General features: G+C 46.0%; 45 protein-coding genes. 20 read left to right on the top strand and 25 right to left on the bottom strand.

Annotated elements, in window-relative coordinates; genetic code table 11:
- From JGK11_RS11290 to JGK11_RS11260, 7 genes are all read right to left on the bottom strand, one after another.
- On the bottom strand, nucleotides 1–412 hold a 412-nt coding region (locus JGK11_RS11290), incomplete at its 3' end, for a Uma2 family endonuclease (protein ID WP_293211685.1).
- 749 nt (nucleotides 413–1,161) lie between these two features.
- The gene (locus JGK11_RS11285) at nucleotides 1,162–1,611 is read right to left on the bottom strand and encodes a ShlB/FhaC/HecB family hemolysin secretion/activation protein (protein WP_293190569.1); all 450 of its coding nucleotides are present in this window, start codon (nucleotides 1,609–1,611) and stop codon (nucleotides 1,162–1,164) included.
- Between the two features lie 2 nt (nucleotides 1,612–1,613).
- Nucleotides 1,614–1,931 carry a POTRA domain-containing protein gene (locus JGK11_RS11280; RefSeq protein WP_293177345.1) on the bottom strand — a complete coding sequence of 106 codons (318 nt, stop codon included), beginning with the start codon at nucleotides 1,929–1,931 and terminating at the stop codon, nucleotides 1,614–1,616.
- Nucleotides 1,928–2,443, bottom strand: coding sequence for a hypothetical protein (locus JGK11_RS11275; protein ID WP_293177190.1), 516 nt, complete (start codon nucleotides 2,441–2,443; stop codon nucleotides 1,928–1,930). The genes JGK11_RS11280 and JGK11_RS11275 overlap by 4 nt, the downstream gene beginning before the upstream one ends.
- A 402-nt stretch (nucleotides 2,444–2,845) precedes the next feature.
- The gene (locus JGK11_RS11270; RefSeq protein WP_293177188.1) at nucleotides 2,846–3,634 is read right to left on the bottom strand and encodes a PspA/IM30 family protein; all 789 of its coding nucleotides are present in this window, start codon (nucleotides 3,632–3,634) and stop codon (nucleotides 2,846–2,848) included.
- 291 nt (nucleotides 3,635–3,925) lie between these two features.
- Nucleotides 3,926–4,630 (bottom strand): PspA/IM30 family protein, encoded by a 705-nt coding sequence (locus JGK11_RS11265; RefSeq protein WP_293190549.1) that lies wholly within the window; start codon nucleotides 4,628–4,630, stop codon nucleotides 3,926–3,928.
- 510 nt (nucleotides 4,631–5,140) lie between these two features.
- Nucleotides 5,141–6,367 carry an SPOR domain-containing protein gene (locus JGK11_RS11260; protein WP_293211683.1) on the bottom strand — a complete coding sequence of 409 codons (1,227 nt, stop codon included), beginning with the start codon at nucleotides 6,365–6,367 and terminating at the stop codon, nucleotides 5,141–5,143.
- A gap of 1,006 nt (nucleotides 6,368–7,373) precedes the next feature.
- Between JGK11_RS11260 and JGK11_RS11255 the strand changes: the two genes are divergently transcribed.
- Complete coding sequence (locus JGK11_RS11255) at nucleotides 7,374–7,688, top strand: hypothetical protein (protein WP_293177182.1); 315 nt, start codon at nucleotides 7,374–7,376, stop codon at nucleotides 7,686–7,688.
- Nucleotides 7,689–7,918: 230 nt separating this feature from the next.
- Here the strand turns inward: JGK11_RS11255 and menB are convergent, their stop codons facing one another.
- Together menB and JGK11_RS11245 are read right to left on the bottom strand one after the other, a co-directional pair.
- Nucleotides 7,919–8,752 (bottom strand): 1,4-dihydroxy-2-naphthoyl-CoA synthase, encoded by an 834-nt coding sequence (menB, locus tag JGK11_RS11250; protein WP_293177178.1) that lies wholly within the window; start codon nucleotides 8,750–8,752, stop codon nucleotides 7,919–7,921.
- 544 nt (nucleotides 8,753–9,296) lie between these two features.
- Nucleotides 9,297–9,893: a TerB family tellurite resistance protein gene (locus JGK11_RS11245; RefSeq protein WP_293177176.1), complete on the bottom strand. Its 597-nt coding sequence runs from the start codon at nucleotides 9,891–9,893 to the stop codon at nucleotides 9,297–9,299.
- A 248-nt stretch (nucleotides 9,894–10,141) separates the two neighbouring features.
- Between JGK11_RS11245 and JGK11_RS11240 the strand changes: the two genes are divergently transcribed.
- The 4 genes from JGK11_RS11240 (at nucleotide 10,142) to JGK11_RS11225 (ending at nucleotide 13,770) form a co-directional block, all read left to right on the top strand.
- Nucleotides 10,142–10,579, top strand: a complete 438-nt coding sequence (locus JGK11_RS11240) for a nucleoside deaminase (RefSeq protein WP_293177342.1) — start codon at nucleotides 10,142–10,144, stop codon at nucleotides 10,577–10,579.
- A gap of 589 nt (nucleotides 10,580–11,168) precedes the next feature.
- A complete protein-coding gene (locus JGK11_RS11235; protein ID WP_293177174.1) occupies nucleotides 11,169–12,395 on the top strand; it encodes an RNA-guided endonuclease TnpB family protein in 1,227 nt (408 codons plus the stop codon).
- A 37-nt stretch (nucleotides 12,396–12,432) separates the two neighbouring features.
- Entirely contained in the window at nucleotides 12,433–13,161 is a 729-nt protein-coding gene (locus JGK11_RS11230; RefSeq protein WP_293177172.1) for a lysophospholipid acyltransferase family protein, read from the top strand.
- Nucleotides 13,162–13,389: 228 nt separating this feature from the next.
- Nucleotides 13,390–13,770 (top strand): hypothetical protein, encoded by a 381-nt coding sequence (locus tag JGK11_RS11225; RefSeq protein ID WP_293177170.1) that lies wholly within the window; start codon nucleotides 13,390–13,392, stop codon nucleotides 13,768–13,770.
- A 327-nt stretch (nucleotides 13,771–14,097) separates the two neighbouring features.
- Here JGK11_RS11225 and JGK11_RS11220 read toward each other — a convergent pair whose 3' ends face one another.
- Both JGK11_RS11220 and JGK11_RS11215 read right to left on the bottom strand, forming a co-directional pair.
- The gene (locus JGK11_RS11220) at nucleotides 14,098–14,862 is read right to left on the bottom strand and encodes an ABC transporter ATP-binding protein (protein ID WP_293211681.1); all 765 of its coding nucleotides are present in this window, start codon (nucleotides 14,860–14,862) and stop codon (nucleotides 14,098–14,100) included.
- Nucleotides 14,863–15,080: 218 nt separating this feature from the next.
- The gene (locus JGK11_RS11215) at nucleotides 15,081–15,746 is read right to left on the bottom strand and encodes a Uma2 family endonuclease (protein ID WP_293211680.1); all 666 of its coding nucleotides are present in this window, start codon (nucleotides 15,744–15,746) and stop codon (nucleotides 15,081–15,083) included.
- 237 nt (nucleotides 15,747–15,983) lie between these two features.
- On the opposite strand from JGK11_RS11215, the gene JGK11_RS11210 reads away from it, so the two are divergent.
- Nucleotides 15,984–16,364: a hypothetical protein gene (locus JGK11_RS11210; protein WP_293211677.1), complete on the top strand. Its 381-nt coding sequence runs from the start codon at nucleotides 15,984–15,986 to the stop codon at nucleotides 16,362–16,364.
- On the opposite strand, the gene JGK11_RS11205 is transcribed toward JGK11_RS11210, so the two are convergent.
- Nucleotides 16,353–20,240, bottom strand: coding sequence for a HEAT repeat domain-containing protein (locus tag JGK11_RS11205; RefSeq protein ID WP_293211674.1), 3,888 nt, complete (start codon nucleotides 20,238–20,240; stop codon nucleotides 16,353–16,355). The two genes, JGK11_RS11210 and JGK11_RS11205, sit on opposite strands and share 12 nt — an antisense overlap.
- A gap of 217 nt (nucleotides 20,241–20,457) precedes the next feature.
- On the opposite strand from JGK11_RS11205, the gene gor reads away from it, so the two are divergent.
- The 7 genes from gor to JGK11_RS11170 all read left to right on the top strand — a co-directional run bounded on the left by gor (nucleotide 20,458) and on the right by JGK11_RS11170 (nucleotide 26,646).
- Entirely contained in the window at nucleotides 20,458–21,801 is a 1,344-nt protein-coding gene (gor, locus tag JGK11_RS11200; protein ID WP_293211672.1) for a glutathione-disulfide reductase, read from the top strand.
- Between the two features lie 240 nt (nucleotides 21,802–22,041).
- Nucleotides 22,042–22,650 carry a sigma-70 family RNA polymerase sigma factor gene (locus tag JGK11_RS11195; RefSeq protein WP_293211669.1) on the top strand — a complete coding sequence of 203 codons (609 nt, stop codon included), beginning with the start codon at nucleotides 22,042–22,044 and terminating at the stop codon, nucleotides 22,648–22,650.
- Complete coding sequence (locus tag JGK11_RS11190; protein ID WP_293177156.1) at nucleotides 22,647–23,078, top strand: hypothetical protein; 432 nt, start codon at nucleotides 22,647–22,649, stop codon at nucleotides 23,076–23,078. The genes JGK11_RS11195 and JGK11_RS11190 overlap by 4 nt, the downstream gene beginning before the upstream one ends.
- Before the next feature lie 48 nt (nucleotides 23,079–23,126).
- Nucleotides 23,127–23,591, top strand: coding sequence for a Spy/CpxP family protein refolding chaperone (locus JGK11_RS11185; protein ID WP_293190554.1), 465 nt, complete (start codon nucleotides 23,127–23,129; stop codon nucleotides 23,589–23,591).
- Nucleotides 23,592–23,707: 116 nt separating this feature from the next.
- Entirely contained in the window at nucleotides 23,708–24,397 is a 690-nt protein-coding gene (locus JGK11_RS11180; RefSeq protein WP_293177152.1) for a YqiA/YcfP family alpha/beta fold hydrolase, read from the top strand.
- Nucleotides 24,398–24,560: 163 nt separating this feature from the next.
- Entirely contained in the window at nucleotides 24,561–25,268 is a 708-nt protein-coding gene (locus JGK11_RS11175) for an ROK family protein (RefSeq protein WP_293177150.1), read from the top strand.
- A 160-nt stretch (nucleotides 25,269–25,428) separates the two neighbouring features.
- On the top strand, nucleotides 25,429–26,646 hold the full coding sequence (locus JGK11_RS11170; protein ID WP_293177148.1) for a histidinol-phosphate transaminase: 1,218 nt from the start codon (nucleotides 25,429–25,431) through the stop codon (nucleotides 26,644–26,646).
- Nucleotides 26,647–26,755: 109 nt separating this feature from the next.
- Here the strand turns inward: JGK11_RS11170 and JGK11_RS11165 are convergent, their stop codons facing one another.
- Entirely contained in the window at nucleotides 26,756–27,193 is a 438-nt protein-coding gene (locus JGK11_RS11165) for a hypothetical protein (protein ID WP_293177146.1), read from the bottom strand.
- A 174-nt stretch (nucleotides 27,194–27,367) separates the two neighbouring features.
- On the opposite strand from JGK11_RS11165, the gene JGK11_RS11160 reads away from it, so the two are divergent.
- A complete protein-coding gene (locus tag JGK11_RS11160; protein WP_293177144.1) occupies nucleotides 27,368–27,793 on the top strand; it encodes a DUF2358 domain-containing protein in 426 nt (141 codons plus the stop codon).
- A gap of 17 nt (nucleotides 27,794–27,810) precedes the next feature.
- On the opposite strand, the gene JGK11_RS11155 is transcribed toward JGK11_RS11160, so the two are convergent.
- Both JGK11_RS11155 and JGK11_RS11150 read right to left on the bottom strand, forming a co-directional pair.
- The gene (locus tag JGK11_RS11155; protein WP_293177142.1) at nucleotides 27,811–28,020 is read right to left on the bottom strand and encodes a hypothetical protein; all 210 of its coding nucleotides are present in this window, start codon (nucleotides 28,018–28,020) and stop codon (nucleotides 27,811–27,813) included.
- Nucleotides 28,021–28,362: 342 nt separating this feature from the next.
- Nucleotides 28,363–29,829 (bottom strand): glycoside hydrolase family 13 protein, encoded by a 1,467-nt coding sequence (locus JGK11_RS11150; protein WP_293177140.1) that lies wholly within the window; start codon nucleotides 29,827–29,829, stop codon nucleotides 28,363–28,365.
- A 499-nt stretch (nucleotides 29,830–30,328) separates the two neighbouring features.
- Here JGK11_RS11150 and JGK11_RS11145 point away from each other — a divergent pair, with 499 nt between their 5' ends.
- The 4 genes from JGK11_RS11145 to JGK11_RS11130 all read left to right on the top strand — a co-directional run bounded on the left by JGK11_RS11145 (nucleotide 30,329) and on the right by JGK11_RS11130 (nucleotide 33,829).
- Nucleotides 30,329–31,618 carry a glucose-1-phosphate adenylyltransferase gene (locus JGK11_RS11145; protein WP_293177138.1) on the top strand — a complete coding sequence of 430 codons (1,290 nt, stop codon included), beginning with the start codon at nucleotides 30,329–30,331 and terminating at the stop codon, nucleotides 31,616–31,618.
- A 122-nt stretch (nucleotides 31,619–31,740) separates the two neighbouring features.
- Entirely contained in the window at nucleotides 31,741–32,043 is a 303-nt protein-coding gene (locus tag JGK11_RS11140) for a hypothetical protein (protein ID WP_293190556.1), read from the top strand.
- Between the two features lie 373 nt (nucleotides 32,044–32,416).
- Nucleotides 32,417–32,731: a hypothetical protein gene (locus JGK11_RS11135; RefSeq protein ID WP_293177136.1), complete on the top strand. Its 315-nt coding sequence runs from the start codon at nucleotides 32,417–32,419 to the stop codon at nucleotides 32,729–32,731.
- A gap of 81 nt (nucleotides 32,732–32,812) precedes the next feature.
- The gene (locus JGK11_RS11130) at nucleotides 32,813–33,829 is read left to right on the top strand and encodes a J domain-containing protein (RefSeq protein WP_293177134.1); all 1,017 of its coding nucleotides are present in this window, start codon (nucleotides 32,813–32,815) and stop codon (nucleotides 33,827–33,829) included.
- Between the two features lie 634 nt (nucleotides 33,830–34,463).
- Here the strand turns inward: JGK11_RS11130 and JGK11_RS11125 are convergent.
- The 6 genes from JGK11_RS11125 to iscB form a co-directional block, all read right to left on the bottom strand.
- Complete coding sequence (locus JGK11_RS11125) at nucleotides 34,464–34,736, bottom strand: DUF1816 domain-containing protein (RefSeq protein WP_293177130.1); 273 nt, start codon at nucleotides 34,734–34,736, stop codon at nucleotides 34,464–34,466.
- 634 nt (nucleotides 34,737–35,370) lie between these two features.
- Nucleotides 35,371–35,661 carry a DUF1816 domain-containing protein gene (locus JGK11_RS11120; protein WP_293177128.1) on the bottom strand — a complete coding sequence of 97 codons (291 nt, stop codon included), beginning with the start codon at nucleotides 35,659–35,661 and terminating at the stop codon, nucleotides 35,371–35,373.
- Nucleotides 35,662–36,249: 588 nt separating this feature from the next.
- Nucleotides 36,250–37,005, bottom strand: a complete 756-nt coding sequence (locus tag JGK11_RS11115; protein ID WP_293177126.1) for a DUF2993 domain-containing protein — start codon at nucleotides 37,003–37,005, stop codon at nucleotides 36,250–36,252.
- 127 nt (nucleotides 37,006–37,132) lie between these two features.
- Complete coding sequence (locus JGK11_RS11110) at nucleotides 37,133–37,726, bottom strand: pentapeptide repeat-containing protein (protein WP_293177124.1); 594 nt, start codon at nucleotides 37,724–37,726, stop codon at nucleotides 37,133–37,135.
- A 198-nt stretch (nucleotides 37,727–37,924) separates the two neighbouring features.
- Entirely contained in the window at nucleotides 37,925–39,337 is a 1,413-nt protein-coding gene (locus JGK11_RS11105; protein ID WP_293205266.1) for an HD domain-containing phosphohydrolase, read from the bottom strand.
- 83 nt (nucleotides 39,338–39,420) lie between these two features.
- A complete protein-coding gene (gene iscB, locus JGK11_RS11100) occupies nucleotides 39,421–40,692 on the bottom strand; it encodes an RNA-guided endonuclease IscB (RefSeq protein WP_293211666.1) in 1,272 nt (423 codons plus the stop codon).
- 322 nt (nucleotides 40,693–41,014) lie between these two features.
- On the opposite strand from iscB, the gene JGK11_RS11095 reads away from it, so the two are divergent.
- Nucleotides 41,015–41,155 (top strand): hypothetical protein, encoded by a 141-nt coding sequence (locus JGK11_RS11095; RefSeq protein WP_293177118.1) that lies wholly within the window; start codon nucleotides 41,015–41,017, stop codon nucleotides 41,153–41,155.
- Nucleotides 41,156–41,465: 310 nt separating this feature from the next.
- On the opposite strand, the gene JGK11_RS11090 is transcribed toward JGK11_RS11095, so the two are convergent.
- Entirely contained in the window at nucleotides 41,466–41,660 is a 195-nt protein-coding gene (locus JGK11_RS11090; protein ID WP_293146752.1) for a hypothetical protein, read from the bottom strand.
- A gap of 114 nt (nucleotides 41,661–41,774) precedes the next feature.
- On the opposite strand from JGK11_RS11090, the gene JGK11_RS11085 reads away from it, so the two are divergent.
- A complete protein-coding gene (locus JGK11_RS11085; RefSeq protein WP_293211664.1) occupies nucleotides 41,775–44,873 on the top strand; it encodes a glycerol-3-phosphate acyltransferase in 3,099 nt (1,032 codons plus the stop codon).
- A gap of 404 nt (nucleotides 44,874–45,277) precedes the next feature.
- Here JGK11_RS11085 and JGK11_RS11080 read toward each other — a convergent pair whose 3' ends face one another.
- From JGK11_RS11080 to JGK11_RS11070, 3 genes are all read right to left on the bottom strand, one after another.
- The gene (locus tag JGK11_RS11080) at nucleotides 45,278–47,005 is read right to left on the bottom strand and encodes a M10 family metallopeptidase C-terminal domain-containing protein (RefSeq protein WP_293211662.1); all 1,728 of its coding nucleotides are present in this window, start codon (nucleotides 47,003–47,005) and stop codon (nucleotides 45,278–45,280) included.
- 333 nt (nucleotides 47,006–47,338) lie between these two features.
- Nucleotides 47,339–48,541 (bottom strand): ABC transporter permease, encoded by a 1,203-nt coding sequence (locus JGK11_RS11075; RefSeq protein ID WP_366053628.1) that lies wholly within the window; start codon nucleotides 48,539–48,541, stop codon nucleotides 47,339–47,341.
- 192 nt (nucleotides 48,542–48,733) lie between these two features.
- Complete coding sequence (locus tag JGK11_RS11070; protein ID WP_293211659.1) at nucleotides 48,734–49,951, bottom strand: ABC transporter permease; 1,218 nt, start codon at nucleotides 49,949–49,951, stop codon at nucleotides 48,734–48,736.
- Nucleotides 49,952–50,207 lie beyond the last annotated feature (256 nt).

Here is a 50,207-nt window from a genome sequence, read left to right as displayed (position 1 = left end):
ATTTTCGGAACTTTTCACCTCGATCGTAGGCTTCGGTAGAGGGCGAAAGAACCTCGACAATCAGTAAAGGATTGAGAATTTCATCCGTGCGAGATCCATGGAATTCCGGTTCCCCATTGACAACCATCAAATCAGTGTAGGTTCCGCAGTTATATTCGGGAATCCAAACCCGCAAATCGCTGTTATACAAGCGAAAATCGGTGTCTCTGAGCAAAAATCCCAAGTGAATTAACAAGTTACAGGCGATCGCGCTGTGGACTTCTGAACCTCCGGGCATAGCAATAATCTCTCCGTTACAATATTCGTGACGTTCTTCGGCGGTTTCCTCCATGGCCCGGTATTCATCAGGAGTGAAGCTAGTCTTTGTTGCATCTGAAGCAAGGTTTGGCGGGTTGGTTTGAGCAATGACCACGATCGCACCTCCTAAATAATTAGACCTACAATAATTATGATTTACAGCAGCTAGATAATTGTCCTAACCTAGAGGCGTTTTTCTGATTCCATTCAAATTATATCAAGAACTCTCCAGGGAGCATCTCATTTTGGTAAAAAGCTTTTTTTCTAGTGCTGTCCAAGCTCGCGATCTATATAAAACTCGCGATTTCCCGACAGCAATACAAATCAAAAACTGAGATGCTCCCGCTCTCCATGCCTTTATCCGCTGCTGCTTCACAACCGCTAAATTCTAGCTTTCCTTTTACTTTTCACATTCAACTGCTTAGTGATTGATGTGTAATAATGCAAAGCAAACACCATATTGATTCCAAAGAATACCAAGGTTAAAACAAACACAAAAAAAGACGTAAACGACAGCCCGTAAATCATCGTAAACATCGCCAAAATGATTGAGCAAAAACCAAAACCGGAAGCAAAAGAACTTAAAACCAGTAACCGCACCTTAGACATAGTTTAATGTAAAAATTTTCAGTAAAATGCACTCTTGGCACCTCAAGATGAGTGCCAAATGATACTTATTACTATATAGCCAAATTACTCAGTTCCGCTAAGGGCAGAACGGCTATTTTCCTAAAAAGGTTTGAATTCTACGAAAAAATACAGCCCGCGCTCTTGCCAACTCCTCTCGCCCGATTTGATGCCAATCAAAGGAATGCCCCAGCCGAACCGAGAATTCTACCTCTCGCCGTACTGCCACCGCAAGCCCTATCCCGCTGATAGCAGAGTATTTGCTTCCAGAGCCACCCTTCCCCCGCTATTCCAAACATTGCCAGCATCCACAAACGGCGTCACCTGCAAAAGACCTTTTTTGTCCCCGGTACGCAAAATCGGATACCGCAACTCGGCGGAAGCAAAAAGTCCGCTATCCGCAAGCATTGCATCCTGACGGTAGCCCCGCACTGTATCCGGGCCGCCCAAACCAAATTGTTCGATCGGCAAAAGCTCAGCGATTGCCAACTGCGCCTGGGAGCGCACAACCAGCAGCGTCTGGGGAGCCAACAACCGCACGTACTGCAATTGACCGCGCCACGTCAAAAATTGACCGTCAGGCTCCCTGTTGCTCGCGGTAGCGCCAAATGCTGAGACTCCCAGATTGAACTGCGATCGCGCCGCCAAGACATCCCTCTCTCCCCGCTGAGTAAAATCCTGAAACAGTCTCAGCGCCGAAACCCGAGTTCTACCGCGAGCATCCGCCCCGGGCGACAGTGGAAAACCGCAAGGGTTTGTGGGGGAATCAGGGCATCCGAAGTGATAAAACCTTTGCTGATGTAGAGTTGGCTCACCACAGAACGAGCTTCCAGCAGTGCACCCGAAGTGATAAAACCTTTGCTGATGTAGAGTTGGCTCACCACAGAACGAGCTTCCAGCAGTTCGGCGAAAGTCAGCGGGCGGCCTACAAAGTTTTTGAGTGCAGCATCTAATTCTTGTTTGCTAAAGACGGTACTGCCAACTACTTCACATCGATCGACCGTTATTGTACCGGAATATTCGGCAATTCTTCAGTCCGTCTCGGTACGGGGACGGGTGGCAAAAGCTGTTCTATCGGAGGTAGGGGCTTTCTTGGCGCGGGTTCTGGGAGGGGAGCCGGATTTGGCAGTACAGGATTGGGAATGGGAATTTCTTGTCGGTTGTCTCCTCGGTTGGGCAATTGGGCGAGAGTTTCAGGTTCCTGACTTGGCGCTGCTGCTGCAAATTCCGGGATGTCGGTTTCTGGCTCTTTACTGTATCTATCTAATTCTGAGCCTGAGTATAAATCGCCAGAAAGTCGATCGCGATCGTCTGCTGTTTCTGGATTAAGTTTTAATTGAGACTGTAAATTGTTATTAACAAAAGGCGATCGCCCGCCTGATTCACCAGCAACGATCGGATCGCCAACACTTTGAGCTGCTGACGATGCGAAGCAAATAGCTGTAATTGAACAACCAAGTGCTATTGCGCTAAAAAACTTGATTTTACAAAACCCTCTGGAATGTGGCAGGGGCATCATTGATTAATAATAATTGATAGTTATTTACACTTACGAGCAGGGGTTCCTGGCGCAATTACAAAGATTAAAGTAACTTTATCACTTTTGTTTAAGACTTAAGTCATTAAATTCAACATAAATATACTTGACAAAAAATATTTTTTGTGATTTGCTAAAAAATCCAGAAAAAAGCTCCGACTTACCCAAGCTAGCGCTGTAGGTAGGCGGAGCGTTCTATCAAAGTTATCAGTCGATTTTAGATTTTGGATTTTAGATTTTAGATTTTAGATTTACTCTCTCATGCAATTTGGGAGCTTGAACCTTAGTCTAAAATTTTGAACTCGACCCTAAACGAGGGTCGGGGGCTGGTACCCATTGTTGGGCGGGGTTATCTGAGAAATCGGTGAATTTTGATAGAAATTACTACATTTTATTGAGCTGCGATCGCAATTCTTCCAACTCCGCGTCAATCACCGGACTCGACTCCGAGCTACTAGGAGCCGCAGCAGTTTTACCCGCAGCCGGCAATTGACCTTGAGACACAGAACCTCCGCTCAGTTGAGCCTTCATCTGAGCTAACTCGTCGTCAACATCGCCACCACTTTCAAGCAAGCGGAACTGTTCCTCTAAATTGCTCCCGCCAGCCGCCAGCTCTGCGGAAGCTCCCGCGCGGGCTTCTATCTGCAAAACTTTTTCTTCCATGCGCTCGAAAGCTGCCATTGAACTGCCAGTATTCAAGGTGCCAATGGTATTGTTGAGCTGTTCCTGAGCCTTAGCAGCAGAAATCCTCGCCTTGAGCATATCCTTCTTAGTCTTGGCTTCGGAAATCTTGCTCTCCAAACCGATCAAGTTGCGTTTGAGGCTTTCCACTTGACCCGATTGCTGTTCCAGACTCGCTTTCAGCGTAGCAGCCGTTTCAGCGTGAGACTTTTTGCGTACTAGAGCTTCGCGGGCTAAAGTCTCGTCTCCTTTTTGCAGGGCGAGTTGAGCGCGCTGCTGCCACTGGTTAGACTGGGATTCAGCTTGATTGTACTGAGTCTGGGTGCGTTTTTGAGTGGCGATCGCGCTGGCAACGGCCTGACGCAACTGCACCAAGTCTTCCTGCATATCCGTAACGGATTGTTCTAAAATCTTTTCCGGGTCTTCAGCTTTGTTGACCATATCGTTAAGATTGGCTCTGACGACTCGGCTAATGCGGTCAAATAATCCCATAATGCTATTTTTCCTGGGTGAGGTGTACGAAGTAGGCCCAAAGCAGGCTTGATAGCGTTAGCCCGCGATGGTGAGACTCAGTTGGTCAGATTTTTAGTGCGATCGAGCATGAAGCAATTTTGCAAACATAGTAAATACAGTTTAAAGCGATCGAGTCAGTGGTGCAGCCAAGCTAATTGATGCACCTATCTATTGAGTTTAACTTCGATCCGGGAATTCCCCAATACGCTGATGGGCCATCTGTTGAGAAGTTTGGCCAATTATCCCAACTATTGTTGTGTTGAGTGGGGTTTAGGATGTGGGTGGCTCGCCCGACGGCAATTTTGGTGTATTCTTGCTCGGAAGCATTTGTGTTTTCATCGCCGCCAACTCGGCATCGACATCGCCGGCAGCTTCGAGAGAGAGAAACTTCTTTTCTAAATCGTTTGTTCCAAGTTCTGCGATGGCTTCGGAACGAGCTTCTAGCTGCATAACTTTCTCTTCCATTTTTTCAAAGGCGCTCAAAGCACTGCCGGTACTGAGATTTCCCATCATTTCTTGCAGCCTTTCCGACGCTTTGGCCGATCGAGCTCGGGCAATGTACATATCTTTTTTTGATTTTGCCTCAGAAATTTTACTTTCGAGCGATCGCATATTTTCTTTAAGTTGAGTAACCACAGCGTTTTGCTGTCCGAGACTGGCTTTCATCGCCGTTGCCGTTTCTTGATAGGATTTCTTGCGCGTCAGAGCTTCCCGCGCTAAATTTTCCTCGCCTTTTTGCAAAGCTAGCTGCGCCCGCTGGTACCATTCTGCGGCTGTGGACTCAGCTTGGGAACACTGGCGTTCGGTGCGTTTTTGAGCGGCAATCGCTCCTGCTACGGCTTGTCTGAGCTGGATTAAATCTTCCTGCATATCCATTACAGCTTGTTCCAGAATTTTTTCTGGATCTTCGGCTGCTCCGACCAAACTGTTAATATTGGCTCGAATCACTCGCCACAGGCGATCGAATAATCCCATTTTACCTATCTCCCGATTTTCTTAAATTTTAGATTTAGGACTGGAAATTAATATTATTATTTGCGATTTTCGATTGACCAGCCCAAAAATAGGTACAAGCCCCCAACGCGAGCGTCAGGGTCGATTCCCAAATTTTAGACTAAGAGTTCAATCTCCCAGATTCACTGCGCTGTCAGCAAATCTAAAATCTAAAATTTAAAATCTCAAATCGATTGACTGGTCAGCGTAAGGTTTGGATCGGGCGTCTACATTTGCATTCTGTGTGGGAACTTGTCTGACTTAAAAAACCAATTTTGTGTTAGACAAAACATTCATCATTGTCTAGCTTTGTCTAACAATTTAGTTAAAGTTTTTGAACCTTTACCAGAAATAATTGGTTGAAAGCCCGCCCGCCTGCTCGGGAGAAATTAAAATCAGACTATTCATTACTCCAATCCTCGGACTTAAGGGTAGAAGTCGCTCTCAAACTGTCAAACTGTCAAGCGGTCAACTGTCAACTGTTGAACGAGTTTACGGCTGATAGTATTGCGGCTTCATCCCTTTGGCTTGGAGTTCCTTTGCCAAACGTTCTGCTGAGGCAGCATCGTTCAAAGCCCCCATTTGAATTTTGACACCCTTTGAGAAGTTCCGCACGTAGGCATCGGGAACTGCGGTTCTGGCTTGTTGCAGCGCTTTTTCATTGGTGTAATCGGTGACAACGTAGTAAAAGCCGTCGCTAGCCCGTGTCGGTCTTCCTAGCGGGGCTGCTGCGGCCGGGGCTGCTGTGGCTGTCGGGGCTGCTGTGGCAGGGGATGCGGCGGCTGGCTGGGCTGGGGAGGGTGTGGGAGGCAGTGTCGGCAGTGTCGGGACTGTCTGGGTGGCGCTGGGGCTGGGACTGGGAAGCAAAGCGGTACTAATATTGTTGAGTCCTTGTTCCCTACCTCTGGCCGGGTTGCCGTCTTCTGTCGGAATTGGGACAGCGCCGATGGGGGCAGGAGGTGCTGGCGGATTGGGGGGGATTGATGCTTTGGGCGACGGGGAAGCAATGGGGCTGGTTGTGGGATTGACGTTGCTGAGAGTGTTCAAATCTAGCTCGACAAATTCTTTGGATGCCAGATTTGGAGCTTTCGGCAGTTCCTTGCTGCTGCTACTGCTATCTATGGTTGTAGCTGCCGGACTTTCGTTAGTAGAGGGGGTTGTGCGATCGAGAAAACGGTTCAGGCCTGCCATTTTAACCAGACTTGACGGGTGCATCACTGCATAACCCAAAGCTGTGCACGACAACAGAAACAGCAACATCGAACTCAGTCCCAAGGGAGTTAACAGACTCGCGGCCAAACTGCGTTCTTGGGCAGGCTCAGCTTTTGCTTCGTCCAAACTTTCGATCAGTTTTTCGCTGGATTCGAGATAATTGTTGGGTGCAAAGGTATTGCTAGATATTTTTGTCCCACCCACGGTAGTTGCTAGCGGGGAATCGCCCTGGACGCCGCCAAGGGATAGGGGCAGCGACAGCGGTTGCTGGGCTTCCTCCGCACCCTGCGGTAGGTTTTGGCTTTTTTGTGGCTCGGTTGTGGCTGTTGGCTGGCCGCTGCGAACTGATGGCGACACCCACTGTTCGGCGCGCCGCCTGTGTCTTCTGTATGTTGTCAGTTCTGCTTCTAGGTTGACATCCAAACACCCGAGGACTGCTTGCAAAGCAGGTTTGATTGGGGTTGATGAGGATTGACTTGGGGATTCCACTGAAGAACGCTTACTCATTAGCAAAACTCCTACCGCCTCTGAATTGATTTTAATGTTTTGATTCTAAAGTTGACACTCTCAGCGCTCTTGGCGACTGAGATTCTTAAGAAATTTCGTTCTTAATATCCCTATTACTAGGGTTCTTGGGCGCAATCCTCTTGCCAAAAAATGGTGGGCTGCTATCCTTGCCTTTCAGCAAGCTCCTCAAGCGTTTAAGGGGCTTAGCCCTTGGTTCCGTGGAGTCCCCGCGTACCTTGAATATATGGTAGGCATTTGCTTCCCAGGTTTACACCTGTGTATTCATCCCAACAATAGAGTGTAACGGCAAAAGCCCTTTTTACACTGCTAAAAATTTTAAAAATCAAGAAAGATTCACGGCGGTTTGAACCGCCCGTGCCGCTTTCATGGAAGGTCTAAAGACTCGCTCGTTTTCCGCTTGCCGAACTTTTTTTATCAACAAGAAGCTTTAAAACTTGCTTATTCTAGGATTAGCTGCTTTTGGTGTCAAGGCAACTGCTGCCTTTGGGCCCGAAGTGTCGATCGCCATTTGCTCTGTTTTCATTTTCGTTTGACCATAAAGAATTGTTTTAAAGCCCCAAGCCCGATCGCCCTTGATAAATTAAAAGAAGACGATTCATTACTCTAATCCTCTTCCTTCCAGGTAGAGGTCGCTGTTAATTGTCAACTGTCCCTGGTCAACTGTCAACTGAAACCTTAATTCTTACTGTGTCCCGGAGGCTGCTTACCCGACTCTCAGCAGATTTTGGCATCGGAGCAACCGTTTATTTAGAAGATCTCATAGTCGTTCCGTATTTGTCCTTTTGCTTGATCCCTGACCCTTTATAAACTTTTAACCTGTCTTTTTCGCTACAAAATGAGGAAGGACTGAGGTGATTGTTTCTATATATAACAAGATTATAAATAAATCATTAAGGTTTATTATGCTTCGGGGATCGCTATAACCCAGACAGGATAAGGGCTGGGATGCTCTAAAACCTCCTAGCTCTACACAGGAGAATTAGAGATGAAACTGATTTCCGCCAACACTTTTATGAAAACCCCATTAATTTCTGCTTGTCGTCACTGCCGCCACTATACCCCTGAGGGGAGACGCGGAGGAATTTGTGCTCTGTTGACCGTGCCGGTGCAAAGTCAGTGGAAAGCTTGTTCTTTGGCAGTTTCGCCTTTTGGGGGATCTTGGGAAAACATCACAGAAATTGAACTGTGGCAAGAACAGACTGCGACTCCGCATGAGACCGCTGTTCCTGTTTCTGAACGCAACGCCTGCCAGTTAACAGGCACAACATTAACCGAAAAATCAGCAGCAGTCTCGGTTTAGTCCGTCGGCAACAGGACAGATTGTATCATTTTCGATTGGCGATTGGGAAATCACTGATAACTATTATCTATTATGATTTGGATCTGGCAAAGCAGTTTCATTCTTTTTGGCAATTGGTATCCATACTGATACTTTTGGACGATCGACTAAACTCGGGTCATTCAACTCACAGCAATCAATAATATCTGTAGCTTGAATGAGGGAATCCCAAAACTTATTTCTCGATCGAGCTACGGCAGCCAAGGATATTGACTAAAATCGGGTTCCCGTTTTTCCAAAAAGGCTTGTTTGCCTTCGGCGCCTTCCTGGGTCATATAATACAGCAAAGTGGCATTTCCAGCCAGTTCTTGGAGACCGGCTTGACCGTCACAGTCGGCATTAAAAGCGGATTTTAAACAGCGGATCGCGATCGGACTTTTTTCCAGAATTTCCTGGGCCCACTGCATCCCTTCAAGTTCGAGTTGTTCGACGGGTACGACGCAGTTGACTAAACCCATTTCTAGAGCTTGCTGGGCGCTGTACTGACGGCACAAAAACCAAATTTCTCGGGCTTTTTTCTGGCCGACAACTCTGGCGAGATAGCTGGCCCCGAAACCGCCGTCGAAACTGCCGACTTTGGGGCCAGTTTGCCCGAAAATAGCATTGTCAGCAGCGATCGTCAAGTCGCAAATTAAGTGTAAAACGTGACCGCCGCCGATCGCATATCCTGCAACTAAAGCAATCACAACTTTGGGCATCGATCGAATCAACTTCTGCAAGTCGAGCACGTTCAACCGGGGTATGCCACCTTCGTCTACATATCCCGCAGAACCTCGCACGCTTTGGTCGCCGCCGGCACAAAAGGCGTATTTGCCGTCTGTATGAGGCCCCGCACCGGTGAAGAGGACAACGCCGATTTTTGTGTCTTCACGGGCATCAGTAAAGGCATCGCACAATTCCTGCACGGTTTTGGGACGGAAAGCGTTCCGTTTGTGAGGTCGATTGATGGTAATTTTGGCGGTACCGCCACTTTTTTGATAGAGAATGTCTTCGTAGGTTTTGGCGGTTTGCCATTCAATTTGCATAATCAATCAGTCGATTTTAGATTTTAGATTTTAGATTTTAGATTTACTCGGCAGATGAATCACCGGAGTAGGAACTTTGGTCTAAATTTGGGGGAGCATCCACTCGCTCAACAGCGTCGGGGGCAAGGTACCCGTTGATGCGGGGTTAAGTTGAGATTTGAGAGCGAGCTGGGGCGATCGATGCAGGAATAATTCGCTTTTAGGATCGCGAATTAAATAATTTACACTCTTAAAAGTGGGATGGGCGTCCCGCCCGTCTATAAAGGACGGGCGGGACGCCCATCCCACAATAATTAAAATTGTAAGTTATTTAATTCTCATTCCTTAGATTTTAGACGGATTCGGTTCAATGGGATACGAAGGTCGATCGACTCTTGGGAAAAAAAATTAAGCGGGACTCGTGGCCCAAACCGACTTCCCCAAATCAACTGTGAAGCGCTCTTGTTGCCGGTTAAACAACCCGGTTTTTAATACAAGAGCGCGCAATTCCCGTCTCCCATCCCAACAGTCTCAAATTTTGACGCAGCAAATAATTTGCGTTGCATTATTTGCGCGTTAACAGAGACAGCAGGTGCTTTGCTGCTTTGGCAAATACCGGATCGCGGGACTCAAATTCGCTGGGAGCTAGTAAAGCTTTAACTTCGGCAAAGTCTTCTTGGTTGAGGGTTCCTTCTTTGGTAAATAAAGTGTCTACGACTGCAATGTGTCTGGAGTCGAGGCCGAGCCGATTGCCGATCGACTGTAAGTACATTTGCTCCCTCAAATCGATGTGTCCGTCTACCGCTGACATTTCGTAGCCGGAACCGATGAGCAACAGCTTTTCTGATTCTGAGAAGAAAGCTGTCAGGGTTAGCAGTTCCGTGGGGTTGAAGTAAACCTGCTGTTTGGAGACTCCTTTGACAAGGCGCTGAATTAGTTCTATCCGATGTGGATCGCCGCTGGCAAAGGCTTTGAGAGTCTTTTGCAGCCGTTCTTCTTCTTCAACTGCGATCGTCCTGTCGATAATCATCACTCCCCGCAGGATGGAAATCAGAGCAGTCACAAACACTACCAAAGGAGTGATATCTTGTTCGCGGAGCTTTTGGCGGCTAATCCGGGACAACAGCTCAACAACTTCAGTGCTAATCAGGGTGGTGTCCATAATTCAAAATTACTCTGGATGGGGCTGTAGTGTAACTTTATTTCTCGATCTTAAGTGTTTTCAGCTAGGTAAGTATGCCATGAATTCCGTAAAAAACTTGTTTTCTTAGCGATCGCACTTACTTCTCTCCACAGCAAGTGGATAAATAAGATTATATTAAGTGTTTTCAGATACTTAGGTATACCGTGAATTTGCCAACAGAGCCGTTGTGTAGTAGTGATTCTAATTATGCTATTCACCGACACTGGATGAGTAGGGCTGTGGAACTGGCACGAGCAGCCGGTGATGCGGGCGAAGTGCCAGTGGGTGCTGTCATTGTTGACGGTGCTGGCAAATTGATTGCCGAAGCGCAAAATCGGCGAGAGCGAGACTGCGATCCGACTGCTCATGCTGAAGTCTTGGCGCTGCGGGCGGCGGGCAAGGTTTTGCAAGACTGGCATCTCAATCAATGCACGCTTTACGTGACGCTGGAGCCGTGCCCGATGTGCGCTGGTGCGATCGTACAAGCTCGGATCGGTTTGCTGGTATACGGAGCAGATGACCCGAAAACTGGCACAATTCGGACGGTGGCTAATCTTCCAGATAGCGCGCCTTCGTGTCACCGCTTACAGGTGCTCGGCGGTATTATGGAGTCTGTTTGTCGAGATCAGTTGCTTGCTTGGTTTGAAGCCCGCCGGCAAATTTAACAGGTAAAGTTTTTTACTCTCCCATAGCCGATGTTTAGTCTAACTTGGCTCTTTAACTGAAATAATAGATCGGTAATTGCCCGATCGAGCTTTCTCGGCGGTTGACCCCGCCTAAAAACGGATACTTGCTTGCCGACACTCGTCGCGGTGCACTCCAGATTTTAGACCAAAGCTCCAATTCCCAGATTAATCTGTGGCATAAATCTAAAGTCTAAAATCTAAAATCCCTTGACGGCTGTGCGGTAGTGCTGTCGGCTGGGATCGTATTTTACCTGCTTACAGATTATCTGTTTTGGGTGCGATCGCTTGCGGAGGCAAAGGCCAATAGCAAAAGTGTCCCCATCGAAAGACTAAAGATTTGCCAAGCAACATATCTTTAGCTAGAACAGACGGGAATCCATCGCGCGAAACGGAGTACCGTTATCCCGCGATGGATGAAAGGCGAGCTTTGCGACGATTTCACCCCACCGGAATCTGACTCTTCGTCGCTCGGTGGCGGGCGGTTGGGTGGATGAGGAGATGAGCAAATCTTCACCCTTTTCTTTGTGCCTGTATTATCATAGGTATGCCGATTGTGATAAATAATATCGTGTTAAAAGCAGTCAAAGTCAGAATCTATCCAAGCGTTGAACAACAGAGCCATCTAGCGCAAGCTTTTGGTTGTGTCCGTTGGGTATGGAATCAGTCATTGGCTACCATGTCCCAAACCTACAAAGAGACTGGGAAAGGTATTTCTGCTTTCACGATGAAGAAACAGATTCCCGTCTGGAAAACTGAGTTTGAATGGCTCAAAGATTGTTATTCTCAATGCCTTCAGTCTTCGGTTTTGAATTTGTCTCAAGCGTTTATCAACTTCTTTGATGGTCGAGCAGCATACCCAACTTTCAAAAAACGTCACGGAAAACAATCGATTCAGTTCCCACAGAACGTTAAAGTTTTGGGAAATGACGAGATTAAATTTCCGGGTAATCTTGGAGTGGTTAAAGCTAAAATTCATCGCGAATTAGTGGGTAGTTTGAAGACGGTTACGGTGTCTAAGATGCCTGATGGTCGTTACTACGCATCATTGCTGATGGAGGATGGTATTGACAAGCCCGCTACAAACAAAGACGGCAAAGCCATTGGTATCGACCTCGGATTGCTTGACTTTGTTGTTACATCTGATGGCTCTAAATACCAAAATCCTCGACATCTGAGAAAACACGAGCGCAACCTGAAGCGCAAACAGCGTAAGTTATGTCGTAAACGGGACAAAACTACCAACAAGCGGCGCAAGGCTAAATTGGCTGTTGCCAAAGTCCACGCCAGAATCTCTAGAGTTCGAGAAGATTTCCGGCATAAACTATCCCGTAAGATAGTCGATAAAAACCAAGTCATTGTCGTAGAAAATCTGGCAGTAAAGAACATGGTAAAGAATCATAACCTTGCCTTATCCATCAGTGATGCTGGCTGGGGAATGTTCTGTACGATGCTCAAATACAAAGCAGAGGCAGAGGGCAAAGTCTACCTAGAAGTCGGTCGATTTTTTCCGTCATCGCACCTTTGTTCTGAGACTTTACTGTTGTTGCCGAAAATGGATCTGTCTGTTCGTGAATTTAATTGTCCCCACTGCTCTAAGCGGCACGATAGAGACATTAATGCGGCAGTCAATATCAGAAATGAGGGCTTACGGATATTGACGTTGGGAACCAGCGTTACTGCCCTTGGAGGCAATGTAAGACCAAAGCGGTATGGGCAAAAATCCACTGTCGCCGAGGCTGTTGCCATTGAATTGGGAAGCCCCCAGCATATCGGTACTCCGATTGCTGGCGGGTAGTTCACACTCTATATATCGATATAGCAGGGTAATTGCCATGCATCATACTGCCGCGATCGCCGTTGAGTTCAGTAAATCCTCTCTAGTGAAGCCAATGCCTGCCAAGGTAGCATCTAATACCTCTCGCGTTTCTCCTTGGTTAACCTCCTTGTTCTATCCGCTAGGTCACTATATTGTCCTACCGTTTTATTTTGGCAAGATTGAGATAACCGGACAGGAACACTTGCCGAAAGACGGGCCTGTAATCTTAGCCCCGACGCATCGTTCCCGGTGGGATGCGCTGATGATGCCCTATTCAACGGGACAGAAGGTGACTGGACGCGATTTGCGGTTCATGGTAACTGCTGATGAAGTCAAAGGAGTGCAAGGTTGGTTTATCAGACATTTGGGAGGCTTTCCTGTCGATATCCGGCATCCGGCAATTAGCAGTCTCCGTTACGGGGTGGAATTGCTCCTCGACAAGCAAATGTTGGTAATTTTTCCCGAAGGTGGAATTTTTCAAGATGGTGAAGTTCACCCTGCGAAGTCTGGATTGGCTCGTTTGGCCATGCAAGCGGAGTTGAACACACCGGGTTTGGGGGTGAAGATTGTACCGATGAGTATTCGCTATCGCCCGCGCATTCCTCGATGGCGTTCGAGGGTTAAAATTGCGATCGGTTCTCCGATTTCTGTGGCAGATTATGCTAATGGTGGTAGTGGTAAAAAAGAAGCAAAATTGTTGACGGCCCAACTCGAAATGGCTCTTAAAACTCTTGATGACAGTTGACAGTTGGCAGTTGGCAGTTGGCAGTTGGCAGTTGGCAGTTGACAGTTGATAGTTGATAGTTGGCAGTTGATAGTTGGCAGTTGGCAGTTGGTAGTTGGCAGTTGGTAGTTGATGGTTGACCGAAGGAAGAAGGAAGAATTAATTAATTGTGATATAATATTTTTTGGTGCTGTTGAGAGTTGCGGCACTTATTTTGCTTGGTTGTGTCTGTATTAAGAGTCAGCATTAATGGATTGTGGTTTGAACTTTAAGCCTGGTCAAATTGTTAGTTTGGAATGTGGAGATGCGTGCCTGCATTCAGAGGTAATTCAAGTGGTTGAAGCACGTCAAATTTGTTGGGTGCGCCCTTTGATGTTGGTTGGATTGGTTTCGGGGAAGGATTTCCCCCAAAGGTGGCCGGAAGAATACACTTTATCAGATTTGCGGGATGGTGCGGATTTGCTGTGGCCACTGAGTTTGTTTCGGGCGGCGCTGGATACGGAGGTGATTTCGCTGTTAACCCAGTTGCAGTCTCTGGACTCCGATCGCAAGGATAGCACGATCGCCTCTCGGCAACTTAGAGATTTTGTCGATCGAGTTTGGGCAGCTTTTCCGAGCGCTTTTCATTAAAAAGACGGGGCGATTGAAACCGCAAAAAGACACGGCGATTGAAACCGTAAAAAGACACGGCGGTTGAAACCGCAAAAATACCGGGCGGTTGAAACCGTAAAAAGACACGGCGGTTGAAACCGCAAAAATACCGGGCGGTTGAAACCGCGTCTATACAAACAAAACCTGCCTCCGCAGGTTGAAGAAAACACGGCGGTTGAAACCGCGTCTATACAAACAAAACCTGCCTCCGCAGGTTTGAATAAGACACGGCGGTTGAAACCGCGTCGAGACAAACAAAACCTGCCTCCGCAGGTTGAAGAAAACTATTATCTTAGTTTAAAATACTTAAAATACCGCGTGCGAAAGTTCTGCCGGATTCAGATTATTATGAATAACTTGACCGTCACGGAACCAGACAACCCGGCGAGTTTGTCGCGCAACTTCCGGTTCGTGAGTTACCATCACAACAGTCATGCCGGCTTCATTAAATTCTGTAAAAATATCCATTACTTCTTGAGTAGTTTTTGTATCCAATGCACCAGTCGGTTCATCTGCAAGCAACAACACGGGACGGTTAACAATTGCGCGGGCGATGGCTACGCGCTGCTGCTGTCCTCCTGATAGTTGATTTGGTTTGTTTTTCATGCGACTTTCTAGACCAACTTTGGTTAAAGCTTCCTCTGCGCGTTCGCGTCTTTCTGATGAGGGAATGCCTGCATAAACCATCGGTAACATGACATTTTCTAATGCTGTTAGTTGAGCCAATAGATGAAATTGTTGGAAGACAAAACCTAATTTTAAATTGCGAATTCCGGCTAATTCTGATTCGGGCATTTGGGCGACATCTACGCCGTCTAGGTAGTAACTGCCGCTCGTAGGTCGATCGAGACAACCGATAATATTCATAGCTGTAGATTTGCCTGAACCGGATGCGCCCATAATTGAGCAATACTCTCCTTGCGTTACTGTCAAGCTGACGCCGTTGAGGGCGCGCACTTCTAAGTCGCCGATGCCGTACACTTTTGTTATGTCTTGCAGGCCGACGATGACGGGTTTTGAGGTGGCTTGCAGGTCGAGGTCTGGCTGGGTCTGGGTTTGTAGTTCGGGCATTTGTTTTTATGTGCGATCGACACAACTTACTACTAAGTTAACACTTCTGAGCGGTTTTCGGGGGTGGAAGTGCGATGTTTGGACGGTTGCGGGACTTACGCACGGGTAGTCAAAAACCGGGTTTTTTGACGTAAATAATTCGTTACAGCGCGCTGTAACGATAAAAACCCGGTTTCTTTGGTGTTGGTGAGTAAGCGCTAAATTAAACAATTTGTGGCTTAAATGCGATCGGGATCGATGTTCAATTCGCGCAGTTTTGCTGCTAAACGTTCCGCTCTTTGAGATTCCTGTTGTGCACGCTGACGGTTTAATTCTATCTGTTCCACCAATTCTAAATAGGAAAGAAACTTTTGTCCATCGGGTTTATAAATTTCTAACCCATCTTCGCCCAACTCAAATCGGATTCCTAATCTCGGACTTACCCATCCCCGCATCTGCTCGATTACTTCTAAATTTCCTTCCATTCTTTGCCAACCGCTCAAATCTTTTTCATCTTCATCTAGCTCGTAAACGTAATATTCCTCAACTCCATAGCGATTGTAAAATGAAAATTTCTCGTCCATTTTTGTTTGAGTGTCTTTGTAAGAGCGAATCTCAAACACAAATTGGGGAGCAATATTATCTTCGCGAAATTGTAGATAGGAAAGTCTGTCACCTTTTGGTCTCCCAAAGATTACCATTGTATCCGGTGCTTGAAAGATGTCATTTCTTCCTTCAACCGGATACCACAGTAAATCTGCTGCTACAAATACGTTTGGATCGTTTTTGAACAACGACTCGCAACCTTCTTGAATTTTGACCATTAAATCAAATTGAGTTGTACTATCTGCCATTGGTTGGCCGTCGCTGGATGGATAAATAATTTGTTCGTTCGTGACTTTCATAGTGGTTGTCTCCGAGAACTATCTAGGTTTAATTATACTATTTTTGAGACCGATCGTACTTTTTGCTGTTGGTATTGTAGCAGAGTGTAAAATGGAATCATGTTAACTCCGATCGATTCCGTTACAATATAATGCCAGGTCTTGTAGGGGCGGGTTCACCGACAATAATTGCCTAAAATTCACAATCTCATAAACCCGCCCCCACCCAACGACAAATCCCTAAAATTAGAGGTAAGCATGAGTGGAATATTTGACATTCTAGAAAAGATTAAAGCTAGACCGGGGATGTACATTGGGAAAGCTTCAGTTAGCGATTTGTTTGTATTTTTGGCGGGCTATAAAACAGCTAGGCGAGAATTTGGGATTGAGCCAACTGAACAGGAAACTGAGTTTTATGGGGAGTTTCAGCCTTGGTTACAAAAACGGTTTCAGGTACTGTCTGTGAATTCTTGGGCCAAAATTATCATGCTTTATTCAGTGGACGAAAAAGAGGGATTTGAGTATTTTTTTCAGTTGCTGGATGAGTTTTGGCGGCGGGATAAAAGTTTACAGGTTGATGAGGTTGAGGTTGAGGGAGGAATGGCCGCTAATAAAGGCGATCGCTCATTAGCGCTCTAATTCTGCTAATTTCCTCTGGGCAAATTTGCGGAGTATTTGGTTGCGATCGTTCTGGGCGCGATCGCGCACAAGTTCTAATATCCCAGGCTCATATTTCCATCCAAATACTAATTCTTTAACTGCTGCTTGTCGCACAGCCAAATTATCGTCTGATTGAGCGCATTGTTTGAGCCAAGGTAAGGTTTCCCGGTCATCTTTCCACCCACGTGCTAATTCTTGTACTGCTGCTTGTCGCACAGCAAAATTATCATCTGATTGAGCGCGTTGTTTGAGCCAAGGTAAGGTTTCTGGGTCATCTTTCCACCCACGTGCTAATTCTTGTACTGCTGCTTGTCGCACAGCAAAATTATCATCTGATTGAGTACGTTGTTTGAGCCAAGGTAAGGTTTCTGGGTCATCTTTCCACCCCCATGCTAATTCTTGTACTGCTGCTTGTCGCACATCCCAATTATCGTCTGATTGAGCGCATTGTTTGAGCCAAGGTAAGGTTTTGGGGTCATCTTTCCACCCCCGTGCTAATTCTTTAACTACTGCTTGTCGCACATCCCAATTATCGTCCGATCGAGCGCGTTCTTTGAGGATATATAAGGTTTCTGGGTCATCTTTCCACCCCCATACTAACTCTTGTACTGCTGCTTGTCGCACACGCGAATTATCATCAGATTGAGCAAGTTGCTTGAGGATAGGTAAGGTTTCCGGGTCACCTTTCCAACCCCGTACTAATTCTTGTACTGCTACACTTCGCACAGCCCAATAATTCGATCGAGCGCTTTCTTTGAGGATAGGTAAGGTTTCCGGGTCATCTTTCCAACCCCGTGCTAATTCTTGTACTGCTACACTTCGCACATCCGAATCATCATCAGATTGAGCAAGTTGCTTGAGGATAGGTAAGGTTTCCAGGTCATCTTTCCAACCCCGTGCTAATTCTTGCACTGCTGTTCTTCGCACACGCAAATTATCATCAGATTGAGCAAGTTGTTTGAGGATAGGTAAGGTTTCCGAGTCATCTTTCCACCCCCGTGCTAATTCTTGTACTGCTACTCTTTGCACATCCCAATTATCGTCCGATCGAGCGCGTTCTTTGAGGATAGGTAAGGTTTCTGGGTCATCTTTCCATCCCCGTGCTAATTTTTGTACTGCTGCTTGTCGCACATCCCAATTATCGTCCGATCGAGCGCGTTCTTTGAGGATAGGTAAGGTTTCGGGGTCATCTTTCCACCCCTGCACTAATTCTTGTACTGCTGCTCTTCGCACAGTCCAATTATCGTCTGATTGAGCGCATTGTTTGAGCCACAGTAAAATTTCTGGGTCATCTTTCCACCCCCATGCTAATTCTTGTACTGCTGCTCTTCGCACATCCCAATTATCGTCCGATCGAGCACATTTTTTGAGCCAAGGTAAGGTTTCCGGGTCATCTTTCCACCCCCGTGCTATTTCTTGTACTGCTGCATATCGCACATCCAAATTATCATCAGATTGAGCAAGTTGTTTGAGGATAGGTAAGGTATCGGGGTGATCTTTCCAAGTTGCTGCAACGGCTGCTACTGCTTTAGTGCGAATTTCTAGGACTAACTGATTGTGTGCTTGATCTCTCTCGAAGCTTTGACCAATAACGATGTTAACAGTGTTAACGGTATAACTGTATCGAGTTAATTTTTTCAGACAAACTAGCAACTGACCAGAAATATCATCAATAGTATTTCTATTCCTCACTTCATCCAAGCACTCCGCCGCCAAAAACAGATTGCTAAACTTGTCCGATTCCCCATCTTCACCAATCAGATATTCCAGGATGTCACCACCTGTAAATTTAGCATCTAGCATTCCCGCCATTAAACGTAACACTTCATGCCAAGACTCATCTCGCCAGTGTTCCCGATAAACTTGAATCAAGCCATCTACATTAATGTCTCTTTGTTTCTCAAATTGCCGCACATACTCCGAAGCACAAAAATATTCCAAAAACGTGCGATGGACAAAAGCAAAGTAATCCTCATTGTATCCACCCAAGAAACACAAAATAAAATTGCGCTCCCGCAGTTGCTCTACCATCAATTTAGCACAAGCAGTTGCCTCATTTCCCATCAATCCCCTCAAATATTCCGCTATCGTCTGTTGCAAATCCTCGCGACTGATAATATTTCCGGCCAATCCTTTGCCACTCGACTGCATTTTGTAGGCAATTCGCCCGCAGATATTTTGTTTAACTTCTTGATCGATTAAATAAGGATCTATTTTATTATGACCTAACTTTTCCTTGACCTCAAAATCCCATTTATGTAGCAGCACTTTTGAAGCTTCTTCATAGAGTTTAGCTCGAAATCGCGGTAACTCCTGATTGCGATTGAGAATTGCCATCATCGTCAGCAACAGCGGATTTCCAGCTAATTCTAGAATCGCCCTCGATTCCGAAATAGCTTTCTGCAATCGTTCTAAAATTGCAGTTTTTTTCAATCTGTCTGTAAACGTCAAATCGTGCCACTTTTGGATAAACTGTTTAATCTGTTCCGGTTCAAAATCTTGCAGCATGAAGTGATGAAATTCAGCATTTTTTAGTCGTTGCTGCTGGTAGCCAATAATCCGAGAAGTGACAATCACTTTAACGGTTGGATAGGTTTGAGTGAAGCTATGAATTTGGTCAACAATCCGATTGCGTTTTTCTACCTCAAACACTTCGTCTAACCCGTCAAACATCACGACAGCGCGGCCAGCTTGCAGCCATTCGTGCAGGATAGATTTGTTTAAATGCCCGATCCAACTAGAACCGCACTCCATAAACTCTAGGAAATTATTGCACTCTTTGTCATCTTTGCTGCGGTTGTACTTTCGTAATTCAATCAGTAAGTGAATCGGTTGAGATGATAACTGATTTGGAGACAATTTTGCCCACTGAAGCGCCAGATATTTTAACAGCGTAGATTTGCCTGAACCCGGATCGCCGAGAATTACGATATAACGGTAATTGATATCATCAATTACTTCGATAACCGATCGAGTTTGCTGTTGAGTGTAAGCTTTTTGGTAGCGTTCCAAATCTTGTTGACTGAGTTCTGCTGCAATGTCTCCCTGTTCCCGCAATCGCTTTTGAAACTCCTTGGGTAATTCATAATCTTTCGGCAAATATTCTTGACAATATCGCGCGTTTTGCGGAATAAATATTTCTTTAACTGTCAGTTGTCGTTCGTATTCTCCAGACCTAGTATCTAAATTACCTAAATCCAAATATTCATATTGTTCTCGCAGTCCTTCTTGATACTTTTCTAATTTAAACTCAGGCGGAATCGGAGCATTGTTTCTGACAGCTTGATTTATGCTATCAAGATTCTGGCTGTTGAGAATTGCTCGTAATTCCGTATTTTGATGTATAATTAATCTAACACTTTTCAGATATTTGTCTGCCACTTGTTCCCAACTAAACGCATCGGGAAGTGAAGAATTTGGTTGCTCCTTAAACAGATGAGCAGGTATAATTTTAGTAAAAGTGGGTAAATGCCGTCGCACGGGATGCTGTAAGGTCAAACTTTGCCAAGACTGAGCTAAGATATGAGTATCTAAAATTCGACAATTTGCTTGAAATGCGCTTCCCAAAGCTTGGCGCACCGGAGGTTGTTTGATAAATTCTTTTAAAGGTTGCAGATATTGCTTGATCTGTTTTTTGTCTAAACTAGATTGTTTTAATTCCTGCTCGAACAATATGATAAAGTCTTTAATGGCAGTGCCGACAGCCTTTTGAGCGAAGGGCTTGTTAGCAAGTCCTTCAACATCTTTAATGCAGTCTTTGAAAAAATCTTTAACGTAGTCCTCTAAAGCCGCTTTCCCCAATTCTGTCAAAATAGGTGACACTAACACCCAAACCAAACCCGCGCTTTCTATCATGGCTTTTTGCTCGATCGACTTTAGTTTAGAATATTATAGCGTGGCTGAAAATTTTAGACTTGGACATTTCGACTACGCTCATTTCGACTCTTCGGCGGAGTTTATCCTGAGCCCTTCGACGGAGTTCAACTTGTCGTTACACCCACAGCCCTGGGTTCAAACCCCTGCCGGACTAGCGTAAAATTGGTAAAATTGAGATAATAAACTAGCGACAATTATGACATACGATTACGACTTGTTTGTGATAGGTGCAGGCTCTGGCGGATTGGCGAGTTCTAAGCGGGCTGCATCCTACGGGGCAAAGGTGGCGATCGCCGAAAATGACTTAGTAGGCGGCACCTGCGTCATTCGCGGCTGTGTACCCAAAAAACTCATGGTGTACGCTTCAACATTTTCGCACCTGTACGAAGATGCGATCGGCTACGGTTGGAGCCCTGTAGAAACCAGCTTCAACTGGGAAAAACTCGTCACCACTGTAGACACAGAAGTGCGACGACTCAGCAAACTCCACATCAGCTTCCTCGAAAAAGCCGGAGTTGAATTAATCTCAGGATATGCCAAATTTATCGACCCCCACACTGTCGAAGTTGGTGACAAAAAATACACCGCTGCTAAAATCTTAATTGCTGTCGGCGGCGAAGCTCACAGAATCGATATTCCTGGCATCGAACACGCGATCACTTCCCGCGAAATCTTCTTGTTAAAAGAGCAGCCGAAACGGTTGGCAATTTTGGGCGGCGGCTACATCGGCGTTGAATTTGCTTGCATCATGAATGGCTTGGGAAGTGAAGTAACTCAAATCATCCGGCGCGATCGCATTTTGCACTACTTTGACGAAGAACTTCGCGCCAACGTCCAAGAAGGAATGGTTAAACACGGCATCAATTTCGTCACAGGAAGCTCGATCGAATGGATAGAGAAAACTCCTGAAGGCTTAAAGTTAAAATTGTGGGGAAAATCTGAAGAAACCTTGACAGTAGACGCAGTTTTGTGCGCTACCGGACGATCGCCCAATTTGGAAAAACTGGCTTTGGAGAATGCCGGAGTTGAAACCGAGAAAGGTGCGATCGCAGTTACCAAAGACAGCCGCACCAATCAACCGCACATTTTTGCTGTCGGAGATTGCACCAACCGGATTAATCTAACGCCAATTGCGATCGCCGAAGGACGCGCTTTTGCAGATACGGAATTTGGCAACAATCCGAGAGCAATCAGTCACGAAAATGTCGCATCAGCGGTATTTTCCCAGCCGGAAGCTGCTACAGTCGGCTTAACTGAAGAACAAGCCAAAGCTAAATTTCCCGACTCAATTAAGTGCTACACAGCCAAGTTTCGGCCGATGTTTCACGCTTTGACAGGTGCAGATGAAAAGACTTTTGTCAAGTTAGTTGTTGAAACTAATACTGACAAAGTTTTGGGCGTGCACATGGTTGGGAAAGACGCGGGCGAGATTATTCAAGGAATGGCGATCGCCGTTAATATGGGAGCTACCAAGAAAGATTTCGATTCGACGATCGGTATTCACCCCTCGACTGCTGAAGAGTTTGTGACTCTGCGATAAATAGGGTATTTCATAATTATGAAAAACGGGCAAGATGCCCGTTCCACAAGAGAGTTTATCTGTTGTGGCACAGGCATCTTGCCTGTTTTTTGTGGCACAGGCATCTTGCCTGTTAATTTTGTGGCACAGGCATCTTGCCTGTTACTGACCTTCTAAGCGGATTCATGCTCAAAATAATATTTTAAACAAATTGAACCTTTTTTGAACTTGTCCTGTCTAAACCCCTCAGATAACGAACAGGTGAGGGATACTTCACAGGTGTTAGGTGTGCCAGCCAATGTTTTAATCGATGATTGTTCCGACTCCGACTTAGTTGATAAATGCTTAAAGGGCGATCGCACTTGCTTTCGTCACCTTTACGGGCGCTACCAACAAAAAGTCAGGTCAACCCTTTACCAACTCTGCGGTTCATCACTTCTAGACGACTTAACCCAAGAAGTATTTCTGCGAGTCTGGAAAGGATTACCCAAACTCAAACAACAGGAAAACTTTTCAACTTGGTTGTATCGCATCACTTGGAACGTGGCATCCGACCAAAGAAAAGCATTTGCCAAACAGCATTCTTTTGACTCCCAACTCAAAAATCAAGAAACAATGGATCGCGTTATTCCCAATAATAACACATCAGACTTGATGCAGTTGCACTATCAAGATTTAGTGCAGCGAGGACTGGAGCAATTGAGCTTTGAACACCGCACTGTTTTGGTGCTGCACGACTTAGAAGACATCCCGCAAAAAGAAGTAGCCCAAATCCTGGGAATGCCAGCGGGAACTGTTAAATCTCGCGTGTTTTATGCCCGAAATGCCATGCGACAATTTTTGCAAAAACAGGGGGTAGACGAACTGTGAACGATGAAAATAGCGACAAAAGATTAGTGAATTTCTTGAAGCAAAATAGCCCAAAAGTTCCGGATGCTACCCCCGATCTTGAGCAAAGAGTTTTAGCAGCAATAGATAGGAATGACAGGGCGAGAGAGCTAAATGGTCTCGGCTATTTGCGATTTACAGAGTCTAGTAAAAGCTCAAAATTCCTCGGTTTTCCCAAGTGGGGTTTTCCGGCTGCAATCTTCGCTGGCCTGCTAGTTTTTGCTTCGGGCTATCGCGTCCTAGTTACCGCACAATTACAGGCGGATGAAGCGGCTCACTTGGAAGCATTTCTGGTCAATAATTGGGAGGGTGTATTGAACGATTCCCGCACGGCAACTATGAGCGATCGCCCACAAACAGATTTATTTGATTTCCCTGTTACTGCTGACACCGAACCGCCAACAAATTAACTAATCTTAAAGAGGTAATTTTTCATGTCAATGCGCCAATTTTCGGCTATGGCAGTTTTAATGTTAACCCTCGGTACTACAGCCGCTGCAACCGCCGCTCCCAGCCCCGCTCAACCGGAAACAATTGCCCAAAACCAGCGTCCCAATCGAGCTGGTGGCAAAGAGAACGGGCTGTTTGACAAACTAAATTTAAGCGCCGATCAAAAGCAGAAAATGCAGGCTGTTCGCGATCGCTACAAAGACCAAGTTTCTCAGCGAATGCAAGCAATCCGCCAAGCCAGACAAGAATTGGAAACAATGATGTCGGGTACGACGGCAAATGTCGGCCAAATGCGCGACAAACACCGCCAAATCATGGGATTGAGGCAGCAGTTAGAAGAGGTACAATTTGAAAGTACATTAGCCATGCGAGAAGTGCTGACACCCGAACAGCGCAGCCAGTTCTCGCAAATGATGCAGCAGCGCAGGGAAGCTGCTAAAACCCGGAAACAAAACAGCCAAAAATCCCAATAATCTACACCGCTACCGACTGCACACCCTACTAAAAAATAAACTTGTCGGGTGTGCACTCGCCAGTTCGATAATTTAAGTTAAAATAATTAGTTGGTAAATCTCATCAAATTTTCTGGATGAATCTACAAAACGATTCTAGTTACATTTATTTACACGGATTTGCGTCAAGTCCAGATTCAACTAAGGCTAAATATTTCCGCGATCGCTTTTATTCCCTAGGAATTGACCTCAAAACTCCCGATCTCAATCACAAGGATTTTTCGCGCCTCACTCTCACGCGCCAATTAGACCAAATAGAAACAGAATTTCTGCAAGCCCAATCCTCCGAATCTGTAGAAAATGTAAAAAATTTAGGGGAAGTTACCATCATTGGGTCTAGTTTTGGCGGGCTGACAGCGGCTTGGCTGGCCCAGCGACAATTATCAATAAAACAAATAGTTTTGTTAGCACCGGCTTTTCAATTTCTCTCTCATTGGCTGCCACAGTTGGGACAGCAACAGTTAGAAAAGTGGCAGTCTGAGAAATATTTGCCAGTTTACCACTACGGCGAACAGCGCTATTTGCCGTTGAATTATGAATTTGTGACTGATATGGCTCAATACCCTGAAGAAAAATTAATGCGCTCAGTCCCGACGTTAATTCTGCACGGCAAGCATGATACGATCGTACCGATTCAAGCTAGCAGAAGTTTTTCAGAGCATCGTCCCTGGGTGAAATTAATCGAACTAGAGGACGATCATTCTTTGGGAAATGTCCTAGCGGAAATTTGGGAAGCGATGCAAAACTTTTGCAAATTCAAAAATTAAAATTTGACAATCCCCAAAAATGGATACAATCCTCCGACTTAAGTCGTGAAAAACAAAAATTTTAGACAACGTTTAAACTCCAAGATTCCTGTGTGGAGTAAATCTAAAATCTCAAGTCTAAAATCTCAAGTCTACTCACCAACTTGCTAGTTTCAAAAATCAAATGACTGAACAAGATAAATCGACTCGCACCTTAGCCGTTGACATTGGCGGAAGTGGCATCAAAGTTATGGTTTTGGACGCTGAAGGTGAACCCCAAACGGAACGCAGCCGTTTAGAAACGCCTCAACCGCCGAAGCCGGAACCGATACTGGAAACCATAGCCTCTTTGGCCAGCGGACAAGGCGAATTTGACCGAGTATCCGTCGGTTTTCCCGGCGTCGTGTCCCGCGGTATTATCAAAACCGCAGTCAATTTAGATCCATCTTGGATCGATTTTGACCTAGCAACTACTCTCAAAGATCGATTGGGAAAACCTGTGCGAGTGGCTAACGATGCTGACATTCAAGGATTGGGATCAATTGCTGGAACGGGAGTAGAATTAGTAATTACTCTCGGCACCGGTTTCGGTTCTGGTTTGTTTGTCGATGGTATCTTGGTACCCAATCTAGAATTAGGACATCACCCGTTTCGCAAAGGGGAAACTTACGAACAGCAATTAGGGCGAGCCGCCTTAGATACAGTCGGCCCCAAAAGATGGAACCGCCGTCTGGAAAGAGCCCTCGTCTTCCTGCAAAATCTCTTTAATTGCGATCGCCTTTACATCGGCGGCGGCAATACCAAAAAAATTGCTTTTGATTTACCGCCACAAGTTAAAATAGTACCGAATGTCAGCGGTTTGTTGGGCGGAATTGCTTTGTGGCGCGATTAAAATAGTCATTAGTCATTGGTCATTAGTCATTAGCTTATTAGTTATTGATGACAATCAAGGATTTATACGCTAGACATCATAAACTAATGACTAATTATCCTAATAGTGACCAACCAAATCGTAATTATAAAATCTACAATCTCAGACCAAAAATCATACCATGCTTCCCTTTATCCGCAAAGACTTAGCCGAACTTACCGCCTACACTCCCCATCCGGGCGGCGCTTCAGGAGAATCAGCGCACTCGGAAATTGTACTCGATCGCCTAGACACCAACGAATGCCCTTATGATTTGCCAGAGGAATTAAAACAAAAGCTAGCTTGGACTTACCAGCAGTTAATTGAGACAAATCGCTATCCCGACGGAGGGCACGCAGCACTCAAAGAAGCGATCGCCCAATACGTCAACGAAGGGTTAAATATCCCCCCCCTTGTTAAGGGGGATCTCCTAAACGTCCCCCCCCTTAACAAGGGGGGGCTAGGGGGGGTTCCAGAGCCAAAAACAGCTATTACAGCCGACAATATTTCAGTCGGCAACGGTTCCGACGAACTAATTCGATCGCTCTTAATCGCTACTTGCTTGGGCGGCGCAGGCTCAATTTTCGTCGCCAATCCCACCTTTTCCATGTACGGAATTACCGCCACCACCCTGGGGATTCCCGTTGTCAGTGCCCGGCGCCGAGAAGATAACTTTGCGATCGACATCAATGCAGCTAAAAGGGCGATAGACCAAAATCAAAATCCCCCCGTCCGCATCGTCTTTGTCGTCCATCCCAACTCCCCCACAGCCAATGCTTTAACAATCAATGAAATAGAATGGCTGTCAAGTTTGCCCGAAAATATCTTAGTAGTAATTGACGAAGCCTATTTTGAATTCAGCCAAAATACCTTAGCCGACAGATTGCACCAACATCCGAATTGGATAATTTTGCGAACATTTTCCAAAGCATTTCGCCTAGCGTCAATGAGAGTCGGATATGCGATCGCCCATCCCGAACTCACAGCCACCTTAGAAAAAATCCGCCTCCCCTACAACCTTCCCAGTTTCTCGCAAACAGCAGCAGAGTTTGCCCTCGCCCAGCGGCAGTTATTGCTAGCAGTAATTCCTGAAACTATCTCAGAAAGAGCCAAATTAATTGCAGCGCTAACTCAGCATCAAAAACTGCAAGTTTGGCCGAGTGCAGCTAACTTCCTTTACCTGCGGGTGAAAGCTGCTGAGGGCGAATCGGCAGAACAAAAACACCAACAAATCATGCAGCAGCTAAAAGCTCAAGGTACTTTAATTCGCCACACAGGCGGAGGTTTGCGAATTACCGTGGGTACTCCCGACGAAAATGTGCGAACTTGCGATCGCCTCGCTGCGATTTTGACTTATTAACAAATTGGTTCGATCGTTCGGACTTCAGTCCTCAGGAAACGAGAGAGAACTGAAGTCCGAACGATCGAACTTATCGGGATTATTTTGCCGGACAGGATATATGTAATTTTTAATTATCAATCTGTCGCGCCGCGCGAATGGTTTGGGGAAATACGCCTACTAAAAGTGCCAAAGCTCGATCGGGAATTTGTGCCACCGTTTCCAAATCAAAATATTGTTCAAACTGAGTTAAAATCATTTGTGCGCGTTCCGCAGCTACAGACTTTGCCGTTAACTGTTCCGTTAACCGCACCCAATGCCGCCTAATTCCGAAAGCTTTCTGTCTTTCTGCGGGAGATAGAGGGCAAACAAAACAAAAATCCCCCACAGGAATCGCCTGCTGCGAGTCAGCATCAAAAGCACCTCCAACGGCAGCACCAGGCCCGGCAAACTCCGCATGGAAGCCTTTAATCAAAATTAGACCGTTTCGGCGACGGCTATCTACCATCAACAGCTTGCCGCCGTTGATTTCTGCGAGAATGTCAGATGAGTGGGGGTGTTCAGTCAAATCTGTGCCAAGGTTTCGATGTCACAAGTCCCGATCGGCCCAAAGGCGGGATCGGACAATATAATTAGATTTATCAAGTTTTGGATGCTCTTGTTGTCGATCGAGATTATCCATTTGAACTTACAGATAATACTGTCACAAGGTGGTAGCTCCAGCGCTCTCAAATAATATCAAATGCAAGCCAAACAAATAGTAGATATCCTCAAAGCAGATCTCCCGACGCTTTTTGAGAAAGACATTTCCTACGACATCTACACAAAAGATGTTTTTTTTCAAGACCCTGTTAACAAATTTAAAGGAAAAATCAACTATCGCATTATCTTTTGGACTCTGCGATTTCACGGGCAGCTATTTTTCACCGAGATTTACTTCGACCTGCACGACGTAAGTCAGACAGCCCCTGATACTATTGTGGCAACTTGGACTGTTCGCGGGATACTGCGCGTACCCTGGAAAGCTCGGATCTTCTTCAACGGCTATTCTACATACAAGCTGGATCCAGAGGGCTTAATTTACCAACATATCGATACCTGGGACAGAGATCCCGGAGAGATTCTCCAGCAGTTTTTGGGCAAAGGCGAGGATGTCACCCCAAGATAAGCCAAAAAGGTCGATCGCTACGCCTCTAATTGCCAATTCACTCTCTCAATAGCGGAAAACGCATACATATAGCCATCATTGCGGTGTATTGCCCTACAGTATTTGTAACGAACTGGACTGACTTTTCCTGTGGCACACATCATTTCAAAAACTCCACTCGCTCTGACAATCAGCCTGCCTCTATGAGTACCCGCAAATTTTCCTGCGGGCAAAGTTGCTTGTACCATGTCCCCAGTTTTAAAACCAAAAAATTCCTTGCACCGTGGTAACTGTTCAGAGGGGTAACGAGATCGTGCGGATTCCAGCCATTTCAACCAGGTAGTTTAGACCTATTTCTTCAATTTTTCAGGTCTGATGGCACCTCAAACCCATCAACTTCGTACCCCCTCCTGAACAGCTACCATTTTTGCTTGTGGAACGGGCATCTTGCCCGTTCCAAAATTTGATTAAAATGACTTTTGCAAGAGGTATAATGGGGACTAAAGTCCTCTGATTGCGGACTAAAGTCCTCACTACAAACCTATCTTAACAAAGCAATCCGCGCCTTGCACCTTAGCGGACATTTTAAACTAATTATCCGAACCTAAAATCAAGCCCGATCGCGCCGGCAGCATCAATTCTAACTGCCGAGTTTCCCCTTCACCTTTCCAAACAAACTCACCTTTACCAAACAGCAATTTCTCGTGAGGAGATTTCAAAGTAGCTGCTTCAAAACTAACATTTGCCTCTTCAGTCGCTACATTGACAGCAACAACTATTTCCTCATCCCCCAAAATTCGGGCAAAAACGTAAACCGTTCCCTCAGCAAATATAATTTGGTAGTCTCCGGTGCGGAGGGCAGCGTATTTGTGCCGCAAAGCTATCAACTGCTTGTGGTAATCTAAAACCTCAAGTTCCCAGTGAGCTTCTAAGGGAAAACCGCGGCGAGAATCGGGATCGAGGGCACCCGGTAAACCAACTTCATCGCCGTAGTAAATGCTGGGAGCTCCAGGAAAAGTTAACAGCAGCAAATTAGCTAGTTCTACGCTAGCTTTATCGCCTCCAGCAATTGAGATCAACCGGGCTGTATCGTGACTCGCCAACAAATTAAGTTGAGTTAGCTGTATCGGCCACGGGTACAGTTCCAAAACGTGCTGGATTTTGTCGCCGTACTCTTGAGCAAACAGCGGCGGATATGGATGGTAAGAACGACCTTCAATTTGAGCTAAATCTACTCGGTCGCCCGCTGCAAAAGCAATAGTCGGCGCCGCAAACAGATAATTCATCACTCCGTCAAATTGACTGCCGTCTAGCCATTCTCTCGCATCTTCCCAAACTTCGCCGACAATGTAAGCTTCGGGATTAATTGCTTTGACTCGCTCTCGAAATTCTTGCCAAAATCCGGGAGTTTTAATTTCAAAAGGAACATCTAGCCGCCAGCCATCAATGCCGAATTTAATCCAGTATTCGGCAATTTCCATGATGTATTCTCGCACTTCTGGATTGTCGTGATTGAATTCCGGCAAGGCTCGATTGCCATCCCAACCTGCGTAATTAGCAGGAAAATTACCGTCGTAGGCAGATAGCGGCCAGCCTTCTATTTTAAACCAATCTACCCAAGGAGAATGGGGGCCGTTTTCGAGGATATCGTGAAAGAAGAAAAAGCCGCGGCTGGCGTGGTTGAATACGCCGTCGAGGACGATTTTGATGTTGCGAGCGTGGGCAGCGTCTAGAAGCTCTTTAAACGCTGGATTGCCACCCAACATCGGATCGACTTGATAGTAGTCGTGGGTGTGGTAGCGGTGATTGCAGGCCGACTGAAATATCGGGGTGAAATAAATTGCGTTAATGCCTAAGTCTTGCAGGTAGTCTAGCTGTTCCATCACGCCCCACAAGTCGCCGCCTTTGTAGCCTTGGAGGGTGGGGATTTCGTGCCATTCTTCCCAGATGAAGTTTTGCAGCAGGCGTTTGCGCGGCTGTTTGCTTTTAGCGAAGCGATCGGGGAATATTTGGTAGAATACCGCGTGTTTAACCCAGTCCGGCGTTTGGATTTGCATACAATTTTCCTGTCTTTTACGGCTTAGGCTACATTAGCAGATGTTTCTAGGAGATCTAGCTTTTGGTAGAGAATAGACGCTCGATCGAGTTTTGTCGATCGACCGATCGCAAAATATCACACAAATTTGCAGTCTATCTCACAAAATTGACAACTGATTCTAGCCCTAACCTGATTCTTTCATTAAACAGCCCTTATTTATTGATAGGTATTTCAACTCAAAACTGCCAACTTTTTTAAATATCCATGATTGATCGATGAGTATTTTAACTCACAACTCAAAACTCATAACACCAGTCCCGGACGCACTCCAACTCTCATAAACCTCGTTTTTTAAGTTTTGTTGAGGGTTTGAACGAAGTATTTGGATTAAACAACCCGGTTTCAGCGCCAGCGACTGAACTCCTAACTCAAAACTTCCTCGCTCCCCCCCTTGTCAAGAAGCCCTCACCATCCGACACTGGACTTGGAGAGTTCATAGATCCTAGGGAGAAAGTTCCTTGAAAAAAGTCTTAGCCATCATCCTCGGTGGCGGTGTCGGCACCCGCCTTTACCCCCTAACCAAACTGCGAGCCAAACCCGCAGTTCCCCTCGCAGGTAAATATCGCCTCATCGATATTCCTGTGAGCAACTGCATCAACTCGCAAATAGTCAAAATTTACGTCCTCACCCAATTCAACTCGGCATCCCTCAACCGGCACATCTCTCGCACTTACCAGTTTTCTGGCTTCACCGAGGGATTTGTCGAGGTACTCGCCGCCCAGCAAACTCAGGAAAACCCCAACTGGTTTCAAGGGACAGCGGATGCAGTTCGCCAATATCTTTCGCTGCTAGAACAGTGGGACGTTGACGAATACTTGATTCTGTCAGGCGACCACCTCTACCGCATGGACTACCAAAAGTTTGTGGATAGACACCGCGAAACCAATGCCGATATCACCCTCTCCGTTTTGCCGATGGACGAGAAGCGGGCCTCAGATTTTGGTTTGATGAAAATCGACGACAACGGCCGCATTATTTCTTTCAGCGAAAAGCCAAAAGGCGATGCGCTCAAACAAATGCAGGTGGATACTACTAAACTGGGACTGACAGCGCAGCAGGCTCAGGAAAGTCCTTACATTGCTTCGATGGGGATTTACGTCTTCAAAAAAGAAGTTCTGATTAAACTCCTGAAAGAATCTCCCAACCAAACTGATTTTGGTAAAGAGATTATTCCGAATTCTTCAAAAGACCACAACGTTCAAGCTTATTTGTTTGACGATTATTGGGAAGATATCGGAACGATTGAGGCTTTTTATGATGCTAACTTGGCGCTGACAAAACAGCCTAAGCCTCCTTTCAGTTTCTACGATGAAAATGCGCCGATTTATACTCGCCCGCGTTTCTTGCCGCCGACTAAGCTTTTAGATACTCACGTGACGGAATCAATTATTGCTGAAGGCTGCATTCTCAAACAGTGCCGCATTGACCATTCTGTGTTGGGAGTTCGAGCGCGCATTGAAGCTGGATGTACGATTCAAGATAGCCTGCTTATGGGTGCTGACTTCTACGAACCCGACGCGGAACGGCATTCGAGTTTAGACCACGGTGGTGTCGCCCTCGGTATCGGTGCAGATACTACAATTCGCCGCGCGATTGTGGACAAAAATGCCCGCATCGGCCGGAACGTTCAAATCATTAATAAAGACCGAGTGGAAGAAGCCAACCGCGAGAGCCAAGGTTTTTACATTCGCAGCGGCATTGTCGTAGTTCTGAAAAACGCCACGATTCCTGATGGAACTATCATTTAGTTATTAGTCATTAGTCATTAGTCGTCAGTCATTAGTTTTTTAAGTTAAAATCTGTTATCTGCCAGCCAGTGACTGATGATAAATAAATAAATTAGTGACAGATAACCAATGACCGATGACTGATGACTGATGAAGAAAATATTTTTTTTACTTCATTATTAATTGCAACTGTTGGTGCAAGGCTGTCGAAATATTTGGCTTCATTCAAACTCAGGCGCATTAATAAGGAACAGTCTCTGTTACGGTCTGCGGTGATACGCGTATGTTCGATCGCCTGCGTCTGGCGGATTGCTTCTGATTCTTGTATTTGCGATCGTAGCACGACTGACAAATGCGCTGCCCGTTTCTTAGCATCACACAACTTTCGGAACTATCTTTCCAATCGTCGCAGCAGCCGCAAGGCCAACTTAGCAAATAATTCATGATGTTATCACCCTCGTAACGTTAACAAGTTATTGAGCTACCATTTTATCTTAATTTTTTTCAAAGTGTGTGTTCTAGTTAACAGACAGCAGATAGATTCTGGTATATTTTGTGACTTAAAGCTATAGATGTGCTGTTAAAATAAAAAAGTATAGCACCAGTAGGGTAAGAAAAAAATATACAGAAGGGTTGTTGAATTAATGTACGCTTTATGGTAAAATATTCTCAAAATTAAGGCGGCAGATTGAACGGGAGTTGCTGATGAGAACCTGCTAGGATTTGCATTGAGCGAAAAGCTAAAGAAAGAAAAGTTCGTAGGCGTAAGCCGGGGCGTAGCCATCGCACGGCGCACCGTAAAAAAAAGATCGATCGTCAGTGGCAGTCAACCCAACGGGCGATCGCGCCCACAACCGCAGCAGCTTTCCCGGGTTCGCCTCAGCTATCGCAGCCACACCAAAATCGCGAAGACGTAGCACTCCTCAAAATCTCCAACAGCAGCGGGGTGCGGAAATTGCGATGTCCCGCAAGCAACAACCGAACTCGATCGAGTCCAAAACTTTGATAACCTATAATTTGAAGAAGGAAGAAGGAAGAAGGAAGAAGGAAGAAGGAAGAAGGAAGAAGGAAGAGGTGCAACGCGAGAACGTCCTCACCGTCAGGCGTGGTTGCTATAACTCGCCATCCTGCTAATTTGGGATTTATTCTTTCTAACAACTAACAACTAACAACTAACAACTAACAACTAATAACTAATAAAGAGAGGATTACTTAATGGCTGCAACAGATTTTAAAGACTATTACGCTATTTTGGGACTCAACAAAACCGCCAGCGCTGATGAAATAAAAAAAACTTTTCGCAAACTAGCCCGGAAATATCACCCGGATATGAATCCGGGGAACAAAGAAGCCGAAGCTCGTTTTAAAGAAGTAAACGAAGCTTACGAAGTGCTTTCAGATCCAGAAAAACGCAAAAAATACGACCAATACGGCCAATACTGGAAGCAAGCGGCGGCAACTCCCAGCGGATGGCCGGGCGGGGGCGCTACGAATGTAGACTTTGGTGGCGTTGACTTCAGCCAGTACGGCAGTTTTGACGAATTTATTAATGCCTTGCTGGGGCGCGCAGCTAGCAGTGGAGGTAGTAGTAGCAGCCGCAGCAGCAAGTGGAATTACAGCAGCCAGCGCACCGGCACCGGCGGGCCTACTGGTTTTGGCGGATTTGAAGATTTCGCTGGCTACGAGAACCGCAGCGCCGGAGGTACTCGCGACACTGAGGTGACAATTTCGCTGACTCTGGGGGAAGCATTTCGGGGAACTTCCAAGCGAGTTGCTACTGGTGAGGTTTCGATTCCTGCGGGAGTGAAAACCGGCAGCAAAATTCGAGTGAAAGGCAAAGGTCAAATTGACCCGTACACGAAGCAGCAGGGAGATTTGTACCTGAAGTTAGAAGTTTTACCTCACGCTTTCTTTCAGTTTGAGGGAGAGAATTTGATCTGCGAAGTGCCGATAACTCCCGATGAAGCGGTTTTGGGAGCTTCTATTGAACTGCCGGCGCCTGAAGGTATGATAACTGTAAAATTTCCGGCGGGAATGCGATCCGGTCAGTCTTTGCGGTTGCGGGGGAAGGGATGGCCGAAACCGAAGAAAGACGAACGCACGGATTTGTTGGTCAAAGTTGCGATCGTCCCACCGAAAGAACTAACCGCTGTAGAACGCGAATGCTACGAAAAAATCAAGGCTAATCGCACTTTTAATCCCCGCAGCACTTTAAACCAGATGGGGCTTTAATCTTCAATATCAAAAGCAACTACTGGTGCGATCGGCTAATACCGTTTAGAAAAAAGGTTGCTACAAAAAAATGTTGGGTTTGTTTAGTTCACCCAATCGGTAAGGTGCGTCGCTATTAGATTGTAGGTGAAATGCCAGAGATTTAAGAATGGCGGCGCACTCTACGAATTGACTCGTGACACCTAGCTTACACCTAACTTTATATTATACCTTTAAAAAAAGCTGGCGACAAGAAAATTGTTGGGCGGAATGAACGTCCGGGCTGTTTAGTCCACCCAATGTGTAAGGATCGGGAATTAAATAATTTACACCTATTTGTGGGATGGGCGTCCCGCCCGTCCAGATAGGACGGGCGGGACGCCCATCCCACAAGAACAATAAAAATTGTAAGTTATTTAATTCTCATTCCTAAGGTGGGTTGCTATTAGATTGTAGTTGAAATGCCAGAGATTGAAGGATGGAGCCACACCCGCTCACTTACCAGAAAGAATTGGTTGAAAACCCGCCCGCCTTTGAGGCAGAAATTAAAATCAGACTATTCATTACTCCAATCCTCCGACTTCTAGGTAAAGATCGCTCTCTGGGAGTCAACTATCAACTGTTGAAGGCATTGCATGATTTTGAAAAAATGGCATTACTCATCAGTAGCTCTTAGCTGACTTGGTTGGCGACCTTGCTTGATGTTAATGCTAATTTTTTTAGCTCCTTTCTTCTCCAAGTCTTTGATGTAGCCGTTGGTATTATTAGAAGCTTCATCCTTGCTTTCGTAAGGACCAAAGTAATAGGTGCGTTTGGGTGAATCTGTGTCAACTTCTACCCACCACTCGCGACCTCTACTGCCGCCAATCGGTTGAGTGAGTATCCAGAAAGCAGCGACGTACATACTGAATATATAAAGTCCAAACATAGTAGGTGTCCCCGCAGTCAAGTAGTTTTTACTGTCCTTAAGTTAGCAGGACAAATAGCTCGATCGACTCGTCCTCAGTGCTGATTTAACGGTCGTAATTGTTGAGAGTCAATGCTGGCTAACATCAGCATTTTGGTGGAGAAGAGGCTGAGTTTTAATGACATCTACCAAAAAATCCGCAAAGCAAGAACTAGAATCAAACGATGCTTAATTTTATTGTTGAGGCTTGAGTTATACCAACCACGCCCGACGATGAGGAAGTTTTTAATTGCTGAAATCGTTGCGGAAGATTTCGCCTTGCTTCTTCCGATTTCTATTTCTCTTTTTAGATAATTGAAAAGTCACACAGAACGGATATCTGTACAGTTTTGTTGGTAGCGCGGACTTCAGTCCGCTCTCTGGCTGCGGACTGAAGTCCGCACTACAAACCGTTTTTGTTCGTAGCGCGGACTTCAGTCCGCTCTTTGGCTGCGGACTGAAGTCCGCACTACGAACCTTTTTTGTTATGGTATCGACATATGATATGACGAACTATTGACGCGGAAAAACCGAGATGTTTAACTGATACTTCTCACGATAGAGGGAGTATTTCAGTCAAAAAACCCGGTTTCGGCAGTCTGAACTATCAAAATTATTAAGCAGCAATACCCTCTGAGAATTCACTTTCGCAGATGGTGAGATCGGAAGGATGACACCGTTTGATGCGGATGCTAAGTCTTTTGGCTCCCTCGCTTTCCAAGTCTTCGATGTAGCCTGGAGTGTGGCTGGAGGCTTCTTTGTCGGTGTCGAAGGGGCCAAAATAGTAGGTACAGTAGGGAAAATCTGTGATGATTTCTACCCACCATTTATCCGGGCTGCGGCGGCTGGGCCCGGCAAACACGGACAAGACTGCGAGGTAGAGACCAAATAAATAAAATCCAAGCATTTTTCCTCTTTATGGGTTATTTATTTTGTAATAGGACTTGCGTCCTTGCGACTCTTATTTACCGGGTTCTCCCATCTTTGCGATCGCCCCACCAGAGAATTTTGTCTCTCAAACCCGGTTTCTGTCTCCAAGACACTCTAAGTTTATCAAGACTATTTGGGCGATCGCCTCAACCTGAGTGCTGATTTTGAGCAGATATCTAGAATCTCCGTGAATAAGCTACTTTGCACAGGTACGTAGTTGCGCTTCAGCGCTCTTTCATATAAACAGCGCCGAAGTGTAACAACGTACTTAACAATTAGTCCGCATATTATGCGTTGTATAAGTTCTGTTGCACTTAAATTTAAGCTTGATGGCGCGCTATGAATTCTCGCTCAAAATAATTTAAGTCAGCAGTTGCTGACATATTAAATCCGCGACAGATTAGTTCTGGAAATACACCGGAATACAGAGAGACTTTAGGCTAGCAACGCCATAGCTGAAAAACTGTGGCTAAAATAGCAAAACCCGCCGGGGCGGGTAGTTTTGTTAAGCTATAAAATTTTTCCCACTAATCTGATTTGTCGGCTAAGCTCAGCACGCTGAGGCTTAGCGCTTGCCTTTGGGGAACTGTTCGATGCCAGCCCAGCCGTAAAAAACCAGCTCGTCGTTTTGAACTCGACAGCGGTCTACTCGCAGTTGAGTGCCCTCTAAAGCAAATTTGTCTAAGTCTAGCAAGTTATTTACGTGGGCAATTATAGCTTGAGCCAAGTCTACTGCTTGCCCGTCACCGCCGTAAGTAACGCTGACAAATTGGATTTTGCGCCGGTCTTCTACTTGCAATTGAGCTGTAATATCTATTTTGACTGGTTCGCTGTCCTGGCCGATCGTAATCTCGGACTGAAGCCGAATTGATTTGTCTGTTCCGAAGCTGACTTCAGTGTTTTGAAAGTACAGAGATTGCTCTTGGTATTTCAGCTTTTGGAGTTTTTCAACTACAAAAGGTGTATTGAATGAGGTGGTTAAATCCGATCGGCTTAAGACTACTCGCATATTTGCCTGGGTAGGCTGCCGCAATTTGACTTGACCTGCAAAAATCGCCCCAAAATCAATGGAGAGTGCTTGCAAGTAGAGTTCCATCACTTCTATACGCAGGCCGTTATACATCAACATACCTTTGCCAACGAAGTCGAAACCGTCGATGCTTCCCTGCAAGAGTTTGGCTACAGGTTCGACTCGGATGTTGGCTTCTGCCTTTTCAGAACGTTTGAATAAGGCTGCGATCGCAGCTCCTGCTACTTTGCTGACAAGGCGATCGCCACTTTGACCTTGAAAGGATGTACCGCTAAACAAAGCTGCTACCATTTATTCGTTTGCTGATCTACAGTCGCTATTATAGCCTCTCATTAAGAAATGTTAAAATAGCTTGTGCTTATTCACTTTATAAGCAGAAGTTGTTTTTTGTCTGCCTTGAAAGTAACATTTTGGAAATTTAAGGACTCAGGGGCGTGCCTTGGAGACAAGCGCGATCGAGCAAAGCTCCATCCCAGACGGTATGTTCGATCGCAGCACAGAGCAAATTAGCCCCCGTCAGGTTAGCACCGCGCAGTACGGCTCCATTCAGGATAGCTTCTTCTAAATCAGCTCCCGACAAGTCTGCGCCGGACAAATTGGCATTGCTCAAATCTGCCTGCTGCAAGATGGCGCGAGCCAAATTAGCACCCCGCAAATCGGCTCCCCGCAAATCGACACCGCTCAAGTCCAAATTGCCGATCGAGGCCGCCGTCAAAAAAGCACCCCCAAAACTTGCATCGCGGACTAAAGCATTAGCAAAAGAAGCACCGCGCAAGTCAGCATTCCGAAAATCAGCCCCGCGCAAGTCAGCACCGCTCAAGTCTGCGCCGCGGAGGTTTGCTCGCAGCACCGCCCGCTGCAAGTTAGCACCGGTGAGATTAGCTCCTGTTAAGTTGGCTTGAGATAAGTCGGCACCTGCGAGATCGGCTCCCGCTAAGTTTGCGCCGGCTAAATCTATGCCGGCCAATATATGAATTTTGCCTTGGCGTATGGCTTCGAGGTCATGAGTCATTAGTTTTTAGTCATAAGTCATAAGTCAGTTGGCAGTTGGCAGTTGGCAGTTGTCAGTTGGCAGTTGTCAATTACTAGGGTACACACCGTAAACAGAAAATTAGGTTGCGGAATTCGTACTAAATCCGTAGTCCTGACGCACCATACAATAACTGTCCACTGTCCACTGTCAACTGTCCACTGAATTACCCAACTTATTTTACAATGCCGGAGTTGCCGCGATCGTGCGATCGCCCAAATCCTCCAACCAGATATTAGGCAGTTGGCTGGGGCGGGTGGGTAACTCCATCAAACCCATATCTGCGAGTCTGACGACATTCCCGAGAGTTTCCACCAAAGCCGGATCGAAGCGAGTACCCGACAGTTCGCGGCACTTTTCTAAGGCTGCTGTCAAACTCAAAGCAGGACGATCGCCCCGCGGTTGAGTCAAGTCTTGGAAACAAGCGACCAAACCCAAAATCCGCGAAGCAACGGGTATCCCTTCACCTCGCAAACCCTCGGGCCTGCCGCTGCCGTCCCAATTTTCGAGTTTGTGCTTGACAATTTCGGCGACTGGTGCTAATTCCGGCATTGCTTGGAGGAGTTGGGAACCGATGAAACTGCGATCGCGCCAAAATGATAGAGTTCCTTGGTCGAATTTATCGGAAGTGCGATCGAACACCTCATTCGGCGCCGAAACCAAGCCGACTCGAAACAGCAATCCCGCCAGCCGCAGCCTTCGCAGTTGCAAAGCCGGCAAATCCAACAATTGACCCAAAGTTTCCGACAAAGCCGCCACCTGCAAAGAAGCTGTGGGATTTGAGGTGTCGCGTTCGTCTACGCGCTGGGCCATCCGCAGAAAAGCTTGCAGTTTGTTGGCGTTCAAATTGCGGCTGACGCGCAAAGCTTGACCTTCCAATTCCCACAAATCGCGAGTTTGGCGGTTAATTGCCACCATTTGCTGCTGAGAACTTTGCAGGTAAGTAACGATGCGGGATACTACGCCACTAATGTCTGCCAAGGGCGGGCCTTTGGTAGCAAGAATTTCGTGATGAATTTCTAGCAAACTGTCGGCTAGGGAGGGATTATAATGTCGTGTTTGTTCTATAAAAATTTCTGCTGACGCCGACACCAACGACTGGTCAAACGACCACAAACCGTAGAATTTTCGCTCTGTATCGACTTCTGGCTTGCCCTCTGGCAAGTATTCCTGGGCCGTAAGTTCGCGACAAAGCACCATTGCTTTGTATGTGGGGGCCAGGATGATTAAATTCCATTCTTGGATAATGGGGTCGATCTCATCAAGTTCTATTAAAGATACATTTTCTAATTGACCGGTTTTGTGGGTAGCGAAACCGCTGTCGGCTACTGCACCGATGACAACTTGTCGAGAAGCCTTAGCAATATCGAAGTAGCGATCGGCTTCTTGCAAATACCATTTTCCCTGCTGAAACGTCACCAAAACCAGCGGTTTGAGTGCGAGATCGTCCCCGCTGCTGGTTTGCAAGATGTGGTCTTCTAGGGCGTGACACAGGGCTACTAGGGTGTTTTTGAAGTATACCCCGTAGCTAGAAGGCAGTTTTCCGTCGGGAAGTGTAGCTTGTAGTCTGGCGAGAGTTGATTCTGGATTCATAAAAATTAATACGGGATGCGGGAAACTCAACGGCTTTAGCCTTGAGAGGGAAGCGACGCGGGGGACTTCAGTCCCCGTCAATCCTAATATGCGTAACTGTAGCCATCTTTTTTGTGAACTATTTTGCAGTATTTATGGCTAATTCCTTGCACCAATTCTGATGCTGAGATGTTGAACGAACCTGTCGTTCTAACTGCAACCCGACCAACATATTCACCTATTTTCTTGCCACTGATGACGATTGCTTTTACGATGTCACCAGTTTGAAAGCCTTTAACAAACTTGTTTCGAGGAACGTACCGAGATGGAAAGCCAAATTTGTCTGTGCGACACATTTGACGGGTTCCGTGTCCAGTTTCCTTGATTAGCAGTGGCTTATTTGTTAATAATTCTAGCGCTTCAACTTGACCGACACAAGCAGCATCAAGCCAATGAGTTTTAGGTAGTTGCAGCCGACTACGATTGAACTTGGTCAGTCCACCTGAGCCAGTTAAAACAGGCAACCCCGTTTCTTTTAAGCGACCAAATAACGTCCATCGAGTCGAATTTACCGCAGCAGCATCCTTTAGGGGGCGCTTGGATTGTGTAAGAATTCGACTCAGAATGTCAGGTTTCTTTGCTAAGAATTGTTCAATGTTCTGAGTACCTTTCTTCTGGTTGCATTTCTGACAAGCAAGGCAAAGATTAGAAATTCGATTGCTTCCGCCTTGAGATTTGGGATGAATATGCTCAACTTGCAATGGTACATTTTCGGCGTCGCAGTAAGCACATTTTCGGTTCCATTTGTTAAGCAAATATTGCCTAACTTCGTAACCCTGTAGTTCGCCTTGGTGGTATTCAATAGCTGAAATTTCAGGATTTTCTAATTGTTGCAAGTCAAATCTGACCAGCTCTTGAACAATTAAACCGATAGGTGCAAGCCTGCGTAATTTTTCAACCCAAGTCAGGGTGGTTTCTACCCGGTGCTGCAAGGATGGTGCCAACCAACCTTTTTTGCGGGTACGGTTTAAAAACCTTGCTTGGCGGTAACGAGTATGACGGTTTCGCCTTCCTCGACGCAGTGAACGACGGGACTCAAGACTTGCTTTGATAGTTTGACCGCGATGAGTTAATTCAGCACCAAAAATTACTTTTTCACCTTGCAATAATGCAATGCCTGTAGTTTTGGAACCTGGATCTAATTTGAGAGTAATTGATTCAATGGTTGCTGTTACTGCCTTTTTGAGGATAATGGTACACGGGAATCTTCTGAAGATAGCCGCTTTACCAGCCGTCAGCAACTTACGAGCCATTGACGACTTGCAAGGTGTGAGTGGTTTTTTGTTTGTGTCAACTACGAAAATAAAATTGGACATTGTTGTGTCCCTCCACTTGCGTGTAATGTTCGCTTCGACCTGGTTATAAAGGCTTGTTAAGTTTGCAGCACTAACGAGAGTGACTTTAAGTTTGTTTGACTGCAAACGATAGAGCGGAAAACTAGCGTCGCATTCTCCGGTATCATGACCTAAATAACGTCTCCTTGTAACAGGGGTCTGGTCAGCACAGCTTGCAATTTCTTACAAGCTCAGTCTCTTTAGAGCTGAGTTACTGACTGCAAAAGGCGGTGCCGGCTCTTAACATATTGTAACGTGCGATCGACCTTCTCGAAAATACTTTTGACAAAAATCCGATTTTTTGATGACTTCCGGCTCCACAACCTACAAAAACGGCGATGTGATGGCGATCGATCCGGCTCTTTCAATTTATATCGAACTCAACCGCACCGACAGCGATTTCTTGCTCTTCAAAAAAAACGACCTTGCTTATATTAGGGTATGAAAATGAATCACTTGAAAATTCAGCTATATTGACTGACTGGCTTGTTTCATTTTTTCACATTGAGTCTTTCATGCCGTTGCAGCAGCAACGCCGCATTCGCTAATATAAACTTTTTTGCTTGTGGTTGTTCTACCAGACAGGATATCAGAATATTTATTAATATGTTCTTCATTACAATATAAATACAGGACTTGTGCGAAAAATGGAAAACCCAGCCCTTAAAATTGCAGCGTTCTGGGTGCAACGACAAAGTTTTCTCATTAATTCACAAGTCCTATCTCAGTTTTTCTTCGTCTCAATAAACTTTTTATTATTTACCTTTGGACTCAGAAACATCTGCAATCAAATCATCTTTATCAACTTTTGGAACAAAATCAGGCCGTTCTTTGGATTCCCAACCCGGGGGGCGCTTGGAATTATACCACGCAATGGAGCCGATACTAACCGCAGCGACAAATCCAACACCAAGAACTGCGATCGGAATCATTAGGTTGTTCTCTACCATTTGGTTCAAATCCTTATTTACTGTACTTCTCTAGTATTTTATGTGCTATTGGCGATCGTGCAATATATCCGAAGACTGAAAATTTGAGCGAATTGCAGCCATAATACTTAGAGATTGAAATTAAAAATCCCCTTTATGCCGCTGTTGTCGATCGCACTTCTGTTAGCCGCCAGTTTTGCTCTGGGTGCTTTGCCGCTTACTCGCTGGGCGGTGCGGCTGCTGGGCGGTAAAGATTTGAGGCGGTTGGGCACGGGGAATGTGGGGGTGTCGGCTGCTTTTATTCACGGGGGGAAGTTGGCGGGAATTGCTGCGGTGTTGGCGGAAATTGCCAGGGGTATTCTGCCGGTTTTGGCGGGGAGATTTTGGTTTCCTGATTCACCTGCGATCGCGATCGCCCTGTTAATTCCTCTGGTTGCGGCCAGATATGCGATCGCCCGAGGTGGAGGCGTGACTAACGCGGTTTGGGGTCTTTTGGTATTTTCGCCGCCGGTGGCTGTCTCTTCTGGCATTTGGGGGCTACTGGTGTGGGGTTTGGCACGGCGGTTGTGGCAAAAGGGCGATCGGGCGAGACTCTTTGCTTCCCGCTGCGGCTGTCTGTGCACGCCTATCTGGGTTTGGGTGTGGCATCAATCTTTGCCGGAATTCTTAGCAGCAGCAGGATTGGGAGTTTTATTAGCTGCAATTAATCTCAGTCAGGGTGATGATATGGCTTTATCTAAATCGGAACAATTGTTTTCTCTCGATGACTCGTTAGATGCTAAAATTTGCGGCGATAAAGCTGCGAGATTGTCTCAACTAAAACGCGCTAATTTTAATGTTCCTTCTGGCTGGATATTATTGAATGAATCGGGCATCGGGCATCGGGCATCGGGCATCGGGCATCGGGCATCGGGCATCGGGCATTCAGAAAACAGTGAAAATTTGTCAATCCCTAATTCTTTAATCGAAAATCTAAAATCGCAAATCGAAAATCGCATGATTGTGCGCTCTTCGGCGGCGGGAGAAGATGGCGATATTAGTTCGGCGGCTGGGCAATATGAAACTATCGGGCCTGTTTCCACTGAAGCAGAATTAATCGCTGGCATTCACCGCTGCCGTCAGTCTTATTGGACTTCCGAAGCTGTGGCTTACCGCCAGCAGCGACAACTCCCGGATACTCAAATGGCTGTTTTGATTCAGCCTTATATTGAGGGAAAAATTGCGGGAGTTATGTTCAGCCGCAATCCTTTAGATGGCGGTTCCCAGATAATTATTGAAGCTTTGCCGGGAGGTGCTGAATCTGTTGTCGGCGGACAAGTTACTCCGGTTCATTTGGAATTAGATTTTACCCAGCCTGAAGCTTTAGAACAAAATTTAAGCGAGCTTGAAATCAGTTCAATTCTTGACAAAAAAATTATAGCTGAATTAGTCAAACAAGCGCAAGCAATCGAAGCTTTTTTTCACGGCATCCCGCAGGATATTGAGTGGAGTTGGGACGGGGAAAAAGTTTGGATTTTGCAAAGCCGCCCGATTACTAATTTGCAGCCGTTTTGGACTCGAACTATTGCCGCAGAAGTGATTCCTGGTGCAATTCGCCCGCTAACTTGGTCGATTAATCGGCCGCTGACTTGCGGGGTTTGGGGAGAGATTTTTCGGGTGGTTTTGGCCGATCGCGCTGCTAATCTAAATTTCAAGGAAACGGCGACTTTGCTGGGTTCCCACGCCTATTTTAACGCGACTTTGTTGGGCGAAATCTTTCGGATGATGGGATTGCCGGAGCAGGGTTTGGAGTTTTTGCTCAGAGGGCAGAAGATGGGTAAGCCACCTTTGGGGAAGATTTTGCCCTCTTTACCCGGTTTGTGGCGTCTGGTGCAGCGGGAGCGGGCGCTGAATGCAGATTTTGCGGGCGATCGCACTTCTATTTTTTTACCAGCAATCGAAAGTCTGGAGAAGTCAGAGAAGGAAGAAGGAAGAAGGAAGAGGGAAGAAGGAAGAGGGAAGAATGAAGAAGGAATATTAATTCCCAATGCCCAATTCCCAATTCCCAATGCCCAATTCCCAATGCCCAATGCCCCATGCCCCATGCCCCATGCCCAATTCCCCATGCCCAATTACCAAGATTTAAGTGAGTTGTTGGATAAATCTGAGCAAATTCAGGAGTGGCTGAAGCCGATTACTTACTACAATATCTTGGGGCCGATCGGGCTGGCAATTCGCAAAGCAATTTTTCGCGTTGATGATGATTGGCTTGTTAATGATACTGCTCCTGAAATCGCTTCGGTGCGAGCTTTGCAAGAGTTGGCTGAGAAATTGCGAGAAGTTGCTATTTACCAGTCAGGCGAGAATGTTTCAGCCGCACAATTAGCACAGATATTTACTGAAAGTCTGGCTTTGCAAGCAGACTTTGAACAGTGGCTGGATATTTACGGATATTTGAGCGAAGTGGGAACTGATATCGCTGTTCCTACTTGGCGAGAACAGCCGGAAACTTACCGCAAATTGCTGATAACTTTGGCTCAAAAACCTACTGTTGCTAATTCAGCAGCAACTGGAAAATTAAGCTTGACTTTTGCTCAGAAGTGGCGCTTAAATAAATGTCAGGAACGAGCTATAGTTAAAAGCCAAATTAGTGAAATTTACGCGCGATTGTTGGCTCATCTCCGCTGGACTTTTTTGGCAATTGAAGCTTGCGGATTGGAAATGCAGGTGTTTCAGGAACCAGGAGATATTTTTTATCTGGAATTTGGGGAGATTCAGCAGTGGATTCGCAGCGGTGCGAGTGTTTCTTTTCAGGAGACGATTAGCCTGAGGCGCGATCGCCTGTTAGCCGATCGCGATCGCCCGATTCCCCCTGTAGTCTACGGCAATCTGCTGCCGAATTCTCAGAAAAGGTCGATCGACCCCGCAACATCCGCAACCGGTATCATGCAGGGAATTCCCGCAAGTATCGGCTGCGTCGAAGGTTTTGTGAAGATTTGCCGGAGTGTCACTACAGAATTAGGCGAAAATGCGATCGCCGTAGTACCCTACACCGATGCCGGTTGGGCGCCGCTACTGTTGGGAGCAAAGGCAATTGTAGCCGAAGTTGGCGGTCAGTTGTCTCACGGAGCAATTATCGCCCGCGAGTACAAAATTCCCGCAGTCATGAATATTGCTGAAGCTACAACTCGCCTGCGAGACGGTCAAAAAGTGCGAGTAGATGGATATCTCGGCACTGTGGAACTGCTGGAATAGTCAGGACTAAGGATGGCGAATTAAATAATTTACACAAGGGGTGTATCTCAGTTTTGCATTTACAGTGCTGTCCCCGCACAGCAAAGCTTGTACAAGCTTTGCTGTGCGGGGACGCTCGCACTACAATAAACAATGCTTCTTGCAAAACTGATATGCACCCTTACACAAGCTTGTGGGATGGGCGTCCCGCCCGTCCTTTATAGACGGGCGGGACGCCCATCCCACAATAATTAAAATTGTAAGTTATTTAATTCTCATTCCTAAGACCAAAAAATAGCTTGACGCACTACTGATAGCGGTAAGGTACGCAGTGATTTTTTCATACATTTGCAAAATCAGAGATGCACCCAATTCAGAAAATCGAAAATGGAAAATTTTCCATTTTCCATCAACTCGCCACTTTCCTAAACTAAGAAATTCTGGACAACATAGTTCCCCACATTTCTACCCGCGCTCAAACCGTCTACGTTAGCACTCATGAAATGGATGCCTCCGTAAATGCGACTCATCCCCGATTCGTCGGCCGCTTGGGCAAAGTTGTCAAAGGTTCGCAGACTGTTGACAGACTTGTCTCCCTTATCTGCAAAGCCAAAATCCGAACCAAATACAGAGTTCAAAACTGGTTCCGCTGCACCGCTAAAGGTACTGTGGCCCGATGTGTACTCAGGAAAGGGCGGAGTTATCAGCAGCGGTGTCCACAGAGGATCGGCTGTTGTGTTGGGATTGTTGTCTGTGTCAGCTTGGCGAATAGCTGTCACGGGCCGCCAGAAATCGTACTTATATTTAGCATCCCACGAGTTAATAGCTGCATCGGCCTGGGCAATATTTAGCAGGGCGAACAAGCGGGCGCTATCTTCCAACGATGTACCGCTGAGGGCCGATGCTTCTGAGGCGATTTGGTTCCAGTGGCCGGGGGGAGTAAAAGTACCTCCGCCGTTGGCCCAGAATTTGGCGATCGCAGTTTGATCGGGCGTGCGCGTCAGACTGTCAATTTTGCCGATTTCTTTAGTCTCGTTCAACTCCTCTGCGTACTTGGCGCTATCGAGGGCGGGCGGGCCTGACGGACGAAACTGCGAACCGCTAGTCATCGCAAAGGGAGTCACATCCGGCCACTGGGGCAGCAATGATGCGGCCAGGCCCGGAGGAGTCGGCTGCCAATTGCCTGCGTCAGTTTTCGGTGTGTAGGGTACTACTTTGTTAGCGCCGTCTGTACTGCGCCAACTGATAATTTTCTCAGCAACCTGTTCTCCGATCGCGATTCCGTCTTGTTTCGATTTCCCATCGGGAATTTTTGCTAAAGACGATGCGTATGCTGCATCAAATTTGATGCTTTGTGCAGGGTACAGGCTAAGCAGAGTGCGGTAGGTAGCCGCCGCAGCCGCAGCTTCTTCTGATGCCCCCGCTGGTGCATCTATGTTGACGCGGTAAGGGCTGTATTTTTTGGTAATCGAGTTAACAGCGTCGTAAATGGCCGCGTGAACCATTGCCATGTTGCGGGAGGCTACCGGAGGCGGGGTGCCGGCTGTCCGGATGGCGTCTAGCATCATTCCGTTCGACTCTCTGATGCAGTTTCCCGAAAGGTGAGTTGCGAAGTTGTCGGGGGTGACGGTGCTGCTATTGACTCCCTGCAATACTGCTAAATATTCACCTGTGAGTTTGTCTTGAATTACCGTGCTGTTGCTGTTAGCGTCTGTGCCTTGTTGGATGTTTAAGTCGTTAAATGTGAGACCATTGAGCAACCGAATTTTGTCCTTGCCCTTCTCGAAGTCGGTGATGTAGTCTGCTGTGGCTACCGTTGGGCCGCCGTTGCTTTTGCCGATCGCAAATATGTCATTGCCTTCACCACCGCTGATGGTATCGCTACCTACGCACCCGTAGAGAGTGTCGTTGCCTGAGTCGCCAAATATCAGGTCGTTGCCTTTGCCGCCCCAGATCATATCGTCGTCTAGGCCGCCAGCAATTGTATCGTTACCAGAGTCGCCACAAATTTTGTCTTTACCTCGATCGCCTTGGAGCAAATCATCTCCGCTTTTGGCATAAATTATATCGTTACCATCCAAGCCGTTAATTGTGTCTGGGCCTGAAGTTCCTTCGAGAAAGTCAAATTTGGGACTGCTGGTAATAGAAGCCATTGGTTTTTATTTAAAAATTTTCATCAAATAGCCAACCTTCATAGCCATCGATCGATGCTATGAGTGTTTGCTCGTAGTTTAGATTATTAGGCCTTTTCTTAAGTAAGTAAATCCCCTGAGTGAAACTTCATTGAATCTTTAATATTTCACTCATTTTGATAAAGTTTCCGATTAATTTTTTATTTAAACTACATTGTTTTTGCTAAAACTTTACCATCCGACTGGTTTTATTAATTTTTCAACATATATACACCGTGGTTAGCATCAACGAGTAACATTATGTATATACTTGCCTAGGTATATACTTAAGTATGCTATATATGTAATTATTTGTTAAGCACTTCTCAAGGCTGCGATCGGGTCGAGTTTGGCAGCCTGACGCGCCGGGATCACGCCGAAGAAGAGACCGACGCCACCGGAGACACTAACAGCAAGGGCGATCGCCACAGGCGAAATACCAGCTTGCAGAGGCGTAAAATTACCTACAAGCAAGATACCTCCGACTCCTACGCAAGTCCCAACGATGCCTCCAGCGGCAGATAAAATTACAGCTTCGATAATGAATTGAAACAAGATATCGTGTTGGGAAGCCCCGATCGCCTTTCTGAGCCCAATTTCCTGAGTGCGTTCGCTGACAGAAACCAGCATAATGTTCATAATCCCAATGCCGCCGACTAACAAAGAAATGCTGGCCACAGCAGTTAACATAAGTGTCAGGGCCCCGGAAATCGAGCCCATTGTCGCCATTAAATCTTTCTGATTTCGGACAGTAAAGTCATCTTCTGTGGTAATCTTGTGCCGCAGTCTCAGCAAGTTTTCCACCTGAAATTGAGCAGCATCCATTTTCGACTCATCTTGAATCGAAATAAACAGCGAAGTGACAGCTAAACCGTAGGGAGACTTGCGCCCGACAATGCGGTTGGCCATTGTGGCGATCGGCACAACGGCTGAGTTATCATAATTCGTACCAAAAGATGTCCCTTTCTCCGCAAATACTCCAATTACTTTCATGCTGACATTTTTGACTCGCACTTGTTCGCCGAGGGGATTGGTATTAGCAAACAGTTTTTCGGCCAATTCTGAACCAAGAATCACAACTTGATTGTTTTGCCTAACATCGAGTTCCGTCAAAAATCGCCCTTTAGCCATTTCAAAGTTTCTGACTGTCAGAAATTCGGGAATTGTGCCAAAAATCAGAGACGAGACATTTTTGTTACCGTAGCGAACGAGTTCTGAACTGTTGAGTTCGGCAGATACACCTTGCACCGACGGGACTTGAGATGCGATCGCCTTACCATCTTCTACTATCAGTGTTTGAGGTGCATTTCTAATCGAACTTCGGCTAGCATTAGGCACTCCAGCTCTCACAATCAACACATTTGTACCGAGAGATTTAACTTGTCCGCCTACAAAATTTTGAGCACCCTCTCCAATCCCAATCATCGCAATTACCGAAGCATTTCCGACAATCATCCCAATCATCGTCTTGGTAATTGGTAATTGGTAATTGGTAATTGGTAATTGGTAATTGGTAATTGGTAATTGGTAATTGGTAATTGGTAATTGGTAATTGGTAATTGGTAACTGCCAACTGCCAACTGTCAACTGTCAACTGTCAACTGTCAACTGTCAACTGCCAACTGCCAACTGCCAACTGTCAACTGTCAACTGTCAACTGCCAACTGTCAACTGCCAACTGTCAACTGTCAACTGTCAACTGTCAACTGATTAAGCACTTCTGAGTGCCACAATCGGGTCTAACTTAGCAGCTTGTTTTGCCGGTACGATGCCAAAAAATAAGCCTATGCTACCAGAAACACCAACCGCAAGGGCGATCGCCACTGGAGAAACACTAGCTTGCAGAGGACTAAAAGCAGACACCAAAAACACACCACCGATACCGAATCCAGTACCGATCGCACCACCAGCAGCCGACAAAATCACAGCCTCAATCATAAACTGAATCAGAATATCCTGAGGAGAAGCACCGATCGCCTTTCGCAGTCCAATTTCCTTAGTACGTTCAGTCACAGAAACCAGCATAATGTTCATAATCCCGATACCGCCCACAAACAGCGAAATTGCCGCCACAAAAGCCAACATCAGAGTCAAAGCACCAGTAATGCTGCCCAAAGTCTTCATTAAATCCTTCTGATTTCGGACAGTAAAATCATCTTCCTTAGTAATATTGTGACGCAAGCGCAGCAGATTTTCAATTTGAAATTGCGCCGCACTCATTAACTTTTCATCCTTCACAGAAACCGAAATAAATGTTACCTTAGTACCGTAGGGAGACGAGCGACCGACAATGCGGTTAGCCATCGTTGTCAGCGGCAAATAAACATTCATATCTTGATTGTCACCAAAACTCGATCCCTTAGCCTGCATCACGCCAATCACTTGAAAAGTTGCATTTTTGATGCGAACATATTGACCGACAGGCTGAGTATTGCCAAACAATTGTTCAGCAGCTTCTGAACCTAAAGCAACTACATTTTCTTGTCTTTCTAAATCTAGCTTGTTTAAAAAACGACCTTGAGCAACATCAAAGCTTCTCACCGGCAGAAACTCAGGAGTAGTTCCGACAATCGAAGACGAAACGTTTTTATTGCGGTAAGTAACGATTTGACTGTCATTGAGAGTTGGTGCAACTGCTTCGACAGAAGGAACTTGAGAGGCGATCGCCTCTGCATCATCCAAAACCAAAGTCTGAGGAGGAATCACCGGGCGACTTTGGGCATCAGGACTTCCGGGAATGATAAACAGCAAATTTGAACCCAGAGAGTTAACCTGTCCCGCAATATAGGTTTGAGCTCCTTCGCCAATACCAATCATCGAAATTACGGAAGCATTACCGATGATAATTCCTAACATTGTCAAGCTGCTGCGTAACTTGTTTGCCGTCAAAGTTGTGACAGCCATTTTGACGCTTTCAATAATATCCATGAGTCTATTGTTAGATTGTAGATTTTGGATTTTGATTGTTTGGGTAATTGGGAATCAGTAATTTAAATCCGTTACATTCCAGGACTTACGCAACTGACACAAAATACAAGTTAACTCTTAGGTATGTAGTTGCGCTTCAGCGCTCTTTGCTTATATCTATGAAAGAGCGCTCAAGGGGAACAACGTACCTTTATTTAAAAAAAAGTTAACTCTTAGGTATGTAGTTGCGCTTCAGCGCTCTTTACAGATATATGAA

The sequence above is a fragment of the Microcoleus sp. PH2017_34_RAT_O_A genome (assembly GCF_020737885.1).
GTDB lineage: Bacteria > Cyanobacteriota > Cyanobacteriia > Cyanobacteriales > Microcoleaceae > Microcoleus.
Note: the sequence above shows the minus strand (reverse complement) of the source record. Positions and strands in the feature narration are given on the sequence as shown.

What these genes read in the sequence shown, in the direction of transcription:
- JGK11_RS11140 (WP_293190556.1), top strand. Translation starts at nt 31,741, where the DNA reads ATGACTGATGAAGAAAATATTTTTTTTACTTCATTATTAATTGCAACT.
- JGK11_RS11110 (WP_293177124.1), bottom strand. Translation starts at nt 37,726, where the DNA reads ATGACTCATGACCTCGAAGCCATACGCCAAGGCAAAATTCATATATTG.
- JGK11_RS11265 (WP_293190549.1), bottom strand. Translation starts at nt 4,630, where the DNA reads ATGGGATTATTCGATCGCCTGTGGCGAGTGATTCGAGCCAATATTAAC.
- JGK11_RS11120 (WP_293177128.1), bottom strand. Translation starts at nt 35,661, where the DNA reads ATGCTTGGATTTTATTTATTTGGTCTCTACCTCGCAGTCTTGTCCGTG.
- JGK11_RS11260 (WP_293211683.1), bottom strand. Translation starts at nt 6,367, where the DNA reads ATGAGTAAGCGTTCTTCAGTGGAATCCCCAAGTCAATCCTCATCAACC.
- JGK11_RS11080 (WP_293211662.1), bottom strand. Translation starts at nt 47,005, where the DNA reads ATGGCTTCTATTACCAGCAGTCCCAAATTTGACTTTCTCGAAGGAACT.
- menB (WP_293177178.1), bottom strand. Translation starts at nt 8,752, where the DNA reads ATGCAAATTGAATGGCAAACCGCCAAAACCTACGAAGACATTCTCTAT.
- JGK11_RS11205 (WP_293211674.1), bottom strand. Translation starts at nt 20,240, where the DNA reads ATGATAGAAAGCGCGGGTTTGGTTTGGGTGTTAGTGTCACCTATTTTG.
- JGK11_RS11220 (WP_293211681.1), bottom strand. Translation starts at nt 14,862, where the DNA reads ATGCCCGAACTACAAACCCAGACCCAGCCAGACCTCGACCTGCAAGCC.
- JGK11_RS11210 (WP_293211677.1), top strand. Translation starts at nt 15,984, where the DNA reads ATGAGTGGAATATTTGACATTCTAGAAAAGATTAAAGCTAGACCGGGG.
- JGK11_RS11245 (WP_293177176.1), bottom strand. Translation starts at nt 9,893, where the DNA reads ATGGACACCACCCTGATTAGCACTGAAGTTGTTGAGCTGTTGTCCCGG.
- JGK11_RS11170 (WP_293177148.1), top strand. Translation starts at nt 25,429, where the DNA reads ATGCTTCCCTTTATCCGCAAAGACTTAGCCGAACTTACCGCCTACACT.
- JGK11_RS11130 (WP_293177134.1), top strand. Translation starts at nt 32,813, where the DNA reads ATGGCTGCAACAGATTTTAAAGACTATTACGCTATTTTGGGACTCAAC.
- JGK11_RS11230 (WP_293177172.1), top strand. Translation starts at nt 12,433, where the DNA reads ATGCATCATACTGCCGCGATCGCCGTTGAGTTCAGTAAATCCTCTCTA.
- JGK11_RS11270 (WP_293177188.1), bottom strand. Translation starts at nt 3,634, where the DNA reads ATGGGATTATTTGACCGCATTAGCCGAGTCGTCAGAGCCAATCTTAAC.
- gor (WP_293211672.1), top strand. Translation starts at nt 20,458, where the DNA reads ATGACATACGATTACGACTTGTTTGTGATAGGTGCAGGCTCTGGCGGA.
- JGK11_RS11155 (WP_293177142.1), bottom strand. Translation starts at nt 28,020, where the DNA reads ATGGTACAAGCAACTTTGCCCGCAGGAAAATTTGCGGGTACTCATAGA.
- JGK11_RS11180 (WP_293177152.1), top strand. Translation starts at nt 23,708, where the DNA reads ATGAATCTACAAAACGATTCTAGTTACATTTATTTACACGGATTTGCG.
- JGK11_RS11090 (WP_293146752.1), bottom strand. Translation starts at nt 41,660, where the DNA reads ATGGTAGAGAACAACCTAATGATTCCGATCGCAGTTCTTGGTGTTGGA.
- JGK11_RS11160 (WP_293177144.1), top strand. Translation starts at nt 27,368, where the DNA reads ATGCAAGCCAAACAAATAGTAGATATCCTCAAAGCAGATCTCCCGACG.
- JGK11_RS11150 (WP_293177140.1), bottom strand. Translation starts at nt 29,829, where the DNA reads ATGCAAATCCAAACGCCGGACTGGGTTAAACACGCGGTATTCTACCAA.
- JGK11_RS11225 (WP_293177170.1), top strand. Translation starts at nt 13,390, where the DNA reads ATGGATTGTGGTTTGAACTTTAAGCCTGGTCAAATTGTTAGTTTGGAA.
- iscB (WP_293211666.1), bottom strand. Translation starts at nt 40,692, where the DNA reads ATGTCCAATTTTATTTTCGTAGTTGACACAAACAAAAAACCACTCACA.
- JGK11_RS11240 (WP_293177342.1), top strand. Translation starts at nt 10,142, where the DNA reads ATGAGTAGGGCTGTGGAACTGGCACGAGCAGCCGGTGATGCGGGCGAA.
- JGK11_RS11095 (WP_293177118.1), top strand. Translation starts at nt 41,015, where the DNA reads ATGACTTCCGGCTCCACAACCTACAAAAACGGCGATGTGATGGCGATC.
- JGK11_RS11125 (WP_293177130.1), bottom strand. Translation starts at nt 34,736, where the DNA reads ATGTTTGGACTTTATATATTCAGTATGTACGTCGCTGCTTTCTGGATA.
- JGK11_RS11255 (WP_293177182.1), top strand. Translation starts at nt 7,374, where the DNA reads ATGAAACTGATTTCCGCCAACACTTTTATGAAAACCCCATTAATTTCT.
- JGK11_RS11105 (WP_293205266.1), bottom strand. Translation starts at nt 39,337, where the DNA reads ATGAATCCAGAATCAACTCTCGCCAGACTACAAGCTACACTTCCCGAC.
- JGK11_RS11215 (WP_293211680.1), bottom strand. Translation starts at nt 15,746, where the DNA reads ATGAAAGTCACGAACGAACAAATTATTTATCCATCCAGCGACGGCCAA.
- JGK11_RS11115 (WP_293177126.1), bottom strand. Translation starts at nt 37,005, where the DNA reads ATGGTAGCAGCTTTGTTTAGCGGTACATCCTTTCAAGGTCAAAGTGGC.
- JGK11_RS11185 (WP_293190554.1), top strand. Translation starts at nt 23,127, where the DNA reads ATGGCAGTTTTAATGTTAACCCTCGGTACTACAGCCGCTGCAACCGCC.
- JGK11_RS11175 (WP_293177150.1), top strand. Translation starts at nt 24,561, where the DNA reads ATGACTGAACAAGATAAATCGACTCGCACCTTAGCCGTTGACATTGGC.
- JGK11_RS11070 (WP_293211659.1), bottom strand. Translation starts at nt 49,951, where the DNA reads ATGGATATTATTGAAAGCGTCAAAATGGCTGTCACAACTTTGACGGCA.
- JGK11_RS11275 (WP_293177190.1), bottom strand. Translation starts at nt 2,443, where the DNA reads ATGATGCCCCTGCCACATTCCAGAGGGTTTTGTAAAATCAAGTTTTTT.